Origin of the sequence: Nonomuraea corallina (assembly GCF_027620315.1) — a bacterium.
Lineage (GTDB): Bacteria > Actinomycetota > Actinomycetes > Streptosporangiales > Streptosporangiaceae > Nonomuraea > Nonomuraea corallina.
The window spans coordinates 55,963-106,638 of sequence record NZ_JAPNNL010000003.1 but is presented as its reverse complement, the minus strand read 5'-3'; the positions used below and the strand labels follow the sequence as shown (position 1 = coordinate 106,638).

The 50,676-nt window shown below is 72.6% G+C and carries 48 protein-coding genes and 1 riboswitch (1 of these 49 only partly in view); of the genes, 32 read left to right on the top strand and 16 right to left on the bottom strand.

Annotated elements, in window-relative coordinates; genetic code table 11:
• The coding region (locus tag OUY22_RS01645; protein WP_270152879.1) for a YcnI family copper-binding membrane protein at positions 1–516 on the bottom strand (516 nt) is incomplete at its 3' end.
• Between the two features lie 46 nt (positions 517–562).
• Positions 563–1,099: an MFS transporter gene (locus OUY22_RS01640; RefSeq protein ID WP_270152878.1), complete on the bottom strand. Its 537-nt coding sequence runs from the start codon at positions 1,097–1,099 to the stop codon at positions 563–565.
• A gap of 146 nt (positions 1,100–1,245) precedes the next feature.
• On the opposite strand from OUY22_RS01640, the gene OUY22_RS01635 reads away from it, so the two are divergent.
• From OUY22_RS01635 to OUY22_RS01625, 3 genes are all read left to right on the top strand, one after another.
• A complete protein-coding gene (locus OUY22_RS01635) occupies positions 1,246–1,704 on the top strand; it encodes a hypothetical protein (RefSeq protein ID WP_270152877.1) in 459 nt (152 codons plus the stop codon).
• A gap of 218 nt (positions 1,705–1,922) precedes the next feature.
• Positions 1,923–2,906: an alpha/beta hydrolase gene (locus OUY22_RS01630; protein ID WP_270152876.1), complete on the top strand. Its 984-nt coding sequence runs from the start codon at positions 1,923–1,925 to the stop codon at positions 2,904–2,906.
• A 127-nt stretch (positions 2,907–3,033) separates the two neighbouring features.
• Positions 3,034–3,867 (top strand): siderophore-interacting protein, encoded by an 834-nt coding sequence (locus OUY22_RS01625; RefSeq protein WP_270152875.1) that lies wholly within the window; start codon positions 3,034–3,036, stop codon positions 3,865–3,867.
• 141 nt (positions 3,868–4,008) lie between these two features.
• Here OUY22_RS01625 and aceA read toward each other — a convergent pair whose 3' ends face one another.
• A complete protein-coding gene (gene aceA, locus OUY22_RS01620; protein WP_270152874.1) occupies positions 4,009–5,295 on the bottom strand; it encodes an isocitrate lyase in 1,287 nt (428 codons plus the stop codon).
• 260 nt (positions 5,296–5,555) lie between these two features.
• On the opposite strand from aceA, the gene OUY22_RS01615 reads away from it, so the two are divergent.
• Together OUY22_RS01615 and OUY22_RS01610 are read left to right on the top strand one after the other, a co-directional pair.
• Positions 5,556–7,028 (top strand): helix-turn-helix domain-containing protein, encoded by a 1,473-nt coding sequence (locus OUY22_RS01615; protein ID WP_408638089.1) that lies wholly within the window; start codon positions 5,556–5,558, stop codon positions 7,026–7,028.
• 42 nt (positions 7,029–7,070) lie between these two features.
• Entirely contained in the window at positions 7,071–8,021 is a 951-nt protein-coding gene (locus OUY22_RS01610) for a glucosyl-3-phosphoglycerate synthase (protein ID WP_270152873.1), read from the top strand.
• Here the strand turns inward: OUY22_RS01610 and OUY22_RS01605 are convergent.
• Complete coding sequence (locus OUY22_RS01605) at positions 8,003–8,650, bottom strand: M15 family metallopeptidase (protein ID WP_270152872.1); 648 nt, start codon at positions 8,648–8,650, stop codon at positions 8,003–8,005. The two genes, OUY22_RS01610 and OUY22_RS01605, sit on opposite strands and share 19 nt — an antisense overlap.
• 179 nt (positions 8,651–8,829) lie before the next feature.
• Between OUY22_RS01605 and OUY22_RS01600 the strand changes: the two genes are divergently transcribed.
• The 5 genes from OUY22_RS01600 (at position 8,830) to OUY22_RS01575 (ending at position 15,324) form a co-directional block, all read left to right on the top strand.
• Entirely contained in the window at positions 8,830–9,198 is a 369-nt protein-coding gene (locus tag OUY22_RS01600) for a VOC family protein (RefSeq protein ID WP_270152871.1), read from the top strand.
• Positions 9,199–9,293: 95 nt separating this feature from the next.
• Positions 9,294–10,502 carry an acyl-CoA dehydrogenase family protein gene (locus OUY22_RS01595; RefSeq protein ID WP_270152870.1) on the top strand — a complete coding sequence of 403 codons (1,209 nt, stop codon included), beginning with the start codon at positions 9,294–9,296 and terminating at the stop codon, positions 10,500–10,502.
• Between the two features lie 361 nt (positions 10,503–10,863).
• On the top strand, positions 10,864–11,466 hold the full coding sequence (locus OUY22_RS01585) for a superoxide dismutase (protein WP_270152869.1): 603 nt from the start codon (positions 10,864–10,866) through the stop codon (positions 11,464–11,466).
• 124 nt (positions 11,467–11,590) lie between these two features.
• A riboswitch (cobalamin riboswitch) is annotated at positions 11,591–11,796 on the top strand.
• A 133-nt stretch (positions 11,797–11,929) separates the two neighbouring features.
• Positions 11,930–14,305: a ribonucleoside-diphosphate reductase subunit alpha gene (locus OUY22_RS01580; protein WP_270152868.1), complete on the top strand. Its 2,376-nt coding sequence runs from the start codon at positions 11,930–11,932 to the stop codon at positions 14,303–14,305.
• Positions 14,306–14,328: 23 nt separating this feature from the next.
• Positions 14,329–15,324, top strand: coding sequence for a ribonucleotide-diphosphate reductase subunit beta (locus OUY22_RS01575; RefSeq protein ID WP_270152867.1), 996 nt, complete (start codon positions 14,329–14,331; stop codon positions 15,322–15,324).
• A 108-nt stretch (positions 15,325–15,432) separates the two neighbouring features.
• Here OUY22_RS01575 and OUY22_RS01570 read toward each other — a convergent pair whose 3' ends face one another.
• Positions 15,433–17,841, bottom strand: coding sequence for an ABC transporter permease (locus tag OUY22_RS01570; RefSeq protein ID WP_270152866.1), 2,409 nt, complete (start codon positions 17,839–17,841; stop codon positions 15,433–15,435).
• A complete protein-coding gene (locus OUY22_RS01565) occupies positions 17,841–18,572 on the bottom strand; it encodes an ABC transporter ATP-binding protein (protein ID WP_408638088.1) in 732 nt (243 codons plus the stop codon). The genes OUY22_RS01570 and OUY22_RS01565 overlap by 1 nt, the downstream gene beginning before the upstream one ends.
• Positions 18,573–18,688: 116 nt before the next feature.
• On the opposite strand from OUY22_RS01565, the gene OUY22_RS01560 reads away from it, so the two are divergent.
• Positions 18,689–19,363, top strand: coding sequence for a response regulator transcription factor (locus tag OUY22_RS01560; RefSeq protein ID WP_270152865.1), 675 nt, complete (start codon positions 18,689–18,691; stop codon positions 19,361–19,363).
• Between the two features lie 10 nt (positions 19,364–19,373).
• Complete coding sequence (locus tag OUY22_RS01555) at positions 19,374–20,429, top strand: sensor histidine kinase (protein ID WP_270152864.1); 1,056 nt, start codon at positions 19,374–19,376, stop codon at positions 20,427–20,429.
• A 24-nt stretch (positions 20,430–20,453) separates the two neighbouring features.
• Here the strand turns inward: OUY22_RS01555 and OUY22_RS01550 are convergent, their stop codons facing one another.
• Positions 20,454–21,254: a thioesterase family protein gene (locus OUY22_RS01550; RefSeq protein ID WP_270152863.1), complete on the bottom strand. Its 801-nt coding sequence runs from the start codon at positions 21,252–21,254 to the stop codon at positions 20,454–20,456.
• A 145-nt stretch (positions 21,255–21,399) separates the two neighbouring features.
• On the opposite strand from OUY22_RS01550, the gene OUY22_RS01545 reads away from it, so the two are divergent.
• The 8 genes from OUY22_RS01545 to OUY22_RS01510 all read left to right on the top strand — a co-directional run bounded on the left by OUY22_RS01545 (position 21,400) and on the right by OUY22_RS01510 (position 29,054).
• On the top strand, positions 21,400–21,912 hold the full coding sequence (locus OUY22_RS01545; protein ID WP_270152862.1) for a PadR family transcriptional regulator: 513 nt from the start codon (positions 21,400–21,402) through the stop codon (positions 21,910–21,912).
• Positions 21,909–22,700: an alpha/beta fold hydrolase gene (locus tag OUY22_RS01540; protein ID WP_270152861.1), complete on the top strand. Its 792-nt coding sequence runs from the start codon at positions 21,909–21,911 to the stop codon at positions 22,698–22,700. The genes OUY22_RS01545 and OUY22_RS01540 overlap by 4 nt, the downstream gene beginning before the upstream one ends.
• 411 nt (positions 22,701–23,111) lie before the next feature.
• Positions 23,112–23,786 carry a hypothetical protein gene (locus OUY22_RS01535; protein ID WP_270152860.1) on the top strand — a complete coding sequence of 225 codons (675 nt, stop codon included), beginning with the start codon at positions 23,112–23,114 and terminating at the stop codon, positions 23,784–23,786.
• The gene (locus tag OUY22_RS01530; RefSeq protein WP_270152859.1) at positions 23,735–24,967 is read left to right on the top strand and encodes a TOMM precursor leader peptide-binding protein; all 1,233 of its coding nucleotides are present in this window, start codon (positions 23,735–23,737) and stop codon (positions 24,965–24,967) included. The genes OUY22_RS01535 and OUY22_RS01530 overlap by 52 nt, the downstream gene beginning before the upstream one ends.
• On the top strand, positions 24,964–26,283 hold the full coding sequence (locus OUY22_RS01525) for a YcaO-like family protein (RefSeq protein WP_270152858.1): 1,320 nt from the start codon (positions 24,964–24,966) through the stop codon (positions 26,281–26,283). Before OUY22_RS01530 ends, OUY22_RS01525 begins: the two co-directional genes overlap by 4 nt.
• Before the next feature lie 7 nt (positions 26,284–26,290).
• A complete protein-coding gene (locus OUY22_RS01520) occupies positions 26,291–27,199 on the top strand; it encodes a SagB/ThcOx family dehydrogenase (protein WP_270152857.1) in 909 nt (302 codons plus the stop codon).
• Between the two features lie 54 nt (positions 27,200–27,253).
• Positions 27,254–28,618: a N,N-dimethylformamidase beta subunit family domain-containing protein gene (locus tag OUY22_RS01515; RefSeq protein WP_270152856.1), complete on the top strand. Its 1,365-nt coding sequence runs from the start codon at positions 27,254–27,256 to the stop codon at positions 28,616–28,618.
• Positions 28,619–28,658: 40 nt separating this feature from the next.
• The gene (locus tag OUY22_RS01510; protein WP_270152855.1) at positions 28,659–29,054 is read left to right on the top strand and encodes an SgcJ/EcaC family oxidoreductase; all 396 of its coding nucleotides are present in this window, start codon (positions 28,659–28,661) and stop codon (positions 29,052–29,054) included.
• A 132-nt stretch (positions 29,055–29,186) separates the two neighbouring features.
• On the opposite strand, the gene OUY22_RS01505 is transcribed toward OUY22_RS01510, so the two are convergent.
• Complete coding sequence (locus OUY22_RS01505) at positions 29,187–29,519, bottom strand: hypothetical protein (protein ID WP_270152854.1); 333 nt, start codon at positions 29,517–29,519, stop codon at positions 29,187–29,189.
• A 774-nt stretch (positions 29,520–30,293) separates the two neighbouring features.
• Here OUY22_RS01505 and OUY22_RS01500 point away from each other — a divergent pair.
• Positions 30,294–30,815, top strand: a complete 522-nt coding sequence (locus tag OUY22_RS01500) for a hypothetical protein (protein ID WP_270152853.1) — start codon at positions 30,294–30,296, stop codon at positions 30,813–30,815.
• Between the two features lie 95 nt (positions 30,816–30,910).
• Here OUY22_RS01500 and OUY22_RS01495 read toward each other — a convergent pair whose 3' ends face one another.
• Both OUY22_RS01495 and OUY22_RS01490 read right to left on the bottom strand, forming a co-directional pair.
• Positions 30,911–33,433 carry a cation-translocating P-type ATPase gene (locus OUY22_RS01495; RefSeq protein WP_270152852.1) on the bottom strand — a complete coding sequence of 841 codons (2,523 nt, stop codon included), beginning with the start codon at positions 33,431–33,433 and terminating at the stop codon, positions 30,911–30,913.
• Between the two features lie 113 nt (positions 33,434–33,546).
• Positions 33,547–36,249, bottom strand: coding sequence for a cation-translocating P-type ATPase (locus tag OUY22_RS01490; protein WP_270152851.1), 2,703 nt, complete (start codon positions 36,247–36,249; stop codon positions 33,547–33,549).
• A 303-nt stretch (positions 36,250–36,552) separates the two neighbouring features.
• Between OUY22_RS01490 and OUY22_RS01485 the strand changes: the two genes are divergently transcribed.
• Positions 36,553–38,040 carry a bifunctional aminoglycoside phosphotransferase/ATP-binding protein gene (locus OUY22_RS01485; protein ID WP_270152850.1) on the top strand — a complete coding sequence of 496 codons (1,488 nt, stop codon included), beginning with the start codon at positions 36,553–36,555 and terminating at the stop codon, positions 38,038–38,040.
• Between the two features lie 118 nt (positions 38,041–38,158).
• Positions 38,159–39,007: a universal stress protein gene (locus OUY22_RS01480; protein ID WP_270152849.1), complete on the top strand. Its 849-nt coding sequence runs from the start codon at positions 38,159–38,161 to the stop codon at positions 39,005–39,007.
• Positions 39,008–39,020: 13 nt separating this feature from the next.
• Here OUY22_RS01480 and OUY22_RS01475 read toward each other — a convergent pair whose 3' ends face one another.
• The gene (locus tag OUY22_RS01475) at positions 39,021–39,236 is read right to left on the bottom strand and encodes a DUF1918 domain-containing protein (RefSeq protein WP_270152848.1); all 216 of its coding nucleotides are present in this window, start codon (positions 39,234–39,236) and stop codon (positions 39,021–39,023) included.
• Between the two features lie 235 nt (positions 39,237–39,471).
• Between OUY22_RS01475 and OUY22_RS01470 the strand changes: the two genes are divergently transcribed.
• The 5 genes from OUY22_RS01470 (at position 39,472) to OUY22_RS01450 (ending at position 43,653) form a co-directional block, all read left to right on the top strand.
• Positions 39,472–39,741 carry a metal-sensitive transcriptional regulator gene (locus tag OUY22_RS01470; protein WP_270152847.1) on the top strand — a complete coding sequence of 90 codons (270 nt, stop codon included), beginning with the start codon at positions 39,472–39,474 and terminating at the stop codon, positions 39,739–39,741.
• A 77-nt stretch (positions 39,742–39,818) separates the two neighbouring features.
• A complete protein-coding gene (locus OUY22_RS01465) occupies positions 39,819–41,153 on the top strand; it encodes an MBL fold metallo-hydrolase (RefSeq protein ID WP_270152846.1) in 1,335 nt (444 codons plus the stop codon).
• A 39-nt stretch (positions 41,154–41,192) separates the two neighbouring features.
• Positions 41,193–41,771, top strand: a complete 579-nt coding sequence (locus OUY22_RS01460; protein ID WP_270152845.1) for a rhodanese-like domain-containing protein — start codon at positions 41,193–41,195, stop codon at positions 41,769–41,771.
• 43 nt (positions 41,772–41,814) lie between these two features.
• Complete coding sequence (locus OUY22_RS01455) at positions 41,815–42,660, top strand: sulfite exporter TauE/SafE family protein (RefSeq protein WP_270152844.1); 846 nt, start codon at positions 41,815–41,817, stop codon at positions 42,658–42,660.
• 108 nt (positions 42,661–42,768) lie between these two features.
• The gene (locus OUY22_RS01450; protein ID WP_270152843.1) at positions 42,769–43,653 is read left to right on the top strand and encodes a universal stress protein; all 885 of its coding nucleotides are present in this window, start codon (positions 42,769–42,771) and stop codon (positions 43,651–43,653) included.
• Positions 43,654–43,719: 66 nt separating this feature from the next.
• Here OUY22_RS01450 and OUY22_RS01445 read toward each other — a convergent pair whose 3' ends face one another.
• Positions 43,720–43,896: a hypothetical protein gene (locus tag OUY22_RS01445; protein ID WP_270152842.1), complete on the bottom strand. Its 177-nt coding sequence runs from the start codon at positions 43,894–43,896 to the stop codon at positions 43,720–43,722.
• Positions 43,897–44,097: 201 nt separating this feature from the next.
• Here OUY22_RS01445 and gap point away from each other — a divergent pair, with 201 nt between their 5' ends.
• Together gap and OUY22_RS01435 are read left to right on the top strand one after the other, a co-directional pair.
• Positions 44,098–45,081 (top strand): type I glyceraldehyde-3-phosphate dehydrogenase, encoded by a 984-nt coding sequence (gene gap / locus OUY22_RS01440; RefSeq protein WP_270152841.1) that lies wholly within the window; start codon positions 44,098–44,100, stop codon positions 45,079–45,081.
• Positions 45,082–45,086: 5 nt separating this feature from the next.
• The gene (locus OUY22_RS01435; protein ID WP_270152840.1) at positions 45,087–45,521 is read left to right on the top strand and encodes an ATP-binding protein; all 435 of its coding nucleotides are present in this window, start codon (positions 45,087–45,089) and stop codon (positions 45,519–45,521) included.
• Between the two features lie 27 nt (positions 45,522–45,548).
• Here OUY22_RS01435 and OUY22_RS01430 read toward each other — a convergent pair whose 3' ends face one another.
• Entirely contained in the window at positions 45,549–46,181 is a 633-nt protein-coding gene (locus tag OUY22_RS01430) for a pyridoxamine 5'-phosphate oxidase family protein (protein ID WP_270152839.1), read from the bottom strand.
• Between the two features lie 209 nt (positions 46,182–46,390).
• On the opposite strand from OUY22_RS01430, the gene OUY22_RS01425 reads away from it, so the two are divergent.
• Together OUY22_RS01425 and OUY22_RS01420 are read left to right on the top strand one after the other, a co-directional pair.
• Positions 46,391–47,404: a TerC family protein gene (locus tag OUY22_RS01425; RefSeq protein ID WP_270152838.1), complete on the top strand. Its 1,014-nt coding sequence runs from the start codon at positions 46,391–46,393 to the stop codon at positions 47,402–47,404.
• A 63-nt stretch (positions 47,405–47,467) separates the two neighbouring features.
• Positions 47,468–48,523: a glycosyltransferase family 9 protein gene (locus tag OUY22_RS01420; protein WP_270152837.1), complete on the top strand. Its 1,056-nt coding sequence runs from the start codon at positions 47,468–47,470 to the stop codon at positions 48,521–48,523.
• A 10-nt stretch (positions 48,524–48,533) separates the two neighbouring features.
• Here the strand turns inward: OUY22_RS01420 and OUY22_RS01415 are convergent, their stop codons facing one another.
• From OUY22_RS01415 to OUY22_RS01405, 3 genes are all read right to left on the bottom strand, one after another.
• Positions 48,534–49,337 (bottom strand): cytochrome c oxidase assembly protein, encoded by an 804-nt coding sequence (locus OUY22_RS01415; RefSeq protein WP_270152836.1) that lies wholly within the window; start codon positions 49,335–49,337, stop codon positions 48,534–48,536.
• 67 nt (positions 49,338–49,404) lie between these two features.
• A complete protein-coding gene (locus OUY22_RS01410; RefSeq protein WP_270152835.1) occupies positions 49,405–49,872 on the bottom strand; it encodes a DUF2243 domain-containing protein in 468 nt (155 codons plus the stop codon).
• 27 nt (positions 49,873–49,899) lie between these two features.
• Positions 49,900–50,676 carry the 3' portion of a carboxylate-amine ligase gene (locus OUY22_RS01405; RefSeq protein WP_270152834.1) on the bottom strand. It continues 372 nt past the right edge of the window, so only the last 777 of its 1,149 coding nucleotides appear in the window; its start codon lies off the right edge, out of view; its stop codon occupies positions 49,900–49,902.

The following is a 50,676-nucleotide window of genomic DNA, read 5'->3' as shown; positions in this document are numbered from 1 at the left end:
CCTGAGCACGGGGGCCGGGTGCTCGGGCTCGGCGCCGCCGGCCGCGGGGACGTCGGACCACGAGACGACCTCGCCGCCCGAGTAGGTCTGCCTGGTCGGGAACACCAGCTGGCCGACGCCCTCGGGCAGCCGTCCCATCGACACCTCGAACTCCTGGAACTCGCCCTGGCCGATCTCGCCGCCCGACCAGACGACGGTGGTGACGGCCTCGGTGAGCTCACCGAACTCGGTGGTGACGGGCTTGGGCAGCTTGCCCTCGGTGACCTTGACGGTCCAGCCGGGCACCGGCTTGACCGAGACGAACGCCAGCGGGTGGTCGGTCGGGAACGACACCTCGACCTTGGTGGTCTTGGCGTCGTCGCGCTCGTTGGGCACCCGGAAGGCGACCTTGGTGAACCCGCCCGCCTCGGCGGTGCCGGGATTGATCGTGACATGGGCCAGCGCGGGCAGGGCCGGCGCGGCGACGACGACGGTGGTGGCGGCGAGCACGGTCGCCGCACGCCTGAAGAAGGACATGGCGGAACTCCACTTGACGGTAAGGGGAAAAACGGATGTCAGCAGGTCAGGCGGGAAGCGGAGGACCGCGCCTGGCCAGGCTGTGACGCAGGGCCGGGTCCGGCGGCACGGCGCGGGCCCGTACGACGGGGGCGAGCGGCCGGGCGGCGGCGGGCGCCGGGGCGGGCCGGGGGAACAGGAGGCGGCGGGCCAGGCGGCGCAGCAGCGCCCAGAGCGCGGACTCGCCGCGCGCCAGCCACCAGCCGGTGAGGAGCGTGGCCGTCAGGTGGGCCGTCAGCATGCCCAGCGCCTCGCCGAGCCCCTGCCCGTGCAGGTGCGCCGCGACGTAGCCGGTGCCGTCACCGCCGAACAGCTCGTGCAGCCCGAGCTGGGCTGCGACCAGCAGGCAGGCGACCTGGGCCGGTGAGCGCTCCCGGCCGCTCAGGGCCGCGGCGGACGCGAAGACCGCGAGGACGCCGGCGGTCAGGGCCCAGGGCTCGGGGCGGGCGCCGCCGCTCAGCCAGTGGGCGAGGGCCGCGAGGAGCACACAGACGGCGGCGAAGGCCGTCGTCCTGATGAGCCGGAGAGGCAGGTGTGCTCGCATGCGTGAGCCCATGGTGCCACGGGCGGGACGGCCCGGGAGGGGGCATGCGAGAAGCCGGGCAATGACGGGGTGATTCACGGTATTTGTCGCTAAGGTCGTGCCAGCCACGTCGACATGAGGTGAGAGCGTTGCGGCACTTTGGTGGGTTGCTCGTCGGGCTTGTGGTGACGGCGGTCGTGCTGGGAGGTGGGGGCTGGGCCGTGCAGCACACGGTGGTGAGCGGCCAGACCGCCCCGCAGGGCGGCCCGTCACTGTGGATCGCGCTGGGCTCCATGGCCGCCGTCGGGCTCGTCGTGGGCCTCGTGGTGGCGGGCAGCATCTCGCCCCTGGCGACCTTCATCCCGTCCATGGTGCTGCTGGCCTGGACCGTCGTGTACGCGCTGGACAAGAACCGGGCGCTGACCCTGCTGCCCGACGGGCCTTCGGTGAACCAGATCGTCAGGGACACCGTCACCGGCGCCAAGACGCTGCTCGGCAGCGGGGTGTTCGCCCTCCTCGGCGTGGCGCTGTTCGTCCCGGTGCTGATGCCCTCGCGCTGGGCGCGCCGCTACGACGATGACGACGAGGACTACGAGCAGCAGACCCAGGAGGGCGGCTACTACTGACCGCGCGATCTACTTTGTAAAGGCGCGGGCGCCGTGGAATGGGCTGGAATCGGTCAACTGGCGGTCAGTCCTTGGCAACGGGCCAAATGGCGCCCGGGGAGCAGCGGGCATACCCACCGGTAAGCAGAAGCGCCGATGGTGTCCGGAAAGGCGATGAGATCCTTACTCACGGGTAGAGCGATGTTCTGGCAGGGAATCAACGTGCCGGAGGACCCGATATGCAACTGGACAGGGATGTCGCTCCCCAGTACCCGCTGAGCTGGCAGGCCCGCGCCCTGACCGGTCTGATGCGGCACACGCTCAAGCCGGCCTCCCACCTGTTCCTGCGCCACGCCCTCGCCCTGACCGCCGCGTCCCAGCTCGGCGAACTGGTCAGGCTGCTCCCTGTCGGCCAGACCCCCGAACACGTCAGCGTGGTCCCCGCCGCGTTCTCGGCCTGCGAGGGAGAGTGGGTGCGCGGCGGCGCGGACCTGGACGAGCGCAAGGTCCTCCTCTACCTGCACGGCGGCGGCTACTTCTCGGGCTCGCCGCGCACCCACCGGCCCATCACCTGGCGCCTGTCGGCGGTGGCGGGCCGTCCGGTGCTCGCCCTGGACTACCGCCAGGGCCCGGTGCACAAGCTGGCCGACTCGCTGAGCGACTCCCTGGACGCCTACGACTGCCTGCTGCAACGGGGGTACGAGCCGGAGGACGTGCTCATCGGGGGCGACTCGGCGGGCGGGCACCTGACCCTGGCGACGCTGCTGGCCCTGCGCGACCGCGGCCTGCCGCTGCCGTCGGCGGCCGTGTGCCTGTCGCCGTGGGCCGACCTGACCGACTTCCCCCGCACCGCGAACCGCTGGCAGGACCCGATGCTGCCGGCCGGCCGGGTGCGCTGGCTGGCCCGCCGCTGGACCGACGGGCTGGACCCGTGCGACCCCCTGGTCTCGCCGGTGCTGGGGGACTTCACCGGCCTGCCGCCGCTGATGATCGTCACCGGGTCGACCGAGGTGCTCAGGGACGAGGCCCGCCGCGTCGCCGAGCAGGCCAGGCAGGGCGGCGTACCGGTGACGTACGAGGAGTGGCCGCGGATGCCGCACGTGTTCCCGTTGCTGGCGGACGTGCTGCCGGAGGCGCGGCTGGCGTTCCGGCACATGGGCGTGTTCCTGTCGGCCGTGGCGGGGCTGGAGGAGGCGGCGGAGGAGGACGAGGCCGCCGCCTGATCGGTGATACGGGACGAATCGACCGCAGGGGCGGGGGCAGGGGACGAACGTGCTTTTCTCACGTCGCGCTGACGCTGCAGGGAAGGCAGAGTGTAGGTTAGCCATACCTAAGCAAGGAGCTGTCCGCATGACCGGTAAGCCGACGGATCATCACCGAGGCGTCGTGCTGCGTACCGAGCGCATCGCGCCGCACATGATCCGGGTCATCGTCGGTGGCGACGGCCTCCGCGACTTCGCCACCTCCGGCCACACCGACCACTACGTGAAGATCGTGTTCCCGCACGAAGGCGTCGAATACCCCCAGCCGTTCAGCGTCAAGCAGGTGCGCGAGACCATGCCCCGCGAGCTCTGGCCGCGGCTGCGCACCTACACCGTGCGGGCCTGGGACCCCGACACCCGCGAGCTGACGCTCGACTTCGTCTATCACGGCGACCAGGGCCTGGCCGGCCCGTGGGCCGCCGCCGCCCGGCCGGGCGACGAGGTGCTCATGCTCGGCCCCGGCGGCGGCTACGCGCCGAGCCCTCAGGCCGACTGGCACCTGTTCGCCGGCGACGAGAGCGCGCTGCCCGCCATCGCCGCCTCCCTGGAGGCGCTGCCCGAGGGGGCGAAGGCCTTCGCGTTCATCGAGGTGGCGGGGCCCGAAGAGGAGATCAAGCTGAGCACGCCCGGCGACGTCCAGGTGGTCTGGCTCTACCGGCGCGACCGCCCCGTGGGGGAGGCGCTGGTGGAGGCGGTGCGCGCCTTCGACGTCCCGCCCGGCCGGGTGCACGCGTTCGTGCATGGTGAGGCGGGGTTCGTCAAGCAGCTCCGCCGCCACCTGCGGGTCGGCCTGGGCATCCCGATGGAACACCTGTCGATCTCCGGCTACTGGCGGGCCGGGGCGGACGACGAGTCGTGGCGCGCGGTCAAGAAGGACTGGAACAAGCAGGTCGAGGCCGAGGAAGCCGCCGCACTCACCTGATCTCCGCCACTTCGGCCAAGCGGTGCGGCTCGCACGGTCCCCGGACATGGGTCGGCCGCGCCGGACCGGGGACAGGTCCGACGCGGCCGTTCGCCGGGGGGAACCACCCATGCCCTGGAGGTATCCGGCGAGTTCGCGGGGTCAGTGGGCGAACTGCTCCTCCTCGGTGGAGCCCCTGAGCGCCGTGGTCGAGGAGTCGGGCGAGATGGCCGTGCTGACCAGGTCGAAGTAGCCGGTGCCGACCTCGCGCTGGTGGCGGGTGGCGGTGTAGCCGCGCGCCTCGGCGGCGAACTCCGCCTCCTGCAGGTCGACGTACGCGGTCATGCCGTCGGTCGCGTACCCCTGGGCGAGGTTGAACATCGAGTAGTTCAGCGAGTGGAACCCGGCGAGGGTGATGAACTGGAACTTGTACCCCATGTGCCCGAGCTCGCGCTGGAACTTGGCGATGGTCGAGTCGTCGAGGTGCGCCTTCCAGTTGAAGGAGGGCGAGCAGTTGTAGGCGAGCATCTGGTCGGGGTACTCGGCCTTGATCGCCTCGGCGAACTCGCGGGCCACGTCCAGGTCGGGCGTGCCGGTCTCCATCCAGAGCAGGTCGGAGTACGGGGCGTAGGCCAGGCCGCGGGCGATGCACGCCTCGATGCCGTTGCGCACCCGGTAGAAGCCCTCGGCGGTGCGCTCGCCGGTGCAGAACGCCTGGTCGCGCGGGTCCACGTCGCTGGTCAGGAGCGTCGCGGCCTGGGCGTCGGTCCGCGCGATGACGAGGCTGGGGACTCCGGCGACGTCCGCGGCGAGGCGGGCGGCGTTGAGGGTCTTGATGTGCTGGCCGGTCGGGATGAGCACCTTCCCGCCGAGGTGTCCGCACTTCTTCTCGGAGGCGAGCTGGTCCTCCCAGTGCACGCCTGCGGCGCCGGCGGCGATCATGCCCTTCATGAGCTCGAAGGCGTTGAGCACGCCGCCGAACCCGGCCTCGGCGTCGGCCACGATGGGCGCCAGCCAGTGCGGCGCGTCCTGGCGGCCCTCGGACCAGGTGATCTGGTCGGCGCGCAGCAGCGCGTTGTTGATGCGGCGCACGACGGCCGGCACGGAGTTGGCCGGGTACAGGCTCTGGTCGGGGTAGGTCTGCGCGCCCAGGTTGGCGTCGGCCGCGACCTGCCAGCCGGACAGGTAGATGGCCTTCAACCCGGCCTTGACCTGCTGGACCGCCTGGTTGCCGGTCAGTGCGCCGAGGGAGTTGACGTAGTCCTCGGTGTGCAGCAGGTTCCACAGCCGTTCGGCGCCGAGCCGGGCGAGCGTGTGCTCCTCCTGGACGCTGCCACGCAACCGGACCACGTCCTCGGCGCTGTAGGTGCGCTCGATGCCGGCCCAGCGCGGGTTGTTCTCCCACTCGTCCCGCAGCTGCTCAGCGGCTCCCTTGAGGCGATCGTTCATTGGTTCACTCCTTTGTCGTCCCCTGGGGCTTATGTCGAGTTTGTGCCCTGGCGAGCGGCAGCAACAACCGATCCGGACGAGAAGATTGACGTTTCTTCTCTCAGTAGGAACTACCGGCCGGTATTCGCACGAGAAGAAATAGCGAGTTTTCCCGTTGGACTAGACCACTGGTCAGAGGGGTCGCGGTCGAGGGATCCGGCGGCGTGGAAGCGCTCTCCGGCGTCTAGAAGATGAGCGGATTTTCCGACTAAGATGCGGGCATGGCGTCCTTGCTGGGTGAAGAACCGCTGACTTTGACGCATGAGCTCGATCTCCTCGCGTTCGGGCAGCGCCTGCGTCACCTGCGCAAACAGCGCGGCCTCACCCTGTCCGACCTGGGCGAGCGCGTCAGCCGGGCGCCCAGCCAGCTCTCCCTGCTGGAGAACGGCAAGCGCGAGCCCAAGCTGTCCCTGCTCAAGTCGCTCGCCTCGGCGCTCAACGTCCCGGTCGAGGAGCTGCTGCGCCGCCAGCCGCCCAACCGCCGCGCCCAGCTGGAGATCGCCCTCGAAGAGGCCCAGCGCGACCCCATCTACGCCGGCCTCGGCCTGCCCCGGCTCAAGGTCTCCGCCCGCGTGCCCAACGACGTGCTGGAGCACATCCTCGGCCTCTACGGCGAGCTGCGCGCCCGCGAGGCGCGCGGCACCGCCACCCCCGAGGAGGCCAGGGCCGCCAACGCCGAGCTCCGCCGCCGCCAGCGCGAGCTGGGCAACTACTTCCCCGAGATCGAGCAGGCCGCAGCCGAGGCGCTCGCCGCCGTCGGCTACCGCGCCGGCGCCCTGTCACAGAGCATGATCCAAAGCCTGGTGACGCACTTCGGCTACACCGTGCACACCGCCCAAGACCTGCCGCGATCGGTGCGTTCCATCACCGACATGCGCAACCGCCGCATCTACGTCAAGCACGAGCAGCTCGGCATGCACACCCCGCGCACCATCCTGCTCCAGACGCTCGGCCACCTCGCGCTCGGCCACGCCAAGCCCCGCGACTTCGCCGACTTCCTGCGCCAGCGCACCGAGGCCAACTACTTCGCCGCCGCCGTGCTCGTACCGGAGAAGGCCGCCGCCGTCTACCTGCGTGAGGCCAAGGCCGACCGGGCTCTGTCGGTGGAGGACCTGCGCGACGTGTTCGCCGTCTCCTACGAGATGGCCGCCCACCGCTTCACCAACCTCGCCACCCACCACCTCGGCCTGGTCTGCCACTTCGTGCGCAACGACGCCGGCGGCATCATCTACAAGGCGTACGAGAACGACGGCATCGTCTTCCCCGCCGACGAGCAGGGCGCCATCGAGGGCCAGCGGATGTGCCTGCAGTGGTCGGGCCGGCAGGTGTTCGCCTCACCCGACCGGTTCTCCATCTACTACCAGTACTCCGACTCGCCCACCGGCACGTACTTCTGCGTCGCGCACGTCGACCCGTCGCGGGAGCGCGACTTCGCCATCACGCTCGGCGTGCCGTTCAAGGAGTCGCGGTGGTTCCGCGGCCGCGAGACCACCAACCGCACCAAGTCCACCTGCCCCAGCGGCGACTGCTGCCGCCGCCCGCCCACCCAGCTGGCCGAGCGCTGGGAGGGCTACGCCTGGCCGTCGGCCCGCGCCAACTCGCACGTCCTCGCCGCCCTGCCGCCCGGCTCCTTCCCGGGCGTGGACGAGGCGGATGTTTACACATTCTTGGAACGCCACGCCGTCACAGGCTGACCGGCCCCGGGCAGGAACCAGGGGATGAACGGAGGTGGTGGCATGCTGCCTGAAGTTCAGAGCTGGTTCCGGCGCCGCACGTCCTGCGCGGCGGACTGGCCGGTGGGCGAACTCGCCGAGGCGAAAGGGCAGACCTCCGTCAGTGTGGTCCTACCCGCACGTGACGAGCGTGACACCGTCGGTCACATCGTCGGCGTCATCCTGCGCGAACTCGCCGACGTGGTGGACGAGGTCGTCGTCATCGACTCCTGCTCCACCGACGACACCGCGGCCGTAGCCGCCAGGGCCGGCGCAGAGGTGCACGCCCAGGACGCGATCCTGCCCGAGCTGCGCCCCCTCGACGGCAAGGGCGAGGCGCTGTGGAAGTCGCTGGCCGTCACCAGCGGCGACATCGTGGCGTTCGTCGACGCGGACATCCGCGGCTTCCGGTCCTCGCTGGTGAGCGGGCTGCTCGGCCCGCTCCTCACCGACGGCACCGTCGCCTACGCCAAGGGCTGCTACGACCGGCCGCTCGACGGCGTCTCCAACGGAGGCGGCCGCGTCACCGAGCTGGTCGCCCGCCCGCTCATCAACCTGCACTGGCCCGAGCTGGCCGGCTTCGTCCAGCCGCTCGCCGGCGAGTACGCCGGCCGCCGCACCGCGCTGGAGCGGGTGCCGTTCCTCACCCGGTACGGGGTCGAGTTCGGGCTTCTCGTGGACCTGCTGGACCTGGCCGGCCTGGACGCGTTCGCCCAGGTGGACCTCGGCTCCCGCGAGCACGCCCCGCAGACGACCGAGGCCCTGGGCGGCATGGCGGCCCAGATCATGCTGGCCGCCCATTCCCGGCTGCTGCGCCAGGGCAAGCTCGGCCGCTGCCACGGCCTGTCGTGCCGCCTCGACCAGTTCCGCCGCGACGGCGACGGTCACCGGGTCGTCAGCAGCGACGTCTCCATCGGCGAACGACCGCCCATGTTCACCACGCTGCGGTGCGGCGGTCAGGAGGCGGGGCCGTAGCGGGCGGAGCGGGAGCCGGTGCTGAACGCCCAGTAGCGGTCGCCGTACGACCAGTGCCACCACTCCGTGGGGTAGTTGACGAACCCCGCGGACGTCATCGCCTCGCCCAGGACGTCGCGGTTGCGGCGGGCCTCGGCGGAGATGCCGGGAAAGCCGGTGTAGCACGCCTCGTCGCTCTCCGGCGGCGTGGCGTTGACCTGCGTGCCCATCGGCACCTCCACGCCGGAGGCGGTGCACAGGGTCAGGTCGACCGCCCCTCCGCTGACGTGCGGGGCCACCTCGGGCGGAGAGACGTACCTGCTGGCCTCCACGTGCGCCCGCTGTTCGTCCCAGCCGGGATGGCCGGCCAGGTGCGCGGCCACGGACTCGGCGAAGTAGCGCCGCTGCAGCGGCGCCGGCCGGAACCCTTCCACGATCAGCAGGCGCAGTGTGCGTGGCAGCCGGGTCTGGGCGGCGATCAAGCGGTCGGCCACGCTCAGCCGGACGTGCGCGAACGCGCCCTCCGGGTCGGCCAGGCGCCCGTCGACCCGGACGGCCTCCAGCGTGCGCAGGTCCACCAGGGGTTCACCGCATTCGTCCACCGCCACCTCGGCGATCCGCGGGTCGGACAGCAGCACGATTTCGGGCATGGAAGCCTCCGAGGTTCCAGGGACGCTCCACCTGAGACGCCTGGCCCATGATGCGGCAGGGCGCTTCAAGAACGCTGTAATCGCAGCTCGTCGCACTCCCGACCTTCCTGCAACGGTCCAGGAGGCGGGAGGGTGAGACCAGGCGTGTGGGGCGGCCGCGCCGGGGTAAACGGCAGGACATGGCTTGCCGGATCAGTGAATTGGTGCTCGACTGCCGCGACCCCGAGCGGCTGGCGGCGTTCTGGTGCGAGATCCTCGGCTTCCAGGTGCTCGGCCGGGAGGACGGCGCGGTGGAGATCGGGCCGGAGGAGGGGTTCGGCGGGTTGCAGCCCACGCTGGTGTTCAGCCCGTCGGACGAGCCCAAGCGGGAGAAGCTGCGCCTGCACATCGACGTCAACCCCACCGACCGCGACCAGGCGGCCGAGCTGGAGCGGCTGCTGGCGGCGGGCGCCGTCCCCGCCGACGTCGGGCAGAAGGGCGACGAGCAGTGGCACGTCCTGGCCGACCCCGAGGGCAACGAGTTCTGCCTGCTGCGGCGCCGCCTCTGACGCGGCGGTGCTTCCGGACAGATGCTACTGGCCGGTAGCATGCTGGCGGCGCGAGTCGTTCAGCGGGCTCGCCGGGAACGCCTCAGGGGGAGCGCATGAGCGGCTTCAGTCTGGACCTCAGCCAGGACGTGATCGAGGTGCGGGACTGGGTCCACGACTTCGCGCGTGAAGTGATCCGCCCCGCGGGCGCCGAATGGGACGAACGCGAGGAAACCCCCTGGCCGGTCATCCAGGAAGCCGCCAAGATCGGCCTGTACTCGCTGGACTTCTTCGCCACCCAATGGCTGGAGGACAGCGGGCTCGGGCTGCCGGTCGTGTTCGAGGAGCTGTTCTGGGGCGACGCCGGCATCGGCCTGTCGATCGTCGGCACCTGCCTGGCCGCCGCCGCGCTCTCCGGCAACGGCACGCCCGAGCAGGCGGGCCAGTGGCTGCCGGAGATGTTCGGCACCGAGAACGACGTCAAGCTCGGCGCCTTCTGCGCCTCCGAGCCCGACGCCGGCTCCGACGTCGGCGCCATCCGCACCAGGGCCGTGTACGACCAGGGCGACTGGGTCATCAACGGCGTCAAGACCTGGGCCACCAACGGCGGCATCGCCGACGTGCACATCGTCGTCGCCTCCGTCGACCCCGCCCTCGGCACCCGCGGCCAGGCGTCGTTCATCATCCCGCCCGGCACCCCCGGCCTGTCCATGGGGCAGAAGTTCAAGAAGCACGGCATCCGCGCCTCCCACACGGCCGAGGTCGTCCTGGAGGACGTGCGCGTACCCGGATCGTGCCTGCTGGGCGGCAAGGAGAAGCTGGACGCCCGCCTGGCCCGCGTCCGCAACGGCGAGCGGGCCGGCGAGCAGGCGGCCATGCGCACCTTCGAGACCACCCGCCCCACGGTCGCCGCCATGGCCGTCGGCATCGCCAGGGCCGCCTTCGAGTACGCCCGCGACTACGCCCGCGAGCGGGAGCAGTTCGGCCGCAGGATCGGCGAGAACCAGGCGATCGCCTTCCTGCTGGCGGACATGGCGACCCGGGTGGACGTCGCCCGCCTGATGACCTGGCGCGCGGCCTGGATGGCCCGCCAGGGCAAGCGCTTCGAGCAGGCCGAGGGGTCGATGTCGAAGCTGGTCGCGGGGGAGACGGCGGTGTGGGTGACCGAACAGGCCATCCAGATCCTGGGCGGCGCCGGCTACACCCGCGAGCACCCGGTGGAGCGCTTCCACCGCGACGCCAAGATCTACACCATCTTCGAGGGGACGTCGGAGATCCAGCGCCTCATCATCGGCCGCGCGGTCACCGGCCTGCAGGTTCGCTGAGAACGGCCGCCCCGGCAAGGCGCCCCTGAGGACGGCCAGGAAGCTCCGGGAATCGCCTCGACACCGGCTCACCAGAACGAGCCGCACATCGCCGTCGCCGTCGACGGTCAGGATCTGTGGCGGCTCAAGTTCTGCACGATCTGAACCTGGCCGCGGTCTACTGCGACCAGCTCTACGTCCCCACCCAAGGACGTGTCGTCACGCACGGCTCCCCGGACGACGTCCTCACCCCGCGGCGGCGAGACCTCTTTTCGGCGTGTCCACCGTCCCGCACTGTCGGCATGGCACGCGGGCATGCTCTAAATGCTTGGCTATCGTTGTTGCTAACTTTGTGCAAGTAAGAATTCGAGGGGAATAGCTCATGGGTGACTACACCCTCCCGGACATGCCGTACGACTACGCGGCCCTGGAGCCCGCCATCACCGGCGAGATCCTGGAGCTGCACCACGCCAAGCACCACGCCGCCTATGTCAAGGGCGCCAACGACACCCTGGAGAAGCTGGCCGACGCCCGCGACAAGGGCGAGTTCGGCGGCCTGGTCGGACTGGAGAAGACCTTCGCCTTCAACCTGTCCGGACACGTGCTGCACACGATCTTCTGGCAGAACCTGTCGCCTGACGGCGGCGACCGCCCCGACGGTGAGCTCGGTGACGCCATCGCCGAGCACTTCGGGAGCTTCGAGGCCTTCCAGAAGCAGCTGACGACCGCCACCTCGACCGTCCAGGGGTCCGGCTGGGGCGTGCTGGCCTGGGAGCCTCTCGGCCGCCGCCTGGTGGTGGAGCAGGTCTACGACCACCACGGCAACGTCGGCATGAACACCACCCCGCTGCTCGTCTTCGACGCCTGGGAGCACGCCTACTACCTGCAGTACCGCAACGTGCGCCCGGACTATGTCGAGAAGCTCTGGGGCCTGATCAACTGGAATGACGTCATCGCCCGGTACGACGCCGCCCGCGGCGCCTGACGTCCCCTGCCGGCGACGCCCGCCCGGTCACAGCTTGGTCCGCAGGGCCGGGCGGGCGCCGCTTCTTGCATGATCCGTCTCGCAACACGAGATGTTGGGTGTGACTTTTCGATCGCCCCTATATATGGTGTCCCCTGCAGTCGGTTCGGTCACCCCGCCAGGGTGGCCGAGGCAAGAGGGAACCCGGTGGGAATCCGGGACTGCCCCGCAGCGGTGAGTGGGAACGACCGCCGTCAGAAGCACTGGGCCAACGGCCTGGGAAGCGACGGCCAGTAGGCATCGAGCAGCACGCCCACGAGTCCGAAGACCTGCCGGCCGCGGCCGTACACGAGCAAGCGTGTGCGGCGGCTCCGAGGCCGCGCGGGACGGCCGACGGCACCGGGCGTGAGGGCTGTGCGACCCCTTGCCGGAGCCTCCTGCGCGTGTTCTCGGGACCTGACCGAGTTCACGAGGGGAGAGCGTAGTGACGGTCACCGGGGACCCGATCACCGAGCTGAGCGGCGAGGTGCCCGCGCCGAGGCGGGTCCGGATGCGGGTGCGTAAGCGCAACGGCACGGCCGAGCCGGTCGATGTCAACAAGATCGTCCGGGCGGTGGGGCGCTGGGCGGACGATCTGACCGACATCGACCCGATGCGGGTGGCCACCAAGACGATCAGCGGCCTGTACGACGGCGCCACCACCGCGGAGCTGGACCGGCTGTCGATCCAGACCGCCGCCGAGATGATCGGCGAGGAGCCGCAGTACTCGCGCCTGGCGGCGCGGCTGCTGGCGGGTTACATCGACAAGGAGGTACGAGGCCAGGGCGTGGCCTCCTTCAGCCAGGCCATCCGCCTCGGGCATACCGAGGGACTGATCGGTGATGAGACGGCGGAGTTCGTCGCCACCAATGCCCGCAAACTGGACGACGCGATCGACGTCGCCGGCGACCTGAGGTTCGAGTATTTCGGGCTGCGCACGGTCTACGACCGCTACCTGCTGCGGCACCCGTCCACCCGGCTGGTGGTGGAGACGCCGCAGTACTGGCTGCTGCGGGTGGCGTGCGGGCTGGCCGAGACGCCCGCCGAGGCGATCGGGTTCTACCGGCTCATGTCGTCGCTGGCCTACCTGCCCAGCTCGCCGACGCTGTTCAACTCCGGCACGCGCCACACCCAGATGTCCTCCTGCTACCTGGTCGACTCGCCCCGCGACGAGATCGGCTCCATCTACGAGCGCTACGCCCAGGTGGCGCAGCTGTCGAAGTTCGCCGGCGGCATCGGCATCGCCTGGTCGCGGATCCGCTCGCGCGGCGCGCTGATCCGCGGCACCAACGGCCACTCCAACGGCATCGTCCCGTGGCTGCGCACCCTGGACGCCTCCGTGGCCGCCGTCAACCAGGGCGGCCGGCGCAAGGGCGCCGCCTGCGTCTACCTGGAGCCGTGGCACCCGGACGTCGAGGAGTTCCTCGAACTGCGCGACAACACCGGCGAGGACGCCCGCCGCACCCACAACCTCAACCTCGCCAACTGGATCCCCGACGAGTTCATGCGCCGCGTCGAGGCCGACGCCACATGGTCGCTGTTCGACCCCGACGAGGTCCCCGAGCTGCCCGACCTGTGGGGCCAGGCGTTCGAGGCGGCCTACCGCGCCGCCGAGCAGGCGGGCCGCCACACCCGCCAGGTCAAGGCCCGCGACCTGTACGCGAAGATGATGCGCACGCTCGCGCAGACCGGCAACGGCTGGATGACCTTCAAGGACGCCTCCAACCGGCTGTGCAACCAGGCGGCCGAGCCCGGCAACGTGGTCCACCTGTCCAACCTGTGCACCGAGATCATCGAGGTGTCCAGCGACGCCGAGACCGCGGTCTGCAACCTCGGCTCGGTCAACCTGGCCGCCCACGTCACCGCGAGCGGCATGGACTGGGAGCGGCTGCGCGCCACCGTGCGCACCGCGGTCACGTTCCTGGACCGCGTGATCGACATCAACTACTACCCGAGCGAGCAGGCGGCGGCCAGCAACCCGCGCTGGCGGCCGGTCGGGCTGGGCGTCATGGGCCTGCAGGACGTGTTCTTCGCGCTGCGCCTGCCGTTCGACTCGCCGGAGGCCGAGGAGTTGTCCACGCGCATCGCCGAGGAGGTCTACCTGTCGGCGCTGGAGACCTCCGCCGGCCTTGCCGAGCGGTTCGGCGCCCACCCCGCCTACGCCCAGACCTGGGCGGCACGCGGCAAGCTGCAGCCGGACCTGTGGGGCGTGGAAGGCGTCCAGACCGAGCGCTGGGACGCCGTGCGTGAGCGGATCTCCGTCCACGGCCTGCGCAACTCGCTGCTGATCGCGATCGCGCCCACCGCCACCATCGCCTCGATCGTCGGCGCCTACGAGTGCATCGAGCCGCAGGTGTCCAACCTGTTCAAGCGCGAGACCCTCAGCGGCGAGTTCCTGCAGATCAACAACGCGCTGGTGACCGAGCTCAAGGCGCGCGGCCTGTGGACCGAGCAGGTCAGGGCCGCCATCAGGCAGGCGGAAGGGTCCGTGCAGGGCATCGCCGAGCTGCCCGAGGACGTGCGCCACCTGTTCCGCACCGCGTGGGAGCTGCCGCAGCGCGCGCTGATCGACATGGCCGCGGCGCGTTCGCCGTTCATCGACCAGAGCCAGTCGCTCAACCTGTTCATGAGCGCCCCGACGATCGACAAGCTCTCCTCGATGTATCTGTACGCCTGGAAGTCCGGGCTGAAGACCACCTACTACCTGCGCTCGCGGCCGGCCACCCGTATCCAGCAGGCCACCGTCCCGGTCGTCGGCAAGACCGACGAGGCCCTCGCCTGCTCGCTGGAGAACCCCGAATCCTGCGAAGCCTGCCAGTAATTTCTTCTTCAGGAGAACCTCTGATGTTGCTCGACCCCGGGATGAGCCTGACCCTGCGTCCCATGCGTTACCCGCTGTTCTTCGACCGCTACCGCGACGCGATCAAGAACACGTGGACGGTGGAGGAGGTGGACCTGCACTCCGACCTCAAGGACCTGCCGAAGCTGTCGCCGGCCGAACGCCACCTGGTCAGCCGCCTGGTCGCCTTCTTCGCCACCGGCGACACGATCGTCGCCAACAATCTGGTACTCAACCTCTACCAGCACATCAACGCCCCCGAGGCGCGCCTGTACCTGTCGCGGCAGTTGTTCGAGGAGGCCGTGCACGTCCAGTTCTACCTGAACCTGCTCGACACCTACGTGCCCGATGAGCAGGAGCGGTTCGAGGCGTTCGCGGCGGTGGAGAACATCCCGTCCATCCGGCGCAAGGCCGAGTTCTGCTTCACGTGGATCGACTCCCTCGGCGACCTGCGCAGGCTGGAGACGCGCGACGATCGGCGGGCCTTCCTGCTCAACCTGATCTGCTTCGCCGCCTGCATCGAGGGCCTGTTCTTCTACGGCGCCTTCGCCTACGTCTACTTCCTGCGCTCGCGCGGCCTGCTGAACGGCCTGGCGTCGGGCACCAACTGGGTCTTCCGTGACGAGTCCATGCACATGGCCTTCGCGTTCGACGTGGTCAGCGTGGTGCGCCAGGAGGAACCTGACCTGTTCGACGAGGAGATGGCGGGCCAGGTCAGGGAGATGCTGGCCGAGGCGGTGGAGTGCGAGGCCGGGTTCGCCGAGGACCTGCTCGGGCGGGGCGTGCCCGGCATGTCGATCGCGGACATGCGCTCCTACCTGGAACACGTGGCCGACCGGCGGCTGGCCCAGCTCGGCCTCGAGCCGCTGTACGGGTCGAAGAACCCGTTCGCGTTCATGGAGCTGCAGGACGTCCAGGAGCTGTCGAACTTCTTCGAGCGGCGGGTGTCGGCGTACCAGGTGGGCGTGACCGGCTCGGTCAGCTTCGACGCCGACTTCTGACTACTCCATCACCGATCCGCCGCGGTCGGCCCCGCCACAGCCCCGTCGAGGTCGACGTCCTCGCGGCGAGGATCTGACGACGCGCGCCGTCCCGTGATCGGCGGACCGTCAGTCGAGTGCCAGTCCTGCGACCGGGCTCACCCGGGCGGCCCGGCGTGCGGGGAGAACGGCGGAGAGGAGTCCGGCCAGAGCGGCGACGAGGACGACGACGCCGAGCGACGGCCAGGGGACGTGCAGGGCGGCGTCACGGAGGGCCGGTTTCACGATCGTCTCGCAGGCCGCCCAGGCGAACCCGACGCCGAGCACGGTGCCGAGCACGGCGGCGACCAGCGACAGCAGGACGGCCTCGGCGGCCAGCATCCGCCGGAGCTGTCCGCGGCTGAGTCCGAGCGCGCGCAGCATCGCGTGTTCGCGGACGCGTTCGAGTACGGAGAGCCCGAGGGTGTTCGCGATGCCGATCAGGGCGATCACGATGGTGATGCCGAGCAGGCCGAGCGCTGACCAGGTGTAGATCCGCAGCTGCTGGTCCAGCGACTCCCAGGTGCGCAGGCCGTTCTCGATGGTCGCGCCGACGGGATCGGCCAGCGCGTCCAGGTCGGCGCCGAGCCGGGCCGGGTCGGCGCCGGGGGAGGCGCGGATCCAGACGGCACGCGGTTCGGGGGCGTCGGTGAGCGTGGCCAGCGTCTCGGGCGCGACCACGCCCGCAGGGCCCCAGCCGGTGCCGGCGGCCACCCGCAGCCGGGCTCGCCGGTCGCCGGCGCGCACCGTGACCCGGTCACCCGGCCGCAGGGTCAAGCCCTTGCCGAAGGCGTCGGAATCGAGGCCGATGCTCCCCGGCTCGACCCGTGCGAACGCTCCGCCGTCGCGGGGCACCTGCCCGGCGGCGGGCGCGGTGACGACCGGGATCGGGTCGGGCAGCCCGGCCACCTGGGCCACGGCGCCGTACACGGGGATCGCCCGTTCCACACCCGGAGTGCGACGTATCCGGGTGAGGAGGTCACCGGTGAGCGGACCCTCGGGCGAGGTGAGCGTGAGGTCGATGGGGTGGTCTCTGCCGATCTGCTCGTTCAGGGAGATACGCCAGGTGTCCGTCCCGGTGAGTACGGCGATCGTCAGGGTGAGGCCGACCAGCAGGGAGGCGGTGGTGGTGGCGGTCCGGCGCGGGTGGTGCGCGGCGTGCCGGGCCGCGAGCCGTCCGGTGGGGCCGAGCGGCGCGCCCGCGATCCGGACCAGGCGGGGGACGAGCACCGGGCCGAGGAGCAGCACCCCGGCGAACACCGATCCTCCGCCCGCCAGCATGAGCGCCGTGCTGCTCCCGGCCATCGCCACCCCCAGCAGGGCCGGCCCGGTGACCAGCAGGAGCGCGGCGAGCGCGACTCGTGCCCGGCCGGTGCGCGTGTCCACCCCGGCGTCCGGGCGCAGCGCCGCCAGCGGGCTCACCCGGATCACGCCCCGGGTCGGCGACCAGGACGCGACCATGGTGATCGCCAGGCCGACGGCGAACCCGCCCAGCAGCCAGGGCACGGGCAGTTCGGCGGCGCCCATCGGCACGGCGGAGGCGAGGGCGTCGATCAGGGCGATCAGCCCGTAGCCGAGCCCGGCGCCGACCAGTGTCCCGGTCAGTGACGCGAGCACGCCGACGACGGCCGCCTCGCGGCGTACAGCGCGCACCACCTGCAGCCGGGTCGCGCCGACGCAGCGCAGCAGCGCGAAGTCGCGCAGTCGCTGCGCGAACAGGATGGAGAAGGTGTTCGCGATGACGAGGATCGAGACGAAGATCGCGATGCCGGCGAACGACAGCGACATCACCGACAGGCTGTCGACCCTGTTCTGCACGTGGGTCAGCCGCTCAGCGGTGAACGCCTCCGGTGACAGCGCCCGCGCGCCTTCGGGGAGCGGGCCCACCTCGCCGCGCACCGCCACCGAGCCCAGATGGAGGTGCTCGCGCCACCGCAGCAACTGGGGCCAGGTGACGTACATCGAGGCCTGGGCCGGGGGAGAGGGCGACTCCACGATGCCGACCACCTGGACGTCGGCCGCGGCGGTTCCCGCCCCGATCGTGATCCGGTCGCCGACCGCGAGGTCCTCGGCCAAGGCGGTGTACACGTCCACCGCGGCCTCGCCCGCACGTGAGGGGAAACGGCCCGAGCTGAGTTCCTGCCAGCGCCACACCCGCGAGGTGGCGATCGGCCCCACCGTCGTCGTGTCCGAGAGCTGCCGGCTCCCGGCGTGCGCCGGGAGGGTCGCCCGGCCGATCGCGGACGCGTCGTCGCCGTGCCGCTCGGTGAAGGCGATCACGGCCTCCGGGTCCAGCTCGGACGACGGCCACCTCTCGGGGGAGACCACGTGCTCGGCGTTGCGGTACGGCGCCCCCAGCCCGTCCATGAGCCCGCTTCGCGCGCCGGCGGTGAGCATGCCGACCACGACGACGAAGGCGACGGCGACGGTGACCGCGACCGCCGCCGCGACGTACCTGCGGAGGTACGTGCGCAGCGACGCGAGGAAGACGGTGCGCATCAGGCGATCCGCCCGTCCCGCATGGTGACCACGTGGTCGGCGTACGCCGCCGCGTCCCGCTCGTGGGTGACCATCACGACGGTCTGGCCGAGTTCGCGTGCCGAGCGGCGCAGGTGGTCCAGCACCTCCGCCGACGTGGCGCTGTCCAGGTTTCCCGTGGGCTCGTCGGCGAACAGCAGGTCAGGCTGCGTGATCAGGGCGCGCGCGATCGCGACCCGCTGCTGCTGGCCGCCGGACAGCTCCGCGGGCCGGTGAGCGAGCCTGCCGGCCACGCCGAGGAGGTCGGCGAGCAGGTGCGCGCGCTCGCGTGCCGGGTCGTCGATCCGGTGGCCGCCCAGTTCGAGCGGGAGCACGATGTTCTCGGCCGCGGTGAGCATCGGCAGCAGGTTGAACGACTGGAACACGAAGCCGACGTGCTCGCGGCGGAAGATCGTGAGGGCGTCGTCGTCGAGCGATCCGAGGTCGGTGCCCGCCACCGTGACGGTGCCGCCGCTGGGCTGGTCGAGTCCGGCCAGGCAGTGCATCAGCGTGGACTTGCCCGATCCGCTCGCGCCCATGATCGCGGTGAATCCGCCTCGCGGGAGGTCGAGGTCGATGCCGCGCAGTGCGTGGACCCGGGTTTCGCCCCGGCCGTAGATCTTGGTCAGGTTCCGCGCGCGGGCGGCGACGGCGTCGGGGTTCGCGGCCGTCCGGGGAGACCGCGGGGCCGGGTCACGCCGTGCGCCGGTCACCGCCGGGTCCTGGTTTCGCTGTGAGCCATGCCCGCAGTCAAGGCGGCGCGGTGTTGTCAGCACGTATGCGGTTTCCGATACGCCGGCGATACGCCCGGGCTCCTAGCATCGGGCGCATGCGTGTGCTGATCGTCGAGGACGAGCCCTACCTGGCAGAGGTCATCCGCGACGGGCTGCGCCTGGCGGCGATCGCCGCCGACATCGCCGGTGACGGCGACACCGCGACGGAATTGCTGAGCGTCAACGCCTACGACATCGCCGTCCTCGACCGCGACATCCCCGGCCCCTCGGGCGACGAGATCGCCCGGCGCATCGTGGCCTCGGGCAGCGGCATGCCCATCCTCATGCTCACCGCCGCCGACCGGCTCGACGACAAGGCCCGCGGGTTCGGGCTCGGGGCCGACGACTACCTCACCAAGCCCTTCGAGCTTCAGGAACTCGTGCTCCGCCTCCGGGCGCTCGACCGCAGGCGCGCGCACAGCAGGCCGCCCGTGCGCGAGATCGCCGGCCTGCGCCTGGACCCGTTCCGCCGCGAGGTCCACCGCGACGGCCGCTACGTCGCGCTCACCCGCAAACAGTTCGCCGTGCTCGAAGTCCTCGTCGCGGCCGAAGGCGGGGTCGTCAGCGCGGAAGAACTCCTCCAGCGGGCGTGGGACGAGAACGCCGACCCCTTCACCAACGCCGTCCGCATCACGGTCTCGGCGCTGCGCAAACGGCTCGGCGAACCGTGGCTCATCACCACCGTGCCCGGCGTCGGCTACCGCATCGACGCGGGGGGTGAGGGTGGATAGGGCGCGCGGGATGAGCGTCCGGCTCAAGCTCACCCTCAGCTACGCCGGGTTCCTCATGTTCGCGAGCGCGTTGCTCCTCGCCGCCGTGTGGGTGTTCCTCCTGCGGTACGTGCCCGACGGCTGGCCCGCCCTGCTCCACGTGGCGCCCAACCGCATCCTCCTCCTGGGGGCCTTCGCCCCCGCGGCGGCCGCGGTGATGGCGTCCCTGCTGGTGTTCGGCCTGGTGGGAGGATGGATTCTCGCCGGGCGCATGCTCGCCCCCCTGACCCGCATCACCGACGCCACGCGCCTGGCCGCGAACGGATCGCTCTCCCACCGGATCCGGCTGCCCGGCCGCGCGGACGAGTTCCGCGAACTCGCCGACGCCTTCGACGCCATGCTCGTACGGCTCGAAGCACAGGTCGCCGAGCAGCGGCGATTCGCGGCCAACGCCTCACACGAACTCCGCACCCCGCTGGCGATCTCACGGGCGCTTCTCGACGTGGCCCGCCGCGATCCCGACCGCGACACCGGCGAGCTCGTCGAACGCCTTCACGTCGTCAACACCCGGGCGATCGACCTCACCGAGGCGCTCCTCATGCTCAGCCGCGCCGACCAGAGATCCTTCGCCCGGGAACGCGTCGACCTGTCCCTGGTCGTGGAGGAGGCCGTCGAGACACTGCTCCCGCTCGCGGAGAAACGCGGTGTCACCATCGAGACCTCCGGCGAGATCACCCCGGTGGAGGGGTCGCAGGCGCTCCTGCTGCAACTGGCGACGAACCTGGTGCACAACGCGATCGTGCACAACCTGCCCACGCGGGGAACCGTGTGGATCAAGACCGGCACCGGCCACGAGGCGCTCACCGTCGAGAACACCGGTGAGAAACTGCCTCCAGACGTGGTCCCGGCACTCACAGAACCGTTTCAGCGCGGCACGGGAAGAATCCGCAACGACCACGGGGGCGTCGGGCTCGGCCTGGCGATCGTCGCGAGCATCACCCGCGCGCACGACGGGACGCTCACCGTCGTCGCGCGCCCCGCGGGCGGGCTCAGCATCGCCGTTCACCTGCCCGCGGGTGAGCGATGAGCGTCGGACGGCAAGGCACGCCGATCAGGGGAGCATGGCGAGCTGCCGCCCCTGGGCGACGAGGACGCCTTTGGCGTCCCAGATCTCGAAGTCCTCCTCGTGGTACCCGTTGATCAGGTGACGCGTGGTGGCGCGACAGGCGAGCCAGCCAGGGGCGGGCCGGGCCCGCAGGTGCGCGGTCAGTTCGAGCGTGGCGGACGCGAACTCGCCGACGGCCAGCACGGCCGGAGGCGCGGCATCCAGCAGCAGGGGCAACGCGTCCAGATCGGCGGGGCTTCCGTCCCGGAAGCGCATCCAGAACTCCATGACGGCCTCCTCGGCGGGCCTGCCCTGCCACCAGCCGGGCATCTCGGCGAACCGGAACTCCACCCGTTCGCTGATGCTGACACCGTCCAGCGCCTTGCCGCCGAGCGGGTCGACGCAGTCGGCCGGGTCCGGGAGGGCCGGCGGCTGCCCGGTGACGAGCGTGCGCCCGTCGGCCTGGTCGAGGGTGCCGAAGGTGGCCGTCGCCCGCAGCCGCTCCTTGCCCTCCTGGGACAGCACGACCTGGCCCGTGGCGACCCGCCGCCCGGTCCGGATGATCTCGGTGCGCAGCTCCGCCGGTCCGGCGACCGCCGGGCGCAGGAAGAAGGCGGAGCCGACGAGCGCGTCGGGGAACGGCATCTCCTGCTTGAGCGCATGCAGGCACATCGCCATCAGGTAACCGCCGTTCGGACCGCCGCCGAGCGCATGCCAGCGATCAGTGACGACGCCCGCGTACCGGTTGGCGGCCACGCGATCGGTGCGGGAGTCGGCATCGAACTCGGACATGGACAGTGCGGCCATCGTTCCCTCCGGGGTCGTCACGGGCAGTGGTGATCGTTCCGTCCGGCCATCTTCGCTGCGCACTCCCCGCGAGGTCGATGACCTGTCAGGTAAAGCGCCCCGCCGAGCCTGCCCGAAGGCATAGGTGTGCTGTAGACTATGTGCTGTGTCCCTTAAGCATGCCATCCTCGGCCTCATCGACCTGCGGCCGATGAGCGGATACGACCTCAAGAAGACCTTCGACGCCACCGCCCAGCACTTCTGGGCGGCCGACCGGTCGCAGATCTACCGCACCCTCGGCGTCCTGCACGCCGAGGGCCTGGTGCACGAGGACGTCATCTCCCAGCGGTCCCGCCCGGACCGGCACGTGTACCGGTTGACCGAGGCCGGCTCCGCCGAGCTGGAGTCCTGGCTGCGCTCCCCGCCTCCCACCGAGTCGCCGCGTGAGGAGTTCCTGGCCAGGATCTTCTTCGCGGGACGGGCCGGGGACGCCGAGCTGGTCCGGACGCTCGCGCGCGAGCGCCGGGCGCTGGTCAGGCGGCGGCTCGACGCGTTCCGGGCGATCGAGGCGCCCGCGACGACCCTCGCCGAGCGGCTGCGCGCGCTGACGGTGCGCAACGGCATCGTCCATCACGAGGCCGAGCTCCGCTGGCTCGACGAACTGGAGGAGGCGCTGTGATCGCCGTACGCGAGGACCGTCCCGGCGCCGGTGAGAGCGTCCTGTTCCTGCACGGCGGCAATGTCGCCGGCTGGTCGTGGCACGAGCAGGCCGCGTCGCTGCCCGACCACCACGTGCTGATCCCCGACCTTCCCGGTTTCGGCGCGTCGAACGGCGTGCCCTGGACCACCGTCGCCGGCGTGGCGGACTCGATGGCGGACCTCATCAGGGAACGCGCCCACGACGGACGCGCGCACCTGGTCGGGCTCTCCTTGGGCGCCGTGGTCGGCACCGTCCTCACGGCACGCCATCCCGGCCTGGTCAGCGGCGCGCTGCTCTCCGGCGCCCCGCTGCGCGGGCTGGGCGCGGTGGCCAGGAAGCTGGGGCTGGCCCAGGTCCGGTGGTGGGGTTCGCGCTCGTACTGGCGGGTCATGGCGCGCGCGTTCCGGCTGCCTGAGGACTCGGCCGGCGTCTTCGTCGAGACCGGCCTGGGGATCGACCGCGTCTCGGCGCGACGGGTGTTGCACCAGGTCTACGCGGGGGTGCCGGCCGCCGACCTGGAGGGACTGCGGCGTACGCGGGCGCCGATCCTGATGCTGGCGGGGGAGCGGGAGCCCGGGGCGGTGCACCGGGCGCAGAGCGAGGTGACCTCCCGGGCGCCGGAGTCGCTCGCGCGGACCGTGCCCGGGGTGGGGCACCAGTGGAGCGCCGAGGACCCGCGGCTGTTCCGCCGCGTGCTGCGGCACTGGCTGACCACGCGCCAGCCGGACCCCTGCCTCCTGCCGCCGCGACCGGCCACCGGCCGCTGATCACGGCGGCGCGCACGTCACCAGCCGGCTCTCACCCGGCCCGGCCTCCTTGACGTGCTGCTCCAGGCGCGTCGGCAGCAGTTCGAAGACGGTTCGTGAAGCGTAAGCCGGGGATGTGGCCACGGCAATGCGCCGGCCGCGGATGGCCGGATGAGGAGGCGCGGGACGGCCCGGCGACCTCACGGGCCTGCGGCCGCCGCGCCGGTACGCCGCCCCCGCCACGATCTACGCCGCGTTTGCCCGGCACGGCGTGAGCGGCCCGGCGCGGGCGCCGCATCCGCGCGGCGGCGGGCCCCGGCCGTCCGGCCGGTGATGGCTCACCGGCGAAGTCCTTACCAACGGCAGCGGTACGACCAGCGAAGGCCGGGAAACTACAGGCGAGGACACCGACGACCGGGGATCGGAGGCGAGATGGCCGGCACGATCACCGAGCTCGACATCGAACTCGGCATGCCCTTCATCGAGACCGCCCTGCGCGACTCCACCACCGCGGGCATCCTGCGCGAGGAGCTCGAACGCCTCGGCATGCGGGCGATGCCCGAGCGCGCGCGAGCGGTGAACATCTACAGCGAGGAAAACCACGCGGGCTTCGCCGTCGGGATCCTCCCGTTCGTCTCGGACGACCTCGCGCAGCACGCCGGCCTCAGCGTCTCCCAGGGCGGGTTCGCCGTGGCCGTCCGCGTCCTCATGGAGGACCGTACGTCCATCCGCGCCTTCTCCACGCTGTTCGTCGTCGACGACGAGGTGGTCTCCACCGAGTACGGGGCCGCCGAGCTGCTGGACCAGGGCGCCGAGGCGCTCGTCACCTCGGCGCCCGACGTCGGCACGCGGGCGTCGCTGGCCGAGGTGTCCATCCGGCAGGTGCTCTCGATCTCCGACTTCGCGCACGCGTCGCTTCTGCACGACGAGTCGTCCATGAACATCTACGACTCCGACGAGATGGCGACGCTGCGCGGTCACGGGCGGCTGGCCGCCGAGATCGCGAGCTTCGCGCGGCTGCAGGCCCGTGCCTCGCACGGCGGGGGGAGCTGCAGTTGCAGCACCTCCTGTCACGGCTGCTCCAGCACCAGCACCAGCGCGATCTGACGGAGCGGACCTTGCCCAGGAACGACACGCTGCCGGCGCGGCCATGGGTGCCCGGCTGGTACCGGGTGTCCACCACGCCGTCGGGCACGGTCCGGCTCGACTCGCTGACGCGGTCGTTCGCCCTCGACCACGTGACGCCCGGACTGCTCCAGCGGCTGCTGCCGCTCCTGGACGGCACCCGGATGATCGAGGACATCCGTGCCCAGCTCGACGGCCACGACGCGCATCCGGCACTGGTCGACGACCTGCTGGGCGCTCTGCACACGCAGGGCCTGCTGCGGGAGGGACCTCCGGAGTGCACGGCGCTGACCGCCGAGGAACAGCGGTGGTGGCGGCCGCAGGCCGACTTCTTCGGCCACTTCTCCGCGGCCTCCGACTCGGCCGCGCCGTCCCGGCCGGACGTGCCCGCGTCGGGCGCGCACTACCAGGCGCGCCTGCGGGAGGCCGTCGTGGCCGTCCTGGGGTGCGGCCGGCTCGGTTCCCAGGTCGCCAGGGACCTGGCGACGTCCGGGGTCGGCGAGCTGGTGTGCGTGGACGACGGGCCGGTGGCCGAGGAGGCGGCCCGCGCCGACGCCTGGTACGACCTGCGCCACCGGGGACGGTCCAGCGCCGAGGTGGTCTGCGAACTGATCGGGCAGACCAGCCCGCACTGCCGCGCCGTTCCCGCCGGCCCGGGGACGTGGCAGGACCTGCTGGAACGGTGTGACGCGGTGGTCCTGGCCGGCGACGTGTTCCAGCCGACCGAGCACGAATCCGTCAACAGGGCGGTGATGGCGTCAGGGACGCCGTGGACCAGTTGCCGCACGGTCGGCCTGGAGGTGCTGATCGGGCCGACGGTGCTGCCGGGGCGCAGCGCCTGCTGGACCTGCTTCGACGATCGGCGCCGCAGCCATCTCACGCGCTACGAGGAGGCGGCGCTGGTCGAGCACCTCTGGGGTGAGGGCGCGGCACAGCCGTTCCTCGCCGTGGTCCCCGGGCTGTCGCTGGTGGCTCTCGAGGTGGTCAAGCTCATCACCGGGTTCGCGCCCGCCACGACCGTCGACGGACTCCTCGCGATCGACGTGCTGTCCAGCACCACGACGCTGCATCCGGTCCTGCGCGTGCCGCGCTGCCGGTCCTGCGGCCTGCCGTCCCGGGACCGCCCGGCCCTCCAGGTGTGGGACGTGGAAGGCGTCCAGTGAAGGCTCCACCGGCGGCCCGCCCGGCGTCGGCGGCAACGCCCGGCCCGGTCGACAGCCGCACCGGCATCATCGCCCACGTCCTCGACCTTCCCGTCGGGCCCGGCGAACCGCGGATCTTCAACAGCTCGGTGCGGATGGCCGACAGCGCCGCGCTGGGCGCGGGCTCCTGCTATGACCAGAACGGCGGAGCCGGTCTGACCAGGGAAGCGGCGCGGGCCGCCGCCATCGGGGAAGGGCTGGAACGCTACTGCGCCGCGTTCTCCCAGCCCGACCAGGTCACCGTGGCGACCTGGCGCGGGCTCGCGGCCGGCGGCCATCCGCCGCCGGGGCCCGCGCAGTACGCCCTGTTCCACCGGGACCAGGCCGAGCACGCGCCGCACTTCGGCGACGACACCCCCATCGCCTGGCTGCGGGCGTACTCCCTGAGCCGGGCCGCCTGGTCCCACGTCCCGGCCTGCCTGGTCCATCTGCCGTACCTCCCGCAGGGCCGGGACGTCGAGGAGCACATCGTCGGTCCCGCCGTCTCGACGGGGCTCGCCTGCGCCGCCTCGCGGGCCGAAGCGGTGCTCAGCGGCCTGTACGAGGCGATCGAACGGGACGCCTTCATGATCAGTTGGCTGCGCGAACTGCCGCTCGGCCGCGTCGACCTCCTGTCGCATCCCACGATCGCCGAGGTGTACGCGACCCGGCTGCGCCGGCCGGGGCTGGACTACCACGTCCTGGACATGACGACCGACCTCGGCGTGCCGGCCTTCCTGTGCCTGCTCCTGGACCAGCGGCAGGACCCGCCCATCGCGTGCGCGGGCGGGGCGGCGCACCATGATCCGGCCAAGGCCGTGCTGAAGGCGCTCGTCGAGGCGGCCCAGACGCGGGAATGGGCGAAATACCTGTGCAGGACCCGGGCCGGCACCCCGGCCCCTTCGGCGGACGAGCTCACCACCTTCGAGGATCACGTCTTCCACTACGCGTCAGGAGGGTCCGCGCGGGCGCTGGAGCCGTTCCTGGACCGCCCGATGGTCCCGCTTCCGGCCGCCGGGGAGCCTCCCGCCGACCACCGGACCGCGCTCGACGCCGTGCTCGGGCGGCTGGGAGCGGCCGGCCTCGAGGCCCTCGCCGTGGACCTCACCACCCCCGACGTCGCCGGGTGCGGCTATCACGTGGTGAAGGTCATGGTCCCCGGCCTGCAACCGCTGTACGCGGACGAGAGCCGGCCGCTGCTCGGCGGCCACCGGCTCTACGCAAGACATCCGGAGGCGCCCTGCCCGCGCCCGGCCGGTCCCGGGGACCTCAACCGCGCACCGCACCCGTACCCGTAAGGTGATCATGGACTCGCTGACGATCGGTTCGAGCCTGGCGGAGCTCTACCACGAGAACAGCAAACAACGCCGCCACGACCGGAGCTTCGGCTGGCGGGTGGCGACGGTCGGCAACAGCCCCTCCTTCCAGCGGCTGACCAGACGTCCCGGCAAACGGTACGGCGGCGCCCAGGTGATCGCGCTGCCCCGGCCAGAACCGCTGGACATGCCGCTGCACCAGGCCATAGCCGCCCGCCGGTCGGTGCGCCGGTTCTCCGCGCGGCCTCTCACCGTGCCGGACCTCGCGGCCCTGCTCATGCTGTCGGCGGGGCTGCCCGGCGGCGCCGGTGACGGGGAGCGGACGACCCTGCGCGCCGCGCCCTCGGCCGGCGGCCTGCACCCCACCGAGATCTACGTGGTCGTGCGCGCGGTCGACGGCCTGGAACCCGGCGTCTACCACTACCGCGCCAACGACCACGTGCTGGAGACGCTCGACCTGGACGCGACGGCTCCCGCACGGCTGGCGGAGGCCTCGTCCTACCCGGAGATCCTCGAGACGGCCGCCGCGACGCTGGTGCTCACCGCCGTCTTCGGGCGGACCACGCTGAAGTACGGCGAACGCGCCTACCGGTTCGTGGTGCTGGAGATCGGCCACGTGGCGCAGAACGTGCTCCTCGTCGCGCCCGCCCTCGGCTGCGGCGCGGTCCCGATCGGCGGGTTCGTCGACGACGAGGTCCACGCGATCCTGGACGTCGACGGCGTCGACGAAGCGTCGCTCTACCTGCTGCCGGTCGGCCACCTGCCCCCGGACCCGGACCCGCCCGAGTGGGCCGGCGGGCAGGAGGCCGTCGCCGCCGTCATGGAGCGCCTGTGGTCGAGCGGGGCGGTGCTCTCGGCGCCCGGCCGGCCGGACCGGGGTTCGGCCCGCGACGGGTAAGCACTTCGCCAAGGTCCGGCGCCCGGCCGGGAACAGGCGGAACCATGGGCGACCGTGCGTCACGTCCTCGCCGTCCTGGTCCTGCTCGCCGCCGGCTGCGCCGCCCCGGCCCCCGCGCCCGTCGCCTCCGGGCCCGCCCCGGCGACCGCCTCCGCTTCCGGACGGGCCACGCCCGCCCAGGCGCCGCCCGGCGTGCCCGCGCGGTGGCGCATCACCGCACGCGGCGACGAGCACGAGATCGAGGGCTACGCCGACCGCGTCAGCGTGCTGCCGGGGGAGCGGTTCCGGCTGCTCGTCTCCACCACCGCGCCCCTTTTCACCGCGTCGGCGTTCCGGATGGGCGCCCAGCCGGTACGGGTCTGGCACTCGGAGCGGACCGGCGGCAGACGGCAGCCCGCGCCGCGGACCGTCGAGGGCATGGTGACCGCCGCCCACTGGAAGCCCTCGCTCACCGTCGACACCACCGGCTGGGCCGAGGGCGCCTACCTGGTGCGGCTGGACGCCTCCACGGGCGGCCAGCGGTACGTGCCGATCACCGTGCGCTCGGCCTCGGCCGAGGGCCGGGTGGTCATCGTCAACGCGGTCACCACCTGGCAGGCGTACAACCGGTGGGGCGGCCGCAGCCTCTACACCGGCCCCGGCGGATTCGAGAACCGGTCACGCAAGGTCACCTTCGACCGCCCCTACGACGGCTCGGGCGCCCGGCTCTTCCTCGACTTCGAACGGGAGGCGATCCGGCTGGCCGAGCAGAGCGGCGTGCCGCTGGCCTACCTGACCAGCCTCGACCTGCGGCCAGGGGCGCTGCGCGGCGCCCGCGCCGTGGTGTCGCTGGGGCACGACGAGTACTGGTCGCCCCAGATGCGGGAGGCCGTCACCCGGGCCCGTGACGCGGGCGCGAACCTGGCCTTCCTCGGGGCCAACGCCGTCTACTGGCGGATCGGGCTGCACGGCAGGATGATCATGTGTGACAAGGAGACCCAGTGCCCGCTCTGGCGGCGCTCGGAGCCGGAGAGCGCGCTGGTCGGGCAGATGTACGACTGCTTCCCGGCCGAGGCGGCCTACCGGGTGAGCGAGCCAGGCCACTGGATCTTCGAGGGGACCCGGGGCACGACCTTCCCCGGGCTGGTCGGCGTGGAGACCGACAAGGTGTCGCCCGGCTCGCCGGACGGCGTCCAGGTGCTGGCCGAGTCGCCGGTCGACTGCGGCGGCCGGGCCACCGTGAGCCACAGCACCTACTACGTCGCCCCCAGCGGCGCCGGGGTGTTCGCCTCCGGCACGATGCGCTGGGTGTGCGGCCTGAAGGGCGAGGAGTGCGGCCACGGCGTGACGCGGGCGGCCTCCGCCTTCACCCGGCGCGCCACGCTGAACCTGCTGACCAGGTTCGCCAGGGGCCCGGCGGAGGCCCCGGCCCGGGGATGAGCTTGACCTCGACCATGCTTGAGGAAGCACCGTGGTGCCCATGAGCACGGAATCCACCGCGTACGCCGCGGACCTCGAGGCCATCCACCAGGTCGTCGCCACCGTTGAGCACTCCCAGCAGCACAAGGACCCCGACGAGTTCCTCTCCCTCTTCCACCCCGACGCGGTATGGACGACGAGTGGCGGCAGAGTCCTCCTGGGCCTCGACGCGATCTCCGAATTCACCCGCGCGGTGCTCCCCGCCGCCGACTGGGACGGCAAGGTCACCTACGAGGTGGTCCACGTGTCCTTCATCCGCCCGGACGTCGCGGCGGTCAAGGTGCGCCAGCTCTACTCGACCTCGGGCGAGGAGGGCGCTCCGCTGTACGTGATGTCCAAGCAGGACGGCCGCTGGCTGCTGACCGCCTGCCAGAACACCGGGGTGGTCACCGGCTGATCGATGCCCGGCGCCGGGCCACGCGTCCAGGCGGCTTCACCAGCGGAACGCCCCCTGAGACGCCAAGCAGCCCCCGGCGCCGACGTATGCCGGTCCGGGGGCTTTCCAGCGGCCTGTCTCTGCGGTCGGAAACTAAAGAGGCTTGGTTTCGTACCCGACGCTCATCAGGAAGGGATAGCTGCTGCTGCACCGCGCATAACTGACAGTGCCGGCGGGAGGCACGTTCGGCACCCCCACCCACTTTCCGAAGATGGTGGTCCGCTTGTTGTAGTCATTGGCGCACGTGAGCTTGACCCGTACGAATCCGTAACCGGAGGCGCAGTATGCGTTACGGGTGTTGTCATATCCGTAGCCGGTCGTGCAGTTGCCCGGCGGGGGCGGGTCGGCAAGCGCGGCGCCGGTGAGGGCGATGGTCAGTGCGGCCGCGGACGCGGCGGTCACGCTGAGCACGCGAAGGATGCGCATTCGTATACCTCTTTCATGGGGAGGCGAAGGGAACTGCCTCCTCGAGGCAAGATCTTGTCAGTTCGCCCAGGCACTGGCAAGATCCTGCCGGGATTCGTCAAGGGGAGCGTCAGGCACGTGCCGAACGAGGCGTCCGCTCGGTCGCCGTCCGCGGCGTCGGGCCCAGTCATCTCAAATTCGACACAACGGATATGACGCGCAATCCACTGCTTGTATGGCCGTTTGTCATCGCATCAGAATTACTGGTAAAAGCCATCTCTGATGATGGTCTCCAAACCCTTAGTCGTCCAGTCTTTCCCAGCACCAGAAAGGGCGCGTCGGCGTGCCGTCGGGAAACAGCTTGCGCCAACTGCAAGCATCGTACGCGTACCGGCCGAAAGGAACCGCGCCATTATGTTCACACCCAAAACAGGAAGAGCAGCATCGGTCGTACCCTCCCGGCTGAGGAGGCTCCGCCCGCCGCGGAGGTCGGTGATGCTCGTCGCGGGCTCGCTCTCCACGGCCCTCGCCGCAGCCCTGTCCCCGGCGGCCGGCGCGGACCCCGCCGCGGCCACCCGCCCGGTCCCGCGTCCGGTCCCGCGTCCGGCCCCGGAGCCAACCCCCGAGCCAACCCCCGAGCCGACCCCCGAGCCGACCACGGACCTGGCCCGGGGCCCGGCCGCGAACCCGGCCGCCCGTTCCACCATGAGACCGCGCCCGTGGTCGTGGCCGCGGCAGACCCCGACCCCGACCCCGAGCCCGACCCCGAGCCCCACACCGAGCCCCACGCGGACCGTGACCGTGACCCCGTCCGTGCACGTGAAGCTCAACCTCGAGGACGGCCACGGCCGGTGCCACCCCCGGGTCTTCTACAAGGTCCACGGCCTCTCGCCGACGAACTTCTTCATCCCGCGCACCCGCTTCATCGACGGGCCGGGCGGGACGATGACGGTGCAGGTGACGCGGGAGCACGAGGTCCTCGCCTTCCTGGAGACCGAGTCGGAGCGGCAGATCTCCGTCACCACCGGCGACGTGGTGCGCAACCTGCGCCTGCTGGGGATCCCGCACCTGGAGGAGCGGCACATGGTCTTCGCCGGCCACGAGTACACCCGGGAGATCACCAAGGGCATGTACGGCAACATGCGGTACCGCGTCTTCGGCTACCGCGTCGGCTGGTCCGCCTGGTCGGTGCTCGGCACCTGCCGTCACCGCCTGATCGAGCGCGGCATAGCGAACGTGCCCGCCCGGGTGGAGGGCTGGCGCTACTGGGAGACCAAGCGCCCCAAGTTCAGGGGCCGCGTCCTGTCTCCCAAGTAGGAGTCTGTGAGCGTTCAGCCGCCTGGCGCTGCCGTGGGCGACCAGGCGCGTCCAGCAGCCGGGTCACCATCGGGCAAAGGGTGCTTCCGAGCTGATCAGTGCCGATCGTGCGGCGAGCGGGGCGGGTGCACGATCCGGTCGAGGCGTACGGCGGCGTAGCCGAGGGCGGACAGCGCGGTGACGATCAGCAGGTCGCCCAGGCTCAGGGGCTCGGTGCCCAGGAGTTCCCGCAGCAGCGGCACGTACAGTCCGGCGAGCTGCAGCGCGAACGCGCCGGCGACGGCGAACAGCAGCATGGGGTTGGCCAGCGTGCCGGGCCTGGTGCGGGAGCCGAGCGCGACGCCGAGCTGGGCGGCGCCGAGAGCGAAGAAGGCCATGCTCTGCCAGGGGCGTCCCGTGGCGTGGGCCCAGACGGCGACGCCCAGGGTGACGGCGGTCAGCACGAGCGCGATCCTGATCAGGCGCTGCCACAGGCCGGCTCCCAGGATGCTCTGGCGGGCGGGCCGGGGCGGGACGTCCATGGTCCCGGGCACGGCCGGCTCGCCGCCGAGTGCGACGCCCGGCAGCCCATGGGTCAGCAGGTTGATCCACAGGATCTGGGCGGGCAGCAGGGGAAGCGCCAGCCCGACGAACGGCCCCAGCAGCATCACCGCCAGCTCCGCGGCCCCGCCCGACAGGCCGTAGACCAGGAAGCGGCGGATGTTGGTGTAGACGCGGCGTCCCTCTTCGACGGCCGCGACGACGGTGTCGAGATCGTCGTCGGCGAGGACGAGATCCGCCGCCTGGCGGGCGACCTCGGTGCCGCGCCTGCCCATGGCCACGCCGATGTCGGCGCGGCGCAGCGCCGGCCCGTCGTTGACGCCGTCGCCGGTCATGGCCAGGGTCTCGCCGCGCTCCTGCAGGTCCTGGATGATCTCAAGTTTCTGTTCGGGGGTGGCGCGGGCGTACACCCGGGCTCCGGCCCGATCGCGCAGGCCCGGCTCGCGGCAGTCCACGACCGGGTCGCCGGCGGCGATGATGCCGAGGTCGGTGGCGACGGCGCGCGCGGTCCCGGGATGGTCGCCGGTGATGAGGAGCGGCTTGATGCCGGCCCGCTTGCAGCCGGTGATCGCGGCGGAGGCGGCGGGACGCGGCGGGTCCTGGAGCGCGACCAGCCCGAGCAGCGACAGCCCGCTCTCTCGCGCCGTGCCGGGCACCTCGTCCAGGTCGGCGGCGGCCACCGCCAGGACGCGGTACCCGGCGCGGGCGAGTTCCTCGGCCCGGCCGGCGGCGCGGGCCCGCAGCGCCGGGTCGTCGGTCAGGACGGAGGCGTGCAGCATCGCCTCCGGCGCTCCCTTGCAGATCGCCCGGCCGCGCCCGCCGGGCAGGCGGTGCACGGTGCTCATCCGCTTGCGTCCGCTGTCGAAGGGGTGCTCGGCGACGCGCGGGAAGCGCTCCTGCAGCTCGACAGGGTCCAGGCCCGCTTTGGCGGCGGCGGCGAGCAGGGCCGCCTCGGTCGGGTCGCCGAGCGCCGTCCACTCACCCCCGGGCTCGTCCGGTGGGGACAGCCGGGCGTCGTTGCACAGGACGGTCGCGGTCAGCAGGGCGGCGAGGCTCGCCTCGTCGAGGGACTCGTCCCGGACGACCTCGCCGTCGGGGGCGTACCCGGAGCCGGTGAACTGCGCCTCTCCCGCGGGGGTCCACGCGCGACGGGTGACCATCCGGCCCTCGGTGAGGGTGCCGGTCTTGTCCGTGGCGAGCACGGTCACCGAGCCCAGCGTCTCCACGGCGGGCAGCTTGCGGACGAGCGCGTTGCGCCCGGCCATCCGGCGGGCGCCCAGGGCCAGGCTCAGGGTCACGACGGCGGGCAGCGACTCCGGGACCGCCGCCACGACCAGGCTGATCGCGGTCACCACCATCAGCTCGACCGGCTGCCCCCGGGCCAGCCCCAGGACGAGCACCACCGCGGACAGCGCCACCGCGACGCCGGCCAGCAGCCGGCCCACCCCCACCAGGCGGCGCTGCAGGGGCGTCAGGCGCGCTCCCCGGACCATCATGGACGCGATGCGGCCGCTCGCGCTGTCCGCCCCGGTCGCGGTGACCACGGCGCGGCCCCGCCCCCTCACCACGACGGTGCCGGAGGAGAGCGGGTCGTCGCCGGTCTTGTCCACCGGGGCGGACTCGCCGGTCAGCGACGACTCGTCGACGAGCAGGGCCGCCGCCTCCGTCACCGTGGCGTCGGCCACGACGATGTCGCCTTCGGCCAGCACCAGCAGGTCTCCCCGGACGATCTCGGCCGCCGGGATCTGCCGCTGGGAGCCGTCGCGGATCACCCGCGCCTCCGGGGCCGTCAGCTGGGACAGCGCGGTGATGGCCCGGTCGGCCCTGATCTCCTGCGCGACCCCGACGGAGGTGTTCACGACGATCACGAGCAGGATGACGACGGTGTCGGTCCAGTCGCCCGCGACGACGGTCAGCACCACCGCGACGAGCAGGACCACGATCAGCGGGTCCCGGAGCTGGGTGGCCACGCGCCGCCACAGCGGAACGGGCGGCTTCTGCGGCAGCACGTTGGCTCCGTCCCGTTCCAGCCGCGCGGCCGCATCGGCGGATGACAGTCCAGAGGATGCGGAACTCACCGGGTCCTCCCCTTCGGGCTGCTGATCGTTCGGGGCCTTCGCACCATCCCTCCCTACCTGGTACGGGGCCGCGGGCCACCCGAACCGGAGGCGAAAGTTCCCTCAGGACGGGGTCAAGGGGCGGCCTTGCGGCGGCGCAGCAGCCAGCGGCGGATCTCGTCGGCGCCCCAGACGAGGAACGGGAACGGGACGACGAAGGCCAGCATGTCCGGGGTCAGGGCGGCGGTGCCCAGCAGTGCCTGGAACGGCGGGGCGTAGATGAGCACGGCGGCCAGGGCCAGTTCGAAGGCGATGCCCCACAGCAGCAGCGGGTTGGAGGTGACGCCGACAGAGCGCAGGGAGGCGTGTTCGGTCCTGGCGGCGAACGCGGTGCCGACCTGGCCGGCGATCAGGCCGAGGAAGGTCATGGTGGTCGCCTGCCGGTAGGCGTGGTGCAGCGGGCTGCCGGGCCCGGTCGGATCGCCCGGGTGCCAGCCGGCTCTGAGCAGCACGTAGAAGAACCCGGCCATGGACAGGACGGCGCAGATCACGCCGAGGAACAGCCAGGCGCGCACCAGCATGGCGGGGCGGATCACGCTTTCGGACCGTTCGCGGGGCGGGCGTCGCATGAGGCCCGGTTCGGCGGGTTCGCGGCCCAGCGCCAGCGCGGGCAGGGTCTCGGTGCCGACGTCGAAGGCCAGCAGCTGCAGCACCGTGAGCGGGAGCGGGATGGCGCCGCCCGCGAGGGCGAACACGAGGAACGGGACGATCTCGGGGGTGGTGTGGGCGAAGATGTAGCAGATGAACTTGCGGATGTTGTCGTAGACCTGCCGGCCTGACCTGATGGCGGCGACGACGGTGGCGAAGTCGTCGTCGGTGAGCACCACTGTGGAGGCTTCCCTGGCCACGTCCGTGCCGGAGCGCCCCATGGCCACGCCGATGTCGGCGCGGCGCAGGGCGGGCGCGTCGTTGACCCCGTCGCCGGTCATCGCCACCACGTGCCCCTCGGCGCGCAGCGCGTCGGCGATCCGCAGTTTGGCCTCGGGCGAGCTGCGGGCGAAGATCAGCTGACGGTGTTCGCGCAGCAGCGCGTCCAGGTCGTGCTCGCTCATGCGGTCGAGCTGCTCGCCGGTGACGACGGCGGGCCGCTCGCCGACGATGCCCACCTGCCGGGCCACCGCCGCCGCGGTCAGCGCGTGGTCGCCGGTGACCACGATGATGCGGATCCCGGCGGCATGGCAGTGCGCGACCGCCTCGGCGACCTCGGGGCGCGGCGGATCCTGCATCGCGACCAGGCCCAGCAGGGTCAGGTCGCGTTCGGCGTCCTCGCGCCGCCGGGGCACGGGCTGACCGGGGTCCAGGCGGCGTACGGCCAGGGCCAGCACACGCAGGCCCTGCCGGGCGTGGTCGTCCACGACCTGTTCGACGTCGCGGCGCCGCTCGGCGGTGAGAGGCCGGGCCGCGCCCCCCTCCATGATCGCGGCGCACTGAGGGAGGACCGTCTCGGGCGCTCCTTTGGTGTCCACCCAGGTGCCGCCGTCGCGTTCGTCGACGGTCGACATCCGCTTCAGCGCCGGGTCGAAGTGGAACAGGCACAGCCGTCCGGCGGCGCCGGGCTCCCCGAGCCGGTCGGCGGCCCCGAGCATCGCCACCTCGGTGGGGTCGCCGGTCAGGGTTCCCGCGAGGTCCCGGCGGGCGTTGTTGCACGCCGTCATGACGGAGGCCAGCCCCGCGAGCGCCGGGTCGGCGCGCCGCGCGTCCCCGGACACCGGGGCGTCCCCGAGCTCGTAGGTCCCGGCGGCGGTCCAGACGTGGGTGACCCGCATGCGGTTCTCCGTGAGCGTGCCGGTCTTGTCGGTGCAGATGACCCCCGTCGACCCCAGCGTCTCCACCGCGCTCAGCCGTTTGACCACCGCCCCTCGCCGCGCCAGGTCGCGCACGCCCAGCGCCAGCGCCAGGGTGATCACCGGCAGCAGCCCTTCGGGCACGTTGCCCACGAGCAGCCCCACGGCGAACACCACCGCCTCGGACACCGGCAGGTGTGCGCCGAAGGTCGCGATCGGGACGAAGGCCGCCCCGGTGATGAGCGCGATCAGCGCGATCAGTCGCGACACCTTGCGGATCTGCCGGTCGAGCGGGTTCTCCTCCGGCTGGACGCGTTCCGACAGCGCCGCGATCCGCCCCAGCTCGGTGCGCATCCCGGTGGCGAACACGACCGCCCGAGCCTGCCCCTCGGTGCACATCGTCCCGGAGAACGCCAGGTCACGAGCCTGTAGCAGGCTCACGCCGGTGTCCGCCAGGTCAGCGGAGCGAAAGACCGGCATCGACTCGCCGGTCAGCGTCGACAGGTCGACCTCGATGCCGCCCGAGATCAGCCGGGCGTCCGCCGAGATCCGGTCACCCTCCTCGATCATCAGCACGTCGCCCGGCACCAGCTCGGCGGCGGGCACCGCCTGCGGCCGTCCGTCGCGCAGCACCTTCGCCTGGACCGGCAGGAACGCGGCCAGCGCCTCGACGGCCTTCTCGGCCTGCACCTCCTGGGCGAAGGCGAACACCGCGTTGAGGATGATCACCACCATGACCGCCACCGCGATCGGGACGATCCCCGCCACGAAGGCCAGAGCCGCCGCCGCCCACAGCAGCAGCGCCAGCGGATGGGTGAACTGCCGCCCCAGTGCGCGGGGCCAGTGCCGGCCGCCGCGTCGGCGAAGCTCGTTGGGACCGTAGTGGACCAGCCGCCGCGCCGCCTCTCGCGAGGTCAGGCCGGTGCGCGAGCTGCCCAGGTCGCGCAGCAGCGGCTCCAGCCGCTCGGTCGGGTCGGGCTCCGGCCGGCTCATCGAGCGCGTCCCGGCCGGCCCCAGGGCTCGTGACGACCCCTGAGCACCGGTCTCACCAACGGCGACGCAGTCACCAGGCCCCCTCGCGGATTCGCCGGATCGGGACCCACGGCACGATCACCTGGGTCCGGCGCGGACGCGGTCAGCGCCCTCCTGGCGTACCCGGCCGGAGGTCCTCACCCAACCTCCGGCCCGGCCCTGATTACCGGATCTGGCCGCTCAACCTGGGGAAATGCGGGTAGGGGCAGCCGTGAGACGGGCCCGGATCGGGACGGCCGGGCGGGGGAGTGCGGGGGCGTTGTGATGGGACCGTGGGCTCAGATCAAGGAGACGCATTCGGCCGTGGTGATCCTGCTCGGCGACCGGGCGATCAAGGTGCGCAAGCCGGTGGATCTGGGCTTCCTCGACTTCACCACGCGTGAGGCCCGGCAGGCCATCTCCCACGAGGAGGTGAGGCTCAACCGGAGGCTCGCGCCCGACGTCTACGAGGGCGTCGCCGACGTGCTCGGCCCCGACGGGCGGCCCTGCGAGCACCTCGTGGTGATGCGGCGGATGCCGGACGGACGCCGGCTCGCGACGATGATCCGCGCGGGCGAACCGGTGGAGGCGGAGCTGCGCCAGGTCGCCCGGATGGTCGCGAGCCTGCACGGCCGCTCGCGCCGCGGCCCGGAGATCGACCGGCAGGGAGAGGCGCGGGCGCTGCGGGAACGCTGGACGGCGAGCTTCGCCCAGGTCCGTGAGACCTCCGGCGCCGTGTTCGGCCCCGGGGTGATCGAGGAGATCGAACGGCTCGTCGGCCGTTTCCTCGACGGCCGTGAGCGCCTGTTCGCCGCGCGGATCGCCGAGGGCCGCATCGTGGACGGCCACGGGGACCTGCTGGCCGACGACATCTTCTGCCTGGACGACGGGCCGCGGATCATGGACTGCCTGGAGTTCGACGAACGGCTGCGCTTCGTCGACGGCCTGGACGACGCCGCGTTCCTGGCCATGGACCTGGAGCGGCTGGGGGCGCCTCGGCCGGCCGAGCTGTTCCTGCGCTGGTACACCCAGTTCTCCGGTGACCCCGCTCCGGCCTCGCTGTGGCACCACTACGTCGCCTACCGGGCCTTCGTCCGCGCCAAGGTCGCCGGCGTGCGGTATCGGCAGGGAGACCTCGGTACGGTGCGCGACGCCCGCGAGCTGGCCGAGCTGACGCTGCGTCATCTACGGGCCGGTGCGGTGACGCTGGTGCTGGTCGGCGGCACTCCGGGGACCGGCAAGACCACCGTCGCCGCCGCGGTCGCCGACCGGCTGGGCTACACGCTGCTGAGCAGCGACCGCGTACGCAAGGAGCTCGCCGGGATCGGGGCCGAGGTGCCCGCGCCGGCGCCCTTCGGCGAGGGGATCTACAGCCGTGAGTGGACCGAGCGGACCTACCGCGAACTGCTGTCCCGGGCGCGGAGCCTGCTGCTGCGCGGTGAGCCCGTGATCCTCGACGCTTCCTGGAGCGACGCCGGGCACCGGAAGGCGGCCGAAGACCTGGCGGAGCGCACCTCAAGCGACCTGGTGGCGCTGCGCTGCACCGCCCTGCCGCAGCTGGTCGAGGAGCGGCTGGCCGGCCGCCGGGGCGGGATCTCCGACGCCGGTCCGGCGGTCGCCGCCGCCCTCGCGGCGACGGCGGCGCCCTGGCCCGACGCCATCGAGATCGACACCGGCGCGTCCCCGGCGCAGTCGCTCGAACGGGCGCTGCGGGCGATCCACGGGCCGGAGGCGCCGTGGCGCTTCCAGCGCCCCCGCCTCGAACCCGGGTGACCGGCGGCGGCCGTGAGGTGGGTACCTGAAGGGTGCCGGCCGTCACGTTCCGCATGCGAGGCGAGACGTTCGGCAAGGGGGCAGAGGGCTCCGACCGGGGGCTGGTGAAGGGGGAACGATGGCGGAACAGATCACGGTGGGGGTGGACGGGTCCGTACCGGCCGCCGCGGCGGTCGAGTGGGCGGCCGGCGACGCGCGCCGCCGGGGACGCTCGCTCCACCTCCTGTACGTGGCCGAACTCTGGCCGCTCAGCCTGGGCGAGGTCGACGTGGAGTACGGCGGCGAAGCGCTGCGGGCCGCCGCCGAGCGGGCGCGGGAGGTGGCGCCGGACGTGGCGGTGACCACCGAGGCCCGCAGGGGCAACGCCATCGAGCAACTGGTCATCGGCTCGTCCGCGGCCGACAGCGTGGTGCTGGGCAGCAGAGGACGGGGCGGCTTCACCGGGTTGCTGCTCGGCTCGGTCAGCACCGCCGTGGCGGCGCACGCCGCGGGGACGGTCGTGGTCGTGCGCGGCCCCGCCGAGACCCGGCACGGACGGGTCGTGGTGGGCTACGACGGCTCGGAGTGGTCGCGGACGGCGATGGAGTACGCCGTCGGCCAGGCCCGCGCCCGTCAGGCCGGCGTCCACGTGGTGTTCTCCTGGCAGGAGCCGGTTCTGGCGCCGTACGCCGCCGCCTACAGCGGGGTGCTGGACAGCGCCTTCGAGGAGCAGCGGCGCAGGGCCCGGGAGGCGGTGACGCCGTGGCGGGAGGCGAACCCGGACGTGGAGATCACGGACGAGCAGGTGTGCGCGCATCCCGTGGCCGCGCTCAGGGACGCCTCGGCGTCGGCCGACCTGGTCGTGGTGGGCTCGCGCGGGATGGGCGGCTTCTCCGCGTCCGTGCTCGGCTCGGTGAGCCGGGGAGTGCTGCACCATGTCACCTGCCCGGTCGCGGTGGTGCGCCCGCGGGGGGAGCGGAACGGCTGACCGGGGCGGGCGCTCACCGGGGCGGAAGCGACGCTTCCCGCTCCTGCTTGGTCACCACGTGGGCGTCCGGGCCGGGGAACACCAGGGATTCGTGTTCGGAGTCCGTCCAGCGCACCAGGTAGGGCGGTGACCCGTCCTCGTGGCGTACCTCGGTGATGACGCCGACCCGCCGCGACTCGTGATCGCGGGCGCTCTCGACGACCAGCCGGTCTCCTACCGCTGCCTTCATCGGTGTTCTCCTCTCGACGGTGCCCGCCGGGCCCGGCGGGCGGGTGACGGTTCGCCCGTACTCCCTTCATCGGCTCTGGCGGCCCTCTGGAAACCCCGGGGACGGACCCGCCCGCACCCGTCGGCTACCCCCGTACACCGGCCCGTATCCTCACCTCTACCGGCGACAGCGCGACGAAAGGCCTGGTGAAGCACGATTTGCACTCGTGGGTACCCCTGGGGGTATAGTTCGGGCCATGGAGCTGAACGAGAGCATGGTGGGCGACGCGCTGACCCGGCTGAAGCGGGCCCATGGCCAGCTCGCAGGCGTGATCGCGATGATCGAGGCCGGCGAGGACTGCACGAAGGTGCTCACCCAGCTCGCGGCCGTCTCCAAGGCGCTCGACCGGGCCGGATTCAAGATCGTCGCCACCGGGCTGCGCCACTGCCAGGACGCCCGCGACCGCGGCGACGAGCCGCCCATGAGCGTGGCGGAGCTGGAGAAGCTCTTCCTGGCGCTCGCCTGACCCCCTGCGGCCACGGGCGATCGTGGCCGCCCTTTTTTGACCGGATGATACCCCCTGGGGTATCCAAGGAGTACATCATGGACGTCGTCTCCTTCCGCACGCCCGGCCTGGGCGACCAGACCTACCTGCTGACCCACGAGGGCAAGGGCGTCCTCGTCGACCCCCAGCGCGACATCGACCGGTTCCTCGACGCCGCCGCCGAGCGGGACGTGGAGCTCCGGTTCGTGCTGGAGACCCACCTGCACAACGACTACGTCTCCGGCGCCGAGCAGGCCGCGCTGCGCACCGGCGCCGAGCTGGTGCTGCCCGCCGCCGCCGCGCCCGCCTACCGGCACGTGCCCGCCTACCACCTGGAGGACCTCGACGGCGGCGACGGCCTGACCCTGCGCCCGATCCACACGCCGGGCCACACCCCCGAGCACACCAGCTACCTGGTGCTCCTCGACGGCGAGCCGGCGGCGCTCTTCTCCGGCGGCAGCCTGCTGGTCGCCTCGGCCGGCCGGCCCGACCTGCTCGGCCCCGAGCGGGCCCGGTCCCTGGCCCGCCTGCAGCACGGCTCGCTGCGCCGCCTGGCCGCGCTTCCCCCCGGCGTCGGCCTCTACCCCACGCACGGCGAGGGCTCGTTCTGCACCGTCACCGGCGCCGGCCGGCTGACCTCCTCCATCGGGGCCGAGCGCGCCGGCAACCCGATGCTGGCCATCGACGACCCGGACGAGCTCGCCGACGCGCTGCTGGCCGCCCCCATGCCCATCCCCGCCTTCTACCGGTACATGGGCAGGGCCAACACGCTCGGCGTGCCGCCCATGCCGCCGGTCCGCGTCCCCGAGCTCGACGCCGCGCCCCAAGGCGCCCAGGTCGTCGACATCCGCCCGCGCCGCTCCCAGGCCCGCGGCATGCTGCCCGGCTCCATCGGCATCGAGCTGGACGACGACTTCGGCAGCTGGACCGGCTGGCTGCTGCCCTACCAGGAGCCGATCACGCTGGTCGCCGAGCCGGACCAGGACGTCGCCGAGGCCGTCACGCAGCTCGCCCAGATCGGTATCGACACCGTGCGCGGCGTCGTCCGCGACCTCGGCGAAGCCGCCACGCAGACCTACGAACTGCTGACCCTCGACGCCTTCGTCCGGCGGCTCGCCCAGCCGGACGCCCAGGTGCTCGACGTCCGGATGCCCGCCGAGCGGCGAGAGGCCCGGCTGGAGGGCGCGGTCGAGCGCTTCCTGCCCGACCTGGTCACCCAAGGCATCCCCGCCGAGCTGACCCCCGAGCGGCCCGTGCTCGTCGCGTGCGCCTCCGGCCGCCGCGCGAGCATCGCCGCCGGTCTGCTGGCCCGCGCCGGTCACCGGCCGGTCGTGCTCGCCGACGCGGGAGTCGCCGAGGCCGCCGCCGCGCTCGGCCGGCCGCGCGCCGCCTGACCTGAACGCACACCCGAGCAAGACACAGGAGAAACCCACATGTCCCGCATCGACGCCGCCTCCGCCCGCTCGCTGATCGCGGCCAACCCCGACGTGCTCGTCGTGGACGTCCGCACCCCGGCCGAGTTCGAGTCCGCGCACATCGACGGCGCCGTCAACCTGCCCCTCGACCAGGTCGACGCGCACCTGCGCCGCATCGTCGCCGACGCAGGCGGACGCATGCTGCTCATCTGCCAGTCCGGCGCCCGCGCCGAGCGCGCGCGGACGGCGCTGGACGCCGCCGGGGTGTCCGACCTCGCGGTCCTGGACGGCGGGATGAACGCCTGGATCGCCTCCGGCGCACCCGTCACCCGGGGCCGGCCGCGCTGGACGCTGGAGCGGCAGGTCCGGCTCGTCGCCGGGAGCGTCGTGCTCGCCTCGGTCCTGCTGAGCCTGTGGATCCCGGCCGCCGTGTTCGTCGCGGCCTTCATCGGCGCCGGCCTGACGTTCGCCGCCCTGACCGACACCTGCGCCATGGGCATGCTCCTGGCCAAGCTGCCCTACAACCGCGCCGGTGGCGCGGACGTCGAGGCGGCCATCGCCCGGATGGCCCGGCGCCCCTCGCGGGACGCCGCGTGAGGGGGCCTCTCCTCATGTCTCCCGTATACCCCCGGGAGTGTCCATGCTCGCGCTGACCATCGCCGCCGCCGTGGTGATCGGTCTGACCCTCGGCCTGTTCGGGGGCGGCGGGTCCATCCTCACCGTGCCGGTGCTGACCTACCTCGCCGGCGTCCCGGCCAAGCAGGCCATCGCCATCTCCCTGTTCGTCGTGGCCGTCACCAGCGCCGTCAGCGCGGCCGGCCACGCCAGGGCGGGGCGCATCCGCTGGCGCACCGGTCTCGTCTTCGGCGCCGCGGGCATGGCGGGGGCGTACGGAGGCGGGCTGATCGGCCCGCACCTGCCCGAGGCGCTCCTCATGGGCGCCTTCGCCGCGATGATGCTCGCCACCGCCATCGCCATGATCGGCGACCGCCGCGCCTCCCGGCCCACCTCCGAGCCGGGGGAGTCGCGCGTCCCTCGGGTGATCGCCGAAGGCGTCGTCGTCGGCCTGGTGACCGGGCTCGTCGGCGCGGGCGGAGGCTTCCTGGTGGTGCCCGCCCTGGTCCTGCTCGGCGGCCTGCCCATGGGCGCGGCGGTGGCCACCTCGCTGGTCGTCATCTCCATGAAGTCCCTGGCCGGCCTGGCCGGATACCTGCAGAGCACCGCGATCGACTGGTCCCTGGCCCTGCCCGTGACCGCGGCGGCCGTGGTCGGCGGGCTCGCCGGCGGCGCCCTGGCGGGCAGGATCGACGCCGACCGGCTGCGCCAGGCGTTCGGCTGGTTCGTGCTGGCGATGGGCGGCTTCGTTCTCGTTCAGCAACTGCCGCCGGGGCCGCTCGGCCGCTGGAGCGCGCTGCCCGCGTGCGCCGCCCTGGCGGTGGCCGCGCTCGGGCTCGCGCTGTGGCGCCGGCAGCGGGCGGCGTCCTGACCGGGCCCCGCCAACGGGAAAAGCCCGAAAGTTTCACCGCCTGTGGGCCGCGGCTCAACGGCCGGGGGAACGTTCCTGTGGCAGGGCCGGAGAACCCGGGGGGCGGCAGTGAGCGACGGACATGCTGGTCGGCCGATAGTGGTCGGCTACGACGACTCGCCCGAGAGCGGGCAGGCGCTGGGCTGGGCCCTCGACGAGGCGCGGCTGCGGGGGCTGCCCGTGCTCGTCTGCCACGCCCTGAACTGGCCCTACGCCCTCAGAGCCGTCCCGAAGGAGACCGTCGCGCAGATCGAGCGGGTCGCCCTCGGCGTCGTGGACGACGGGGTCAGCCGGGCCCGGAAGCTGGCGCCCGAGGTCGACGTCCGGCCGCTGCTGGGCAGGGGCACCCCCGCCGCGGTGCTCCTCGAGGTCGCGCGCGCCGCGGAACTGGTGGTGCTGGGGTTCCGCGGGCTGGGCGGGTTCGAGGGCCTGCGGGTGGGGTCGGCTGCCGTCCAGGTGCCCGCCCACAGTGTCGGACCGGTCGTCGTGGTACGGCCGCTCCTGCCGCCGGACGGCCGGGACGTCCGGGACGTCCGGATCGTGGCCGGGCTCGACGGCTCACCGGCGAGCCTGGCGGCCTTCGACTTCGCCCTGGAGGAGGCCGCGCTGCGCGGTGGCGCCCTGACGGCCCTGTGCTGCTGGGGAGAGCACGGATCCGTCCCGTGGGAGGATCCGCTCCCTTTCGTGAGCTCGCGGGCGCTGCGCAGCGGAGCGGAGGCCCGCTTCCGCGAGGTCGTCACCCAGCTGGCCGGCAGGCACCCCGAGGTGCCGGTCGTCACCGAGTTCGTGACCGAACGGGCCCAGCGTGCGCTGATCGACTCCTCCAAGGAGGCGACGCTCCTCGTGCTGGGCAACCGGGGCAACGAGTCGCCCGCCTGTCTGCTGCTGGGCCGGGTCCTCCAGACCGCGCTGCTCGAAGCCTGGTGCCCGGTCGCGGTGACCCCGGCCACCTGATGCCCGCCGATGCCGGCCCGGCGCCGGGCCGGCGAGGGCTCGCCGGGGAGAGGCCGGGGGGCGGGGTCAGGTTCCGGACGGGCCGACGGGGGCCGACCGCAGGTTCTCGACGCTCCGTACGAGGGCGAGGTTCGCCGCGGTCAGCACGCGCACCTGCTCCTCGAGAAGGTCGATCCGCTTCCTCAGCGTCATCAGCTCGATGTCGGCGAGCGGCGCTTCCATGATCATGCGTCCACCGATCATGATCTTTCACCTCCCTGGTGGTTCCATGGTGACTCCGCCGCAGGCGCCGGGGACAGCGGCGAACGCCCTCACAGCGAAGGACCAACGGCCCTGGCCCGCCCGCCGCCCTGGTGCCGCGCCGTCGCGGTACGGGCCGAAGGTCCACCCCGGACGGGACCGTGGCCTCTGACCCGCGAGCCGCGCCCGCCGGACGATGGGGACATGAGAATCGGAATCAACGGATTCGGCAGGATCGGCAGAGCCTTCCTGCGCCGTGCGCTCCGCACCGACCTGGAGATCGTCGCCGTCAACGACCTCACCGACGCGGCCGCGCTGGCCCACCTGCTCAAGCACGACTCCACGTACGGGCCGCTCGACGTGCCCGTCACCGCCTCGCCCGGCCTGATCGAGGTCGACGGGCGCAAGATCTCCGTGACCTCCTGCGCCGAGCCGGAGCGGATCGACTGGCGCGCGCACGACGTCGGGCTGGTCATCGACGCCACCGGGCGCTTTCGCACCCGGGACGCGCTGGCGGGCCACCTGAAGGCCGACGCCCGCAGGGTCCTGCTGTCGGCCCCCGGCAAGGGCCTGGACGCCACCATCGTCCCCGGCGTCAACGACGCCGCCCACGACCCGGCCCGGCACGAGATCGTGTCCCTCGCCTCCTGCACCACCAACTGCGTGGCGCCGCTGGTCAAGGTGCTGCACGAGCGCTTCGGCCTGGTCCGGGGCTTCATGACCACCATCCACGCCTACACCGGCGACCAGCGGCTGCTCGACGCCCCGCACAAGGACCCGCGCCGGGCCCGCTCCGCGGCCGTCAACATCGTGCCGACCACCACCGGCGCCGCCCGCATGGTGGGCCAGGTCCTGCCGGAGCTCGACGGCCGCCTGGACGGCATCGCCATCCGCGTACCGGTCGAGGACGGCTCCATCACCGACCTGTCCGCCCAGCTCGGCCGCCCGGTCACCGCGCAGGAGGTCAACGACGCCTTCGCCGAGGCCGCCGCCGGCGAACTGCGCGGCATCCTGCGGTACAGCACCGACCCGCTCGTCTCCCGCGACATCGTCGGCGACGCCGCCTCGTGCGTGTTCGACTCCGGCCTCACCCAGGCGAGCGGGGACCTGGTCAAGGTCTTCGGCTGGTACGACAACGAATGGGGCTACGCCAACCGGCTGGTCGAGATGGCCGGGCGGATGGGCTGAGCGACATGAGGATCACCCTGCGCTTCGACGAGCGGTCCCTGGCCCGCACGCGTCACGTGCTGCGGCGCGCGGCGCGTGCCCACGGACTGGACGGGATCCGGCTCGACGACTTCCTGCTGGCGGCCGACGAGTGCGTGGTCAACGCCGTGCGGCACGGCGGCGGGGGCGGCCGGGTGGTCCTGTGGTGCGCGGACGGCGTCCTGCGCTGCGAGATCAGCGATCAGGGGCCGGGCATCCCCGAGCGGGTTCTGGCCGGCACGTCCCTGCCGTCGTCCGCCGCGCCCGGGGGGCGGGGGATCTGGCTGACGCGCCGCCTGGCCGACGAGGCCGAGTTCGTCACCGGCCCCGGCGGCACCGTCGTGCGGCTGGCCATGCGGGTGTCCCCGCCGTCGCGCCCCGGCCCGGTCGAGGCCGCTCGTCCGTCACCGTCCCGGGCGTGACGGGCAGGGGGCGGCTCAGCGCAGGGTTCAGTACTGGTTGGTCGCGGCGTCCTGGGCGAGCCCCTCGTCGAGCTTCTCCGCCGAGACGCCCTTGAGACCCAGATGGTCCTTGGCCATCCGGCCGATGGAGGGCAGACCGCCGCGGTCGGGCCAGGTGTCCGGCTGCCACAGCGACGCGCGCAGGAACGCCTTCGCGCAGTGGATGTAGAGCTCCTCGACCTCCACCAGGACCGCCAGCCGCGGACGCTTGCCCCGCACCGCCAGGTCGTCGAAGAACGGCGCGTCCGCCACGAGCGTGGCCCGGCCGTTGACCCGCAGCGTCTCGTTCATCCCCGGAACCAGGAACAGCAGCCCGACGTGGGGGTTGCGCAGCACGTTGCGGAAGCTGTCGACGCGATGGTTGCCGGGCCGGTCGGCGAGCGCCAGCCGGTGGTCGTCGAGGACCAGCACCGACCCGGCGGGGTCGCCGCGCGGGGAGACGTCGCAGGTGCCGTCGGGGGCCGAGGTGGCCAGCAACACGAGCGGGGAGTGCGCGATGATCGTGCGCGCGTGCTCGTCGATCCGGGCGATGTCCTTGTCCCAGCCGGCTTGCGACGGTTCCCGGACGATCTGCCGCAGCTCGGCCTCGGTGGTCACCGTACGGATCTCGGAAGAATGCACCACCCGACTCTAAGGGACCCAGGCAGCGGCGCCGCGGCCGGATCCGGCCCCCGAGGTGGAGCCCGAGGTCGAGATGACCTACGGTGGAGGGACGAGGGGAGTACTTCCCAAGCGTCGATCCCGGTCAGTACGGACCTGTGGCAGGGTCCTCGGGCGGCCGCCCCATGGGCGAAGGAGACCTCGAACGACTCAACGTTCGAGGAGGACGCATGCCTGCCACGACCGTCCAGCCTGCCGTCGCGCTGGAATCGATCGCCTCGCCCCAGCTGTGGGCGGTCACCATAGCGGGGCTGGTCGTCCTGCTGGTGCTGGACTTCATCGTGACGCGCCGCCCGCACGAGGTGCGCATGCGCGAGGCCGTGGGCTGGTCCGTCTTCTATCTCGCCCTTCCGCTGGTGTTCGGGGTCGGTCTGTGGGCGTGGGCGGGGTCCACCGTGGCGGTGGAGTTCTTCACGGGCTACGTCGTGGAGAAGTCGCTGTCGGTGGACAACCTCTTCGTGTTCATGCTGCTGCTGGCCGCCTTCGCGGTCCCGGCGGTGCTGGCACAGCGCGTCCTGCTCTATGGGATCATCGGGGCGCTGGTGCTGCGGGCCATCTTCATCGCGCTCGGCGCCGCCGCGCTGCAGAGCGGGACGTGGGCGTTCCTGCTGTTCGGCGCCATCCTCATCGTGACCGCCGTGAAGGTCTTCAGGGACGCGGCGAGCGGCCAGGAGCACGAGGTGGACGTCAGCTCCCTCCGCTCCGTCCGGCTGGTGCGCCGGTTCATGCCGGTGACCGACGGCTACCGGGGCTCGCGGCTCATGGTCAGGGAAGCGGGCCGGTACGCGCTGACGCCGCTGGCGCTGGCCATGGTGGCCGTCTTCGCCACCGACATCGTGTTCGCCGTCGACTCGGTGCCGGCCGTCTACGGCGTCACCGAGGACCCCTTCCTGGTCTTCGCCACCAACGCCTTCGCCCTGCTCGGCCTGCGCGCGCTGTACTTCGTGCTGCAGGGCGCCCTGTCCAAGCTCCGCTACCTCAACCACGGACTCTCGCTCATCCTGGCGTTCATCGGCGTCAAGCTCGTCCTGCACTGGGCGCACGGCATCTGGCCCCAGGTCCCGGAGATCCCGACCCCGCTCTCGCTGGGCGTCATCGTCACGGTCCTGGTCACCGTCACGCTCACCAGCGTCCACGCCAACCATCGCGACCAGCGCGCGGAGGCGCGGCCCGGCGACCGGTGAGCGGGCGCCCGCCGGGGAGAACGTCCGGTTTGTCCCCCCAGTGCCGGGGGTAGCCGGGCAACCGTGCCCGTCCCGAGCAAGGACCGTACGGCGGCGGTGGTCGCCGGGGTGCGGCGGATCGCGGTGCTGCGCGCCAACGCGCTGGGCGACTTCCTGCAGGCGCTGCCCGGCATCGAGGCGATCAGGAACGCCTACCCCGGCGCCACACTCACGCTGCTCGCCCGCCGCTGGCACGCGGACTTCCTGGCCGGGCGGCCGGGCCCGGTGGACGAGGTGGTCGCGCTGCCGCCGATCACCGGCGTGTCCACCTCCGAGGACGGCCTGCGCGCCCCGGACGCCCTGCTGGCGCGGCTGCGGGACCTGCGGTTCGACCTGGCGGTGCAGATGCACGGCGGCGGACGCCACTCCAACCCGTTCGTCCTGGCCCTGGGCGCCGGGGTGACGGCCGGGCTGCGGGCATCGGACGCCCCTCCGCTGGACCGGTGGGTCCACTACGGCTTCCACCAGCCCGAGACCATCCGTTATCTGGAGGTCGCGGCGCTGGTGGGCGGGCGCCCCGGCCGGATCGAGCCGGGCGTGACGGTGACGGACCGCGACCGGGCGGAGCTGGGCGAGCTGCCGGAAGGGCTGGTCGCGATCCACCCGGGGGCCAACGACCCGCGCCGGCAGTGGCCGCCGGAATGTTTCGCGGCGGTGGCCGACCGGCTGGGGAGGCCCGTGGTGATCACCGGCGGCGAGGCGGAGCGCGACCTGGTGGCCCGGGTGGCCGGGGCGATGCGGCGGCCCGCCATCACAGCCGCCGGGCGGCTGAGCGTCGGCGGGCTGGCCGCCCTGTACGAGGGGTGCGACCTGGTGGTGGCCAACGACACCGGGCCGCGCCACCTGGCGGCGGCGGTGGGGACGGCGACGGTCGGCGTCTACTGGTGCGGCAACCTGATCAACGCCGGGCCGCTCACCCGGCACCGGCACCGGCCGCTGGTGTCGTGGACGCCCGCCTGCCCCGTCTGCGGCGAGAGCGGGCTCGGCCCGCACCCCCGGCGGTGCCCGCACGAGGTGTCGTGGGTGGCCGACGTCCCGGTGGACGCGGTGCTGGAGGAGGCCGGGGACCTGCTGCGGTGAACGCTCTGCGTCAGTGCGCGGCGGCGGCGGCGACCCTGCGGCGGTGCGCCCGGCCGGTGGCGGCGTACCACTGGGCGGCGACGATCACGGCCAGGAGCAGTTCGACCGCGTCCCCGCCGTAGTACATCACCTGGGACCCGGCCTGGAGATCGGCCGGGGCGAAGGAGGTGCCGGGCGGCGGCGTGCCGTACAGCGACTTGGCCAGCACCGCGTGCGCGGCCCCGCCCGCCAGCAGCGCGCCCGCGCGCCAGGGCAGGCTCCACCGGCGGCGCACCGGGTCCAGCTGGCACACGGCGAAGGCGTACAGCGTGCCGGCGGCCACCACGTGCAGATGGACGGCGGCGTGCAGCCACGCATGCTGGTCGGCGGCCGCCAGCAGCGGCGTGCGGTACAGCAGCCACAGCCCGCCCATGTCCAGCACCACCGCCACCGCCGGAGCGACCAGCCAGCCGGCCGGGCGGGAGTGCGCCACGGCCAGCACGGCGCGCCGCGCCCGGCCGGGGCGCAGCGCGCGCAGCGTCAGCGTCAGCGGGCGGCCGGCCACGAGCAGCACGGGAGCGAGCATCCCGGCCAGCAGGTGCTGCCCCATGTGCGCGGTGAACGGCTGCCCCGGCATCCGCACGGCGAAGGCGGCGGCCAGCAGCGCGGCGCCCGCGACGAAGCTCGCCTGCCAGGCCCACGGCCAGGCGTCGCCCCGGCGGCGCAGCCGGTGCGCGGCCACCACGTATCCGGCCGCCAGCAGCACGGCCAGGCACACCGCCGCCGGCGCCGCCACGGCCAGGCCACCGGCGTGGTGATCGTGCCCCGGTGTCATCGGCGGGCCTCCGTACCCGCCAGGCCGTCCGAGGTCATCGGCCGGTCTGCGTAACCGCCGAGCCGTCTCATCGGCCGGTCTCCGTCCCGTCCCGGCCGGCCGCGCCCGTCCGCCGGCGGGCCCTGGCGGCGAGCACCGCTCCGGCCGCCAGCAGCGCCAGCGCGGCGCCGTTCCAGGCCAGGTCGTACAGCAGCAGGTCCGGCACGTAGCGGATCTGGTGCAGCCGGAACACCTTGTGGTTGATCAAACCGTCGAACAGCTGGAACCCGCCCGCGCCCAGCAGCAGCCCGGCCCAGGCGTGCGCCGCCGACAGCGTCCCCCGGCGGCGCAGATCGGCCCACAGCACGAACCCGGCGACCAGTCCGAGCAGCTCGGCGGTGTGCAGCAGCCCGTCCGACAGCAGGCCCACGGCCGGGGTGGAACGGTCGAAGAAGTGATGCCAGCCCAGCAGCTGGTGGAAGACGATCTCGTCGACCGCCGCCATCACCGCCACGCCGATCAGCGCCGCGGCCGCCATCGACCGGCCGCGCTCCATCGGCGAACCTGAGGCGCTCATCATCCCTCAGGACGCCGCGGACCGGTACGGCGGGGAGTTGCCCGCCGGCCGGTCCCACTCGCAGGCCCGGGTCTCGGCCAGCAGCAGGTCCACGACGTCGGACAGCTGTTCCCGCTGGGCGAACACGCGGCGCTGGCGCTCGGCCGAGCTGCCCCGGGCCAGCGCCTCCTCGGCCAGCTCGGAGACCAGCTCCCAGTCCGAGGTCTCCTCCAGCTGCGGCCGCAGGCCCTGGATCAGGCGTCTGATCACGACCGGCGCGGGGCGCGGCACGCCGCCCACCGGGTCGATCAGCTCGCCTTCCAGCCCGGACCGCGCCGCCTGCCAGGTCGCGGCCCGCACCGCCTCCAGCTGCACCGAGCGCTCGACCCCCTGGCGCAGCGCCTCCAGCTCCCTGGCGACCAGCGCCCGGAACAGCCCCGCGATCAGCACGATGTCGGACAGCTGCGGGCAGGAGTCACAGATGCGCAGCTCCACCGTGGGCAGGTGCTCCGACGGCCGGATGTCGAAATAGATCATCCCGGGGTCGCTGATCACCTCCGACCGGATCAGCTCCTGGACCATCTGCTCGTACTCGGCGGCGGAGTCGAACTTCGAGATCGGGCCCGCGGTGGGCCAGCGCTGCCAGACCAGCGTGCGGTAGCTGGCGTACCCGGTGTCGGCGCCGTCCCAGAACGGGGAGCTGGCCGACAGCGCCAGCAGGGGCGGCAGCCACGGCGTCAGCCGGTGCGCGACGGCGACGGCCTCGTCCGGGTCGTCGACCTGGGCGTGCACGTGGGTGCCGCA

Coding starts and splice junctions, on each gene's coding strand:
- OUY22_RS01625 (WP_270152875.1), top strand. CDS start 3,034: ATGACCGGTAAGCCGACGGATCATCACCGAGGCGTCGTGCTGCGTACC.
- OUY22_RS01425 (WP_270152838.1), top strand. CDS start 46,391: ATGCCTGCCACGACCGTCCAGCCTGCCGTCGCGCTGGAATCGATCGCC.
- OUY22_RS01575 (WP_270152867.1), top strand. CDS start 14,329: ATGTTGCTCGACCCCGGGATGAGCCTGACCCTGCGTCCCATGCGTTAC.
- OUY22_RS01615 (WP_408638089.1), top strand. CDS start 5,556: ATGGCGTCCTTGCTGGGTGAAGAACCGCTGACTTTGACGCATGAGCTC.
- OUY22_RS01610 (WP_270152873.1), top strand. CDS start 7,071: ATGCTGCCTGAAGTTCAGAGCTGGTTCCGGCGCCGCACGTCCTGCGCG.
- OUY22_RS01630 (WP_270152876.1), top strand. CDS start 1,923: ATGCAACTGGACAGGGATGTCGCTCCCCAGTACCCGCTGAGCTGGCAG.
- OUY22_RS01470 (WP_270152847.1), top strand. CDS start 39,472: ATGGAGCTGAACGAGAGCATGGTGGGCGACGCGCTGACCCGGCTGAAG.
- gap (WP_270152841.1), top strand. CDS start 44,098: ATGAGAATCGGAATCAACGGATTCGGCAGGATCGGCAGAGCCTTCCTG.
- OUY22_RS01465 (WP_270152846.1), top strand. CDS start 39,819: ATGGACGTCGTCTCCTTCCGCACGCCCGGCCTGGGCGACCAGACCTAC.
- OUY22_RS01535 (WP_270152860.1), top strand. CDS start 23,112: ATGGCCGGCACGATCACCGAGCTCGACATCGAACTCGGCATGCCCTTC.
- OUY22_RS01445 (WP_270152842.1), bottom strand. CDS start 43,896: ATGATCGGTGGACGCATGATCATGGAAGCGCCGCTCGCCGACATCGAG.
- OUY22_RS01510 (WP_270152855.1), top strand. CDS start 28,659: ATGAGCACGGAATCCACCGCGTACGCCGCGGACCTCGAGGCCATCCAC.
- OUY22_RS01480 (WP_270152849.1), top strand. CDS start 38,159: ATGGCGGAACAGATCACGGTGGGGGTGGACGGGTCCGTACCGGCCGCC.
- OUY22_RS01570 (WP_270152866.1), bottom strand. CDS start 17,841: ATGCGCACCGTCTTCCTCGCGTCGCTGCGCACGTACCTCCGCAGGTAC.
- OUY22_RS01600 (WP_270152871.1), top strand. CDS start 8,830: ATGGCTTGCCGGATCAGTGAATTGGTGCTCGACTGCCGCGACCCCGAG.
- OUY22_RS01640 (WP_270152878.1), bottom strand. CDS start 1,099: ATGCGAGCACACCTGCCTCTCCGGCTCATCAGGACGACGGCCTTCGCC.
- OUY22_RS01555 (WP_270152864.1), top strand. CDS start 19,374: ATGAGCGTCCGGCTCAAGCTCACCCTCAGCTACGCCGGGTTCCTCATG.
- OUY22_RS01485 (WP_270152850.1), top strand. CDS start 36,553: ATGGGACCGTGGGCTCAGATCAAGGAGACGCATTCGGCCGTGGTGATC.
- OUY22_RS01455 (WP_270152844.1), top strand. CDS start 41,815: ATGCTCGCGCTGACCATCGCCGCCGCCGTGGTGATCGGTCTGACCCTC.
- OUY22_RS01560 (WP_270152865.1), top strand. CDS start 18,689: ATGCGTGTGCTGATCGTCGAGGACGAGCCCTACCTGGCAGAGGTCATC.
- OUY22_RS01490 (WP_270152851.1), bottom strand. CDS start 36,249: ATGAGCCGGCCGGAGCCCGACCCGACCGAGCGGCTGGAGCCGCTGCTG.
- OUY22_RS01410 (WP_270152835.1), bottom strand. CDS start 49,872: ATGGAGCGCGGCCGGTCGATGGCGGCCGCGGCGCTGATCGGCGTGGCG.
- OUY22_RS01550 (WP_270152863.1), bottom strand. CDS start 21,254: ATGGCCGCACTGTCCATGTCCGAGTTCGATGCCGACTCCCGCACCGAT.
- OUY22_RS01520 (WP_270152857.1), top strand. CDS start 26,291: ATGGACTCGCTGACGATCGGTTCGAGCCTGGCGGAGCTCTACCACGAG.
- OUY22_RS01475 (WP_270152848.1), bottom strand. CDS start 39,236: ATGAAGGCAGCGGTAGGAGACCGGCTGGTCGTCGAGAGCGCCCGCGAT.
- OUY22_RS01415 (WP_270152836.1), bottom strand. CDS start 49,337: ATGACACCGGGGCACGATCACCACGCCGGTGGCCTGGCCGTGGCGGCG.
- aceA (WP_270152874.1), bottom strand. CDS start 5,295: ATGAACGATCGCCTCAAGGGAGCCGCTGAGCAGCTGCGGGACGAGTGG.
- OUY22_RS01605 (WP_270152872.1), bottom strand. CDS start 8,650: ATGCCCGAAATCGTGCTGCTGTCCGACCCGCGGATCGCCGAGGTGGCG.
- OUY22_RS01595 (WP_270152870.1), top strand. CDS start 9,294: ATGAGCGGCTTCAGTCTGGACCTCAGCCAGGACGTGATCGAGGTGCGG.
- OUY22_RS01585 (WP_270152869.1), top strand. CDS start 10,864: ATGGGTGACTACACCCTCCCGGACATGCCGTACGACTACGCGGCCCTG.
- OUY22_RS01435 (WP_270152840.1), top strand. CDS start 45,087: ATGAGGATCACCCTGCGCTTCGACGAGCGGTCCCTGGCCCGCACGCGT.
- OUY22_RS01460 (WP_270152845.1), top strand. CDS start 41,193: ATGTCCCGCATCGACGCCGCCTCCGCCCGCTCGCTGATCGCGGCCAAC.
- OUY22_RS01505 (WP_270152854.1), bottom strand. CDS start 29,519: ATGCGCATCCTTCGCGTGCTCAGCGTGACCGCCGCGTCCGCGGCCGCA.